The sequence below is a fragment of the Sphingobium cupriresistens LL01 genome, assembly GCF_001046645.1.
GTDB classification, from domain to species: domain Bacteria; phylum Pseudomonadota; class Alphaproteobacteria; order Sphingomonadales; family Sphingomonadaceae; genus Sphingobium; species Sphingobium cupriresistens.
Window position 1 is genome coordinate 346721 of record NZ_KQ130436.1, and the last position, 57671, is coordinate 404391.

Below are 57671 nucleotides of genomic sequence, written 5' to 3' on the forward strand. Positions count from 1 at the left end.
CCGACGCCCCGCGCGCGCAGGACGCCGGCAAGGCGGTTCACCCGCTCGTCAAACTGCGCGTAGGTGAAGCGATGTTCGCCATCGATCGCAGCGATCATATGCGGGCGGCTGCGCGCCTGTTCATGCAGCAGGTCGCCAAGGCCATAATGGTGGACGGCGATATAGGGGTCGAGATCAGCGTGGTTCGTCATCGGCTCCGGTCCAGAAAATCGAGCAGCGGCGCGTTGAAGGCGTCATTCGCATCCCCCGCGACCATATGGTCCGCCTGCTCGATGTTGATGAATTCGCTATGGGGCATGGCGCGGCGGAAGGCGGCGACCCCGTCCATGCTGACGATGCGGCTCATGCCGCCGCGGATCAGCAGGGTGGGCACGCGCACCTGCATCGCGGCGCGGGTGAAACGGGCTTCGCGCGCGGTCGGGTCCAGCCCCTTGAGATCGCCCAGCATCGCGGGATCCCAATGCCAATGCAGGCGGCCATCGTCGCGCCGCCGCAGATTTTTCATCAGGCCCGCGCTGCTGGATGGCCGGGTGCGATGGGGCAGATAGGCGGCGACGGCATCGGCGGCGGCCTCCACGGTGGCAAAGCCGTTCGCATTTCCGGTCATGAAGGCGCGGATCTCCTGCGCGCCCTCCATTTCGATCTGGGGCACGACATCGACCAGCACCAGGCCGCGCGCGATCGGCGCCGCGCTTTCGCCGGTGGCCAGCAGGGAAGCGAGGCCGCCCAGCGACGCGCCGACCAGAACCGGCGAGTCGGGCAGCGTCGCGACGACGGCGCGAATGTCGCCGACATGAGCGTCGATGCGATAATCGCCGTCGGGCGCCCAGTCGCTATCGCCATGGCCGCGCAGGTCGAGCGTGATCGCGCGAAAGCCGCGTGCCGCCGCCTCAGCGAGCGCGCTCCCCCAGCTATGCCGTGTCTGGCCACCGCCGTGGAGGAAGAGGACGCTGGCGCCGTTGGCCGGTCCTGCCACATCCGCCGCCAGGGCAACGCCGCCAAAGCCGTCGAAGCGGATCAAAGGACGAGGCGCGGTCCCAGCGCGCCGCCGGGACAGGGATCCGTATTGATCCGCGCCGCAAGCGCGACCGGCAGCCGGTCGAAGGGCATGGCGCGATCGAGCCGGCTGGAGACATAGAGCGTGTCGCCCACCGGCTCGATCAGCCATTCGCGCCCGTCATAATGCGCGCCGCCCCGGTGCCGCCCCTCGATCGCGAAAGCGGGGCCAAGCGGTATCCAGCGGCGCAGATCAATACCCTCGGCGCCGTCCAGCACATCATAGGCAGCGCCCGACGCCCAGACGATCTTGCCTTGGAACAACGTCTTGGCATCATGGCCCGCATTGCGGATGGCGTCGAGCACGGTAGGCGTCACCACCGCGACGATCGCCACGTCGAACCGGCGGATCGTCGCTTCAGACCGCGCGCCGTCCCAACTGTTCGCTTCCGAATTGCACACGGTCACACCGCGTTCCTGCAAGGCGCGTTCGAATGCGGAGAGGAAATAGGCGTCGGCCTGCGTCCCCAGGATCAGCGCGAAGCGACCGCGCAAATCCCAGTCGCTCGCCAATACGCGGCGAAAGAAGGACGCGGTCCGACTGACTTCCCGTTCGCTGATCGGCAGCAGGCGGGTGGTGCCATTGTCGTCAAATTGCGCAATCGCGCTGGGGCGGATCATCGACATGGTGGCGCTCATGACTTCGTTACCCTCGGAATTTTCTGGGGTGGGCCAAGTTTCAGCAGGTCTTCCGCCGGGACCAGTTCGATGGCGGACGGCACGCCCAGCATGTCGGTCACCTTGCTGGCGATCCGCGCGGCGAGTGCGTCGGGGCTGTCGGTCAGTCCGTCATAGCCCACCCGAAGGCGCAGCACGTCCATCTGCGCCTGGGGCCGGATGATCTGGAACAGGGCAGACTTGGTTTCGGGGAACAGTTCGACGATCGCCTGGATGTCGCGCGGCAGGACGGGCGTGCCCTGAATAAAGGTCTGGTCGCCTGCACGGCCCAGCGTCCAGAAACGCAGATGGGTGCGGCCGCAACTGCATGGCGTGCGGTCGAACTTGACCAGATCGGCCGTGCGGAAGCGGACCAGCGGCGCCCAGGGATCCGTGAGCGCGGTCACGACCAGTTCGCCCATTTCGCCATCGGGCACGGGATTGCCGTCGGGGTCGAGATTTTCGACCAGCGCCAAATCTTCCCACGCATGGAAGCCGTTGTGCGCGCGACATTCCATCGCCCCGGTCACATCGCCCAGCGAGGTGTAATCGAAAATCTCGATCCCCCAATCCTTGGCGAGTTTCTGGAAACGCGGACTCATGGGTTCGCCGCCGAACACCCCGCCCTTGACGGAACGGAAAACGTCGCGCGGATCCTTGCCGCTCGTCTCGAAATATTTTTCCAGCCCGATCATCATCGGGGTGGAGAGCATGTAGAGGATGGTCGGGCGATAGGTTTCGATCGCGTCGATCATCTGTGGCAGCATGGCAGGGTCATGCGGCGACAATATAGGGGTAAAACCCGCCTCGTTCAGGAAGGAGGCACGGCTGATGCCGCTGCGGAAGGTGAACATCATATAGGTGACATAGTCGCCGCCGCGCGCGCCGATCTGCCAAAATTCGCGGAGGATTTCCGCTTCGGTCGGACTGCCCTTGCCATTGGGCACCGGCGTCGGATCACCCGTGGTGCCCGACGTGAAGCCGACATGGGGAATGTCGCGATAATCGGCGATGCGCAGCCCGCCGCACGGATCATCGTTGCGGTCGCGATAGTCGCGGATCATATCCTTGTCGATGAAGGGTGCCCTGGCCCGAAAATCGGCGAGCGACGTGATGTCCGAAGGCTTGACCCCGGCAGCGTCCCAGACTTCGCGGATGAGCCCGTTGCCGTCATAGATATATTGCAGCATCGAGAGCAGACGCAATTCCTGGAGCCGGTCCAGTTCGGCGCGCGGGAGCGTTTCGATCTGCGGATCGAAATAGCGCAAATCGTCGGGCAAGGGGCCATGCGCGGTTGCGGGGCGGATCATTTCTTCGGTCTCGCTCATAGGGCCTCCACCGGCTTGAATATGGGCAGCATCCAGCCATCGTCGATCGGGTTCCAGTCGACCTGGACCTTTTGCCCGATGCGGACATCGTCAGCGTCTATCCCGCCCAGATTGGATACGAGCCGCGCATCGTCGGTGCCATCCAGGCTGACGACCACAGGGACGTAGACATAATCCTCCCCCGTCGCGGGATTTTTCGAGCAGATGGCGTAGCTGAAGATCGTGCCGGTGCCCGGCAGGTCGGGCCAGGCCTTCTGCGTCGACTGGCATTTGGGGCAATAGGGCGAAGGCGGCATACGGAAATGCCCGCAATCGCCGCACTGGCAGGCGGTCAGGCGCTTTTCCTTCGCCGCTTCCCAAAAAGCTTCGGTATCGGGATTGGTCGTGATCTTGATGCCTTCGCCCGGAAGGACGCGCGCGGGTCCGTAGCTCATCAGGCTCTCCTCAGTACGAGACCGGAAACAGGGAGCGACGCAGGGCCGCCGGTCACAAGGGCAAATTCGCAATCCGCGACCTGATTGACGGTCGTCCCGCGCACCTGCTCCACCCCCTCGACGATGTGGGTCATGCCGATAATATAGGCTTCGTTGAGATTGCCGCCGTGGGTGTTGACCGGCACGCCGCCATTCAGGCCCTTGCCGGTCGCCTTGTCATAGCGGATTTTGCCGGACAGGACATAATCGCTGCCCTCCCCCTTTTCGCAAAAGCCATAATCTTCCAGCTGCATCAGCACCATGGACGAAAAATGGTCGTAGATCAGCGCAACGTCCATGTCCCTGGCGGTCAGGCCGGTCTGGTCCCAGATGCGGTCGGCGACGAATTTATGGCCCGACGATGCGAAATCGGGATCAGGCATCCCCATCCAGGCGAAGGCCCGGCCCCATTCGCGCGTGCCGCCATGGGCGACGCCATGGACTACGGCAGGCTTGTGACGGCAATCCTTCGCCCGGTCCATCGTCGTGGTGATGACCGCGACCGCGCCGTCGGTTTCCAGACAGAAATCCAGCCGTCGCAGCGGGTCCGCCAGCATGGGCGAGTTCCAATATTCCTCGTCCGAGAGCGGCTTGCGCCGGATCGCCTTGGGCCGGTCCACCGCATTGTCACGGGTCCCCTGGACGATTTCCTTGAAGGCTTCGGGATCGGTGCCGTAGAGGTGCATGTGGCGGCGCGCCAGCACGCTCATCAGATGGCCGGGACCGACAAGGCCGGAGGGTTGCAGGAAACTGTTTTCCGGGTTGGGCGCGGACGCGCCGAACACGACGCCCAGCCGGTGCTGGGGCAATTGCTGCAACGCCATCAGCGTGACCGTATAGGTGCAATCCTGATTCATCAGGCCCGCGGTCGCAAGGCCGATCGCGCCGGGGCAACCGCCGCCGCCGCTGGTCAGCGTGGCGGAAAAGCCGACATAGGGGATGCCCAGCGTTTCCATCAGGGTGGCAGTATCGAACTTGTCGAGATAGCCCGCCCCGGCGCCGGAATAATAAGCGATGCCGTCGATCTGGTTAACCGATATGCCTGCATCCTCGCACGCTTTCAAAATGGCTTCGCCAGCCATGTCGTTGATGGTGCGGGGCCAGCTTTTGCCACGGACATAATAGTCCGTCGCGCCAATCCCGACGATCGCGCATTTATCCTGATTTACCCAGGTCATCCCGTTCCTGCTCTTTCGATGCCGGTTCCCGATCCGGGCAGGCGCCCGTCCGGGTTCCGTCCTGCCCGATGAATCACGGGCAACGATTATTGTCCTGACCTTGTGCCTAAATGGGTACCTCTTGTCACCCCAAAAATGACCTACCCATAAAACCTAGTGATATATGTTTGAGGACGCGCCGCTTAGCTGAAATGCAGGCGGCGATATTTACCGCGGAAGTAGAGTAACGGGTCGCGATGCGGTTCGAACTGCACCCGCTGGACCCGACCGACCAGAATCTTGTGGTCGCCGGCATCATGCACCGTGTCGCGGGCACATTCGAAACTGGCGAGCGAATGGCGGATCACCGGAACGCCGCTGTCCCAGATTTCGCAATCGGTCTGGCCGAAGCGATCCTCCGTCCGGCTGGCAAAGCGCCCCGACACCGGTTGCTGCCCGATATGGAGGACGTTGACGACGAAATGCGACGCGGCAAGAAAGGCGGGCAGGCTGCCCGCGCCGTTGGCGAGGCAAACCAGCAGCAGCGGCGGATCGAGCGACACCGACGTGAAAGAATTGGCGGTCAAACCGACGGGATTGCCATCGCGGTCGAGCGTGGTGACAACGGTCACGCCAGTCGCAAAGCAGCCCAGCGCATCGCGCAACGTGCGGGAATCGAACCCGGCGACATATTGTGGCGGCGACAGGGGAATCCGGCGTTCCAGAAAATCGAGCAACAGGGCGTTGAAGGCGTCGGCCTGATCCACCGCGACAAGATGCCCCGCATCGCCGACCTCAACCGCTTCCACATCAGCAATGCAGGCCGCCAGTTCCGCGATCGATTCCTGAGTACTGAGCGGGCTGCGTTCGCCCCGGACGACGAGCGTCGGCATCTTGAGCTGGCGTGCCGCATCGATCAGCCGATCCTCGACCGCAGACAGGTCGAAACCGTCCAACATGCGCGGATCCCACTGGCCGCCATTAGCCGTCGCTGCGCGGCGCAATGAATCGCCCATCCGGCCCGATCCGGCCGGGTCCATCCGGGGCGGAGAATCCACCAAAACGAGGCCAGTCGCCAGCGGCGTTTCGCTTTCGCCCAGCACCGCCGTGGCGATCCAGCCGCCAAGGGACACCGCAACGATCACGGGCCTGGCGGGCAAGGTCGCCAGCACAGCGCGGATGTCGCCGATATAGGCGTCGAGATCGTACCGGCCATCGCCCGGCCACTCGCTTGCGCCATGGCCGCGCAGGTCCAGGCTGATGACATAGCGTCCCGCCTGCGCCAGGGCCAGGGCAGCTGCGTCCCATGCGGTGTGCGTCTGGCCGCCGCCATGCAGCAACAGGATGCCAAAATCATCGTCCCGACCATAGCTCTGCGCGGCAAGACGCACGCCGCCAAAACCGATATAGTCAAGTTGCGCCATCATGCCTGTCCTCTGTTTTCGCGGCGGCGGCCCTGCCTTCCTGCTGCGCTGCCGCCTTGTCCTCCGCAATCCAGCTTTCGACCTGATGCCCCCGCCGTTTGCCGATCAACATGGCGATGTCACTGTCGCCCGACAAAATGGCGTCGCAATAGCTGCGTTGCAACGACAGCCAGCGCTGGCGCCGCTGCGGCGACCGGCGATAGAAACGATACTCCCTCTCCAGCAGGCCGAAGGTGTAGCTGATGCCGATGAACAGCGTGAGCACGGGATCGCCGCTCATATTCGCGATCAGTTGGGAAAAGGCGATTTCGGCGTCCAGCGTTTCACGCTGACTTTCGCCCCGCGCTTCCCGTTCGTCGATCGCGGCGCGGAACGCGGTCAACTCGGCGATCAATCTGGGATCGGTGCATTTGGCCGCTTCCGCCCCTGCGGTAGGGTAGATGAGCATACTCGCGCGGTTCATTTGGTCGAGCGTTGCGGACTGGAGACGCAGCCACAAGGCCGGAGACTGGACCACATGGCGCGCGCTGGGCCGGGTGGCGTAGAAGCCGCCATTCACGCCGCGCCGAACCGACAGAAGGCAATCGCTTTCCACGACCTTCGCCGCCTGACGCAGCGTCGGGCGGCTGATGCTCATGCGTTCGAGCAGTTCGGCTTCGGAGCCGAGATAATCGCCGTCCTGCGCCTGGAGGCTGAACTGGGTCAATTGCCGCACAGTTCGCGAGACGACGGAGCCGCCCAGTTCCACCGCTTCATTCAGGTCAAGATCATTGGTCATCGCGAGCATCCCGTCTTTGCCGGTCCCGTTGCGCATATCGCAATCGGGCAGGGCCGGACGCTCATTACAAAAGCGAGGCGTTTCGACAAGAAGAAGGGTCGGCGGGACGCACCCGCCGACCCTGCCCGCGCATCAATTGCCGAAGCGATAGGTGATCGTGCCGCCATAGGTCACAGGTTCACGATGCACGCCAGACACATAGCCGATGCCGCCGACATAGAGCGCCTGAACCACCTTGCGGTTGTTCGTCAGATTGCGGCCGAACACCGCCAGTTCCAGCTTGTCGTCCATCAGCGTGAGCGATGCCCGCGCGCTCAGCACACCCTGCTTGGGCGAGGTTGTAGCGTCGATGATGTTCTGCGCGATGGTCTTGCCAGTGTTGGGATCGATCGTAACGCCCTGCGGATCGCCCAGGAAGGGCGTGTAAGGTTGCAGATTGATCGCAGAGTTCCAGCTGTAGTCGGTACGCAGGTTTAACCGGCCGAAGTTGAATGCATGTTCGTAGCTGCCGGTCAGCGACCAGGTCCATTCCGGCACGCCTTCCACACGCTCCGTCAGGCGGCTGCCGGTCAGATTGGTGCGACTGGGCAGTTCCTGATAGTCCTTATATTTGGCGTTGGTGTAAGCGCCAGTGCCGCCGATCTGGAACCCGGCGGGCAATTGCATCAGGAATTCGCCCTCCAGCCCCCAGATGCGGATCTTGCCAGCATTGGTCAGAACCGTCTGGGTCGTGCCGTTGGGCAGGCCGATCAGCGTTGTGCGCTGAATATCCTCCACATTGGAATAATAGCCCGCCAGATTGACGCGCAGGCGACGGTCGAACAATTCGCTCTTGATACCCGCCTCATGGGCATAGGCGACTTCGGGTCGGAACGAGATAGCCGTCGCGACCGAATTGGCGCGCAGATTCTGCCCGCCCGACCGGAAGCCCTTGCTGGTCTTGAGATAAACCAGAACATCGTCGCTCAACTTGTAGTCCAGGCTGGCGAGATAGGAAACGCCGTCAAATTCGTCGCGGACCCGCAGGGCGCAGTCATTGCCTATGCTGGCGGTCGGTATCTGGCAAACGGCAATGCCGGTGATGCGCGATCGGTTCTGATTGCGGGTCGTCAAGCCCTTGTCATCGACCGAATAGCGCAAGCCGCCAGTGAAGGACAAGCGATCGTCGAAATGATAGGTCGCCTGCGCATAAGTGCCGATGCTGTCATTGTCCAACTGGCCGCTGAACAACAGGGTGTTGGGATTGAATGAAGGCAGAGTGACCGACGAAGACGTGTCGAAGCCCGATTCATGGAAATAGAAAGCGCCGCCAGCGAAGTCGATCGCGTCGTCGAACGCCTGGCCCGTAATCTGCAATTCGCCCGAATATTGGGTCAGGGTCTGGTCGCCGGTGGTGGTGTGGATCGGCGCGGCCGAACCATCGAGATCCAGACGCGACGTCGTGCTGACCCTGCGCCAGCCGCCAACGAACTTGATCGCGCCGAAGAAGGTGTCGAGGTTGATCGTGCCGTTATAGGTCTGCGTCTTTACGTAGGTTCGCGGCGACGCGCTTGGGAAATTCGGGTTCCCCGCTATACCCTGCGACAATTCGGTCTGACTGGCACCCAGACTGGTGTAGTAGCTGCGCAGATTTCCTCCAGCCTGAAGCGCCCCCGATGAACCGATCGCGCCATAGCTAAACGGGTTGATCCCGGCAGGAACCGGCAGGCCGGCGGCCGTCAAGGTCGCAGCGGCGGCGGCCCCGGCGGACTGGAGCGCTGCATTGTCCGCGGCGGACGGCGCCGTCAACCCCGACGGGACGAGATACAGCATCTGACGACCGGCAGCGCTCACATCCTGCTTGAAATATTCACCGGAGAACAGGAAGCTCAGATTGTCCGTCGCCTGATAGAGTATCTTGCCGCGCGCAGCCCAATTGTCCCGGTCGTTATATTTGTCGCCGGTCACGCGATCCTTCATCCAACCATCGCGCAGGTTCCGCTGAACCGCCCCACGGATCGCCAGCTTGTCATCGATCAGCGGAATGTTGACGATCACCGTGCCGACGCGCTCGTTGAAGCGGCCATAGGTCGCAGCGACGCTGCCCGAAATGCCGTCGAAATTGGGATTGTTGGTCTCGAACAGCATAGCGCCGCCGGTGGTGTTGCGACCAAACAGCGTGCCTTGGGGGCCTTTGAGAACCTGAACGCTGCTGAGATCGAGCAGATCCTGGTTGAGACCATAGGCGCGCGACCAGTAGACATCGTCAACATAGGTGCCCACCGAAGGATCGAGCGTGGCCAGAATGTCGGTCTGAACCTGCCCACGCAGCGTTATCGAAATGGCTGTGGGGTTAGAGGGCGATTCACGAACGGTCAGGCTCGGCGTGGTGCGGGCAACGTCAGACACCTTGGTCGCACCCTGTTCAAGCAGCGATTCTGCCGTGAACGCCGTGATCGCGACGGGCACGTCCTGGAGATTTTCCGCGACTTTCCGCGCGGTGACGACGATGTCTTCCAGACCGACCTGAGCGCCTGATTGCGGCGCCTGCGCAAAAGCGGGCGTTGCGGCCAGCGCACTGAATGCAGTGCCGAGCAAAAGGCCGATCACAGCCCCCCGTACCGAGTTACGACGTGCGTGCATATCCGACAACCTCCCTGCTGAAAAAGAACCTCTATAGGGTTCGTACAAGGCCCAATTACACAGCGGTCACCGGGAAGGCAACTATATAGGCATCTCTTTTATCCAAAAAGGCTCCATATGGTATTTTTCCCACATAAAATGGTCATCTTAGTTTACCTACTTGCCGTGCGAGACCGCTCATCCCTGCCCTGTGCTCATATCTGGTGCATCGGGGCGCATTGCGACGTGACCGCAAAGCGCGCGGAGGAGACCAACATCGCATCGGCTGCGGAGTCGGACGATGTACGCTTTTCAGCCCTTTTTACGACAATATCGCGCCAGCAAAGCTGGCTTGAACATTGAGTTGAAAGAATATTCCTACGCCTGGCGAAAGGTCGCCCCTGCCTTTGAGGCGCGCGCGTCACTTCGCCCATCCGAGACATCCCCACAAAGCGAATCACATGTCGTCATATATTGCGGTGCACAAGTTCGCGTCAGCCAGACAGGCCCCAGTTGAAAAATGCGGACAGGGGAGATGATAAAAGAGGTATCTTTTTTGGGAGACAGTTGTTCCGGCACCGCGTATAAGGGTGCGTGGCAGATGCAGGGACATTCCAGGCGTATGCGCCCGTCCAACAGAAAGCCGCTGCGGCCGGACCATGGCGCAGCGTTGACGGGGACGCCGACCGTTTTTGCCGATGCTGGATACGAAGTACGATAATGTCAGGAACCAGGGCCTTTGGCGATGGCCCACGGGAAAGGAAAAATGCCCATGAAGCCGTTTATTTTCAGCGCCGACAGCCATGTGCGCGAACCCAACAGCCTGTTTCTCGATAAGCTGCCCGCATCGCTCAAACAGCACGCGGTGCACACCATCAAGGATGGCGACGCATTGGTCACGAAAACCGAGCACAAGACGATCTTCAAGCTGCGTCTGGCCAAAAACCCCGATTTCGGCGGTGCGACTCGATTGGGCATCCATGATCTTGGCGGACGCCTGATCGACATGGAAAAAGACGGGATCGATGCGGAAATCGCATTCCCCAGCCTTGGCCTTTGGCTCTATGCGATCGACGACGAAGACGCGGAACTGGCCCAGTGCGAAATCTATAACGACTGGAACAACGAATATTTTTCCGGCCATCTCAATCGTTTTGTCCGGTGCGGCGTATTGCCCGTGCGGAACCTGAAATATGCCGAACAGGAATTGCGCCGGATCGCGACGCTGGGCTTTACGGCCGTGATGCTGCCATCCATTCCGATGACCGGCATCCCCAAATATAATGATGAAGCATGGGATCCGCTGTTCAAGTTGGCGGGCGATTTGGGCATCGTCTTCGTGCTGCATACCGGGACAGGCGCCGAAACCGTGGTCAACGAACGCGGTCCAGGCGCAGCCGTCATCAATTATAGTATGCAGATGAACGACGGCATCAACGCAATCATGTATATGGTGTCGGGCGGCCTGCTCGACCGCAATCCCAAGGCGCAGGTCGCGGTCATCGAATGTGGCGCAAGCTGGCTCGCCGCGATCGCCGAGCGCATGGACGAGGTCTATGTCGCGCACGACATCTTCGTCCGCCCCAAACTGTCGATGATGCCGTCGGAGATCATCAAACGGCAGGTGACATGCTCGTTCCAGCATGACCGCGCCTGCATCATGTCGCGTTCCGTGACAGGGACGCGCGCGCTGATGTGGGCATCCGATTATCCGCACGCGGAAGGCACCTTCCCCCATTCGCAAAGCGTGATCGAGGGATTGTTCGCCGGTATCGACATCAGCGAGCAGGACAAGATCGACATATTGGGCGGCAATGCGGCGCGCCTGTTCCGATTCAAGCATGAAACGCTGAACCCCAATCCAGAACTGATCGCCGCCTGACAGGATGATCGGCTCGAAAAGGGGCCGTCATGCCATGACGGTCCCTTTTTCTATTGTTTTGGCCCGCCAAACATGGTTGCCTAGGTTATATATCTAACAATCAGGAGAGTGGTGTGGAACCAGCAGGCAGCAGTGCGTCCGCACCGACGACCGCGGACCAATCGGATTCCTACACGTGGTGGACATTGCCCCGCCGCCATTATGTGCTGTTCATCCTGTGCCTGGTGGGGATCGTCAATTTCGTGGATCGTCAGATCCTGGCCATCCTGCTGGAACCGATCAAGACCGACCTGGGTGTCAGCGACACCGCCATGGGATTGCTTTCGGGAATCGCCTTTTCCACCTTTTACGTGATTGCTGGCATCCCGATCGCCCGGATGGTCGACAAAGGGTCGCGACGCAATGTGCTGGTGGGATGCCTCACGATTTGGAGCCTAGCCACGGTATTGTGCGGCTTCGTGCAGAATTTCGTCCAGCTCGCCCTGGCCCGGATCGGTGTGGCTTCGGGCGAGGCAGGCGGTGGCCCGGCGACCCAGTCGCTGCTGGCCGATCTCTATCCGGTATCGCAGCGTGCGACGGTGATCGGCATATGGCTGGCGGCCCAGGCGATCGGGATCGCGTTCGGGCTGTTCTTCGGTGGCTGGCTCAACACCGCATTTGACTGGCGCATAGCGTTCATCGTCGTCGGACTGCCTGGGCTGTTGCTGGCGGTGGGCATCCACCTGACCGTCAAGGATCCGCCACGCGGCATGGCCGATGCGGGTACCGGTATCGCGCCGCCGGTGGAAACGCCGCCGTTCAGGGAAGCCTTCGCCTTCGCCTTTCGTTCGCCGCCGCTGCGCCTGTTGCTGGTGGTCGCAATGTGCTGTTCCTTTGCGGGATATTCGATCCTGGGATGGGGTCCGACCTTTTATATTCGCGTTCATGACATGACGACGATGCAGGTCGGCGGCATGATGGGGCTGGCGGTTGCGGGCGGCCTGTTCCTGGGCAATGTCGGCGCCGGCCGGATCGCCGACCGGGTCGCAAAGGGGGATTTTGCGGTTTACATGCGTGTCGCGGGATGGGGAACGATATTGGCCGCGCCCTTTGGCCTGCTGTTCCTTCTGGCACGTGATCCGATGATGTCGCTGTTCGGGCTGTTCATGTCCAAGCTGTTCATGACCTTCTGGATGCCGCCCACCTATGCGGTGGCGGTTGGCATGTCGCCAGTGCGCAACCGGGGGATGATTACGGCGCTGCTGACGCTGAGCACGACGGTCGTGGGCATCGGCCTTGGCCCGGTCTTCGTCGGGGTGATGAACGACCTGCTGGAGCCGACCTTCGGCAAGGAAGCCATCCGCTATTCGCTGGTGTTCGTGCTGGGCGGGCTGGTGGCGTGCGGGCTGCTCTGCTTCGTTGCCGCGCGGCTGGTGCGGCAGGAACTGGCCGGGCGTGCGGGCAGCGCCGGGTAGGACAGAGATGGCGGGCGCGGTCAGTGCGACCGCGCCCGCCAATATTCAGCGGGTGAAGCTCTCACCCTTTGCGGCCTTTTCAACCAACAGTCGGGATGGTTCGATCCCCATGGCGGTCAGGCCATCGACGATCTTCTGCAAGCCGACCGTATCGCCCCAGAACATCGGGCCGCCGGTATAGACCGGCCAGTTATAGCCCAGAATCGCGGCAACATCGACGTCCGACGCGCGGATGGCGACGCCTTCCTCCAGCACCCTGGCCCCTTCGTTGACGACGGGGTAGAGCAGGCGGGCGACGATGTCATCGGGCGACAGCGCGCCCTTGTTCTTCACGCCCTTGAAGGCGGCGAAGTCGGCGATGGCGGCGGCGGCGACCGGCGATGGCGTCGCCTTGCGATTTTCATCATAGTCGTAATAGCCGCCATTCTTCTTCTGACCGAGCCGATCCGCCTTGACCAGGTCGCCGCGCACGCTGCGTTCCGTCTCGTCGCGCCCGATCACGTCGAGGCCGACCAGATCGATCATCTGGAACGGTCCCATCGCAAAGCCATAGTCATAGATGGCCTGATCTATGTCCTGTGGGGTCGGGCCTTCCAGAACCAGGGCGTCGGCCTGGCTGCCGCGCTTGGCCATGATGCGGTTGGCGATGAAGCCAAAGCATACGCCCGACAGCACAGGCACCTTGCCGATTTTCTTGGCCAGCGCCATCGCGGTGGCAATCACTTCTTTCGACGTTTTCGCCCCGCGCACCACTTCGAGCAGGCGCATGACGTTGGCGGGCGAGAAGAAGTGCAGGCCGACAACCCAGTCGGGCCGGCTGGTCGCCGCTGCAATTTCGTCCAGGTCGAGGAACGAGGTATTGGACGCCAGAATCGCACCCTGCTTGGCGATCTTGTCGAGCTTGCCAAAAACGTCCTTCTTGACACCCATCTCCTCATAAACCGCCTCTATGATGAGGTCGACATCGCCCAGCGCTTCCAGGCCGATGGCCGGGGTGATGAGCGCCATCCGCTGTTCCACCTGATCGGCAGTCATGCGGCCCTTTTTGGCGGTATTCTCATAATTTTTGCGGATGACGCCGACACCGCGATCCAGCGCTTCGCGCGTCATTTCCACCAGCGTCACCGGGATGCCGACGTTGAGAAAATTCATGGTGATGCCGCCGCCCATGGTGCCTGCACCGATGACGCCCACGGACTTGACCGGGATGGTGGCGGTGTCCCTGGGCACGTCGGGCACCTTGGCGGTTTCGCGTTCGGCAAAGAAATAATAGCGTTGCGCGGCGGATTCGGTGCTGGTCACCAGTTCGTCGAACAGTTCCTTTTCCCGCTCGATCCCCTTGTCGAAATCCTCGATCTCGGCCGACGCCTCGATAGCGCGGACGATATTATAGGGCGCCTTGAAACCCCGGAAGGCGCGCGCGTTCTTCTTGAGATAGGCTTCATAGATTTCCGGCATGCCGCGTGCGGGGGCAACCTTGTCCTGACGGTCGCGCACGCGCTGGAGCGGTTTGTCGACGATGGTGCGGGCAAAGGCGATGGCGTCTTCGCGCAGATTGCCTTCCTGCGCGACCGCATCAATCATGCCAAGGTCGAGCGCCTTTTTCGCGGGCACGGGCGCGCCGCCGGTGATGATGTCGAGCGCTGTTTCCACGCCCACGATGCGCGGCAGACGCTGCGTCCCGCCAGCACCGGGCAGCAGGCCCAGATTGACTTCGGGCAGGCCGACCTTCGCCGACGGCACGGCGATGCGATAATGGCAGATGAGCGCGAGTTCATAGCCACCGCCCAGCGCCGTGCCATGGATCGCAGCGACGACGGGCTTGCTGCCATTTTCGATGATGTCGAACACTTCATGCAGGCCCGGTTCCTGCTGGGGCTGGCCAAATTCGGAAATATCCGCGCCGGCGAAGAAGGTGCGGCCACCACAGATCAGGACGATCGCCTTCACGCGGTCGTCGGCGGCGAAAGTGCGGAAGCCTTCATCGAGTGCCAGGCGCGTCTTGATGCCCAGCGCATTGACCGGCGGGTTGTCGATTTCAATGACGCCGATACCGCCATCCTCAATGCTGTATGTTCCGACTTCGCTCATGCAAGGCTCCTCGATTTGCAAATGCTGTTTGCATCGGTCTTTGCCCTGATACGCAGCGCCGCGCAACCGGAGAACGACAACATAGTAAGCGATGTTTACTTTGCGGCGAACGAACCAGACTCCGATCGTGGCGCAAGCCCGCTAAAGCGACAAAGGCGCCGCAAGCGCCGCGCAAAAATGTCACCTTATGTCGCCTTTGCCCTTATGGGCGTCAGCACGACAGACGGTCCAGCCCGACGGCGGGGTCTTCCATCCCCTTTGAAGCAGATAAAATCCTACATTTGAAGGTTTTTTTCAAATGCTTGGATGGGTGGCGCACGAACGGCGGCAGGCGAAACGAGGCCGCCAGCAGTCAATGAGATAGTTGAATAGGTTATATATCTTGGACTAAGGTCGGGCAAAGGCGTCTGGGGCGAGGATGATGATGAACGATTCGACGCGGCTGGACGGCAAGGTGGTGGCGGTGACAGGTGCGGGGCGCGGCATCGGGCGCGCAGTCGCGTTGCTGTGCGCGCGGCAGGGCGCAAGCATCGTCGTGAACGATCTGGGGACGTCCGCACAGGGCGAAGGCGCCGATACAGGCCCGGCGGCGGCGGTGGCGGCGATGATCCGCGACCAGGGCGGTAAGGCCGTGGCCAATGGCGCAAGCGTTGCGGAACCGGCGGGTGCGGCGTCCATCATAACCGACGCGATCGCGCATTTCGGACGCATAGACGGCGTGGTCAACAATGCCGGCATCCTGCGCGACCGCATCTTTCACAAGATGAGCATCGTCGATTGGCAGCAGGTGATGGACGTGCATCTCAATGGCGCCTTTTATGTGGCGAAGGCGGCGGCCCCGCATTTCAAGGACCAGGGTTCAGGCAGCTATGTCCATTTCACATCGACATCCGGGCTGGTCGGCAATGTCGGCCAGGCCAATTATGCGGCGGCCAAGATGGGCATATTCGCGCTGTCCAATGCGATCGCGCTGGACATGCGGCGTTTTGGCATAAGGTCCAACTGCATCGCGCCATTCGCCTGGAGCCGCCTGGTCGCGACGATCCCGGCCATTGAGGGGGAGGATGAACAGGCGGCGGCGCGGATGCAGGCGATGACCACCGACAAGATCGCGCCGATGGTCGCCGCCTTGCTGTCCGACGGAGCGCGGGACGTCAACGGCCAGACGTTCGGCGTGCGGCGGAACGAAATTTTCCTGTTCAACAAGCCGCGGCCGGTCAGGACGATGCAGCGGTCGGAAGGCTGGACACCCGGCAGCATCGTGCGCGACCTGCTGCCCGCGATGGCCGGCGACATGGCGCCGCTGGCGCAGGTTGGCGACATCTGGCCCTATGACCCGGTATGACGATCATGGCCTTTGACCCGCAAAGGCTGATCGACCTGCCGCCCATCGAAACGCGGCAGACGATCAATCCGTTCAAGGTGATGCTCTATGCGCTGGGGGTGGGTGCCGACGAATTGCCGTTCGTCTATGAAGACGGGCTGGAAGCATTGCCGACCATGGTCGCCACCATGGCCTATGCCGGATCGGTGTGGCGCGACCCGGCCTATGGCGTGACCTGGCAAAAGATGCTGCACGCCGAAACCCATATGACGTTGCACGCGCCCCTGCCCGTGAAGGGGGAATTGACCAGCCATACGGCGTTTGGCCCGGTCGTGGACAAGGGCGCCGACAAGGGTGCGATCCTGTACCAGACGCGCCAGATCCATGCCGATGATGGTCGCCATATCGCCACCGTGCGCAACACCAATTTCCTGCGCGGCGACGGCGGTTTCGGCGGATCGTCCGAGGGGCAGATTACACCCCATCCGATTCCCCGCCGCGCGCCCGACCTGCGGATCGCGCTGCCCACGGCGGATAATCAGGCGTTATTGTACCGATTGTCGGGCGACATGAATCCGCTGCATATCGACCCCAGGGCAGCGCGATCGGCCGGGTTTGCGCGGCCGATCCTGCATGGCATGGCGACTTATGGGGTGGTTGGCCGGGCGTTGCTGCGCGTGCTGGCGGACAATCGGCCCGACCGTATCAGGCGGATGGATGCGCGTTTTTCAGCGCCGGTCTTTCCGGGCGAAACGATCGAGACAGCGATCTGGCGCGAAGGTCCGGGCGCTGCCGCCTTTACCGCGCGCGTGGTCGAGCGCGACTGCATCGTCCTGAACCATGGCTATGTGACGTTCCTTGAGGCGCACGAAACAGCGGTCATCAACGATCAGACGACTCGCCGCTCCAGCGCCTGACCGGCGAAGTGGCGGCGGATATTGTCGAGCGCGCCCTGCATGACCGCAGCCAGCGATTCGACCGTCGCGCCTGCGACATGGGGGGCCATCAGCACGTTGGGAACGTCGACCCAGCCGCTGCCGTCGATCGGCTCCCCATCGAAGACGTCGAGCGCCGCGCCGCCCAGCGTGCCCCCGCGCAACGCCGCGATCATCGCAGGTTCGTCGATCACGAAGCCACGCGAGACATTGACGATCAGCCCGTCGGGGCCGAGGCGGCGCAGTATGTCGGCGCTGACAAGGCCGCGCGTGTCGTCATTGCCCGCCACCGCAACCATCAGCGTCGTCGCCCAATCGGCCAGATCCGCCAGCGATTCCATCCGTCGCCACGATAGCGGCTTGGGATTTGGTCCCCACCAGCATATCGTGCAGCCAAAGGGGGCAAGGCGCTGCGCGATATTATGACCGATATGGCCAAGCCCGACGACGCCCACACGCTGCGCCGACACGGCATGGCCGGGCGGCAGGCGCGCCTCCACCCAGCGACCCGACCGGACATAGGCGTCGTTGGCGGCCAAGGCGCGGCGGTGCGCCAGCATCATCGCGACGGCATATTCGGCGACGTCGCCCGCATTGATGTCGCCCGCGTTGCAGACTGCTATCCCGCGCGCCCGCGCCGCGTCGAGATCTATCCCCGCCATGCCCGCCGCGACGACCGCGATCAGCCTGAGATCGGGCAGCAGGGCAAGGCGGGCGGCGTCGAGCCGTTCCATGCCCGAACACAATATGACTGCTATTCCCGCGCCGTCGCGCGCCAGAAAAGCGTCGCGATCGGCATGATCGTCCAGGCAGATATAATCAAATTCACCCGGCGGGGCGCGCAGTATCCTGAGGATAGCACGGCTCATGACCAGCACGCGCGGGCGGTTCATCGGGGGGATCGCCGCATGGTCATCTCCATATCCTGCGCCTTTGCCTTGACGATAGAGCGTCGGTGGCGGATAGCAACTTATATAACCTGGAATCCTATCAAAAAGGAATGAGCGAATGGAGAGGCGATTTCTGGGCCGTAGCGGGCTGTCGGTTTCGGTGCTGGGTTTTGGCGCGATGACCTTTTCCGATGGCGACGGACGTTATGGCGGCGTCGGCGCGACACGCGGGGCCGACGCGGTGCGCCAGGTCGATATGTGTCTGGACGCGGGCGTCACGCTGTTCGACACGGCGGACGTCTATGCCGCCGGGCGATCCGAGGAGATATTGGGCGAGGCGCTGGGCGCACGGCGTCAGCATGTCGTCGTGGCGACCAAGGCGTTCGGCCGGATGGGTAGCAATGACCATGACACCGGCCTGTCGCGCCGCCACCTGATCGCGGCGTGCGAGGCGAGCCTGAAGCGGCTGGGCACCGACTGGATCGACCTGTATCAGGTCCATAGTTTCGACGCGCTGGTGCCGCTGGAAGAAACGCTGCGCGCGCTGGACGATCTGGTGACGGCGGGCAAGGTCCGTTATGCGGGCTGTTCCAACTATGCCGGATGGCAGTTGATGAAGGCGCAAGCGGTGGCGCGCGAACAGGGCTATGAACGCTATGTCGGCCAGCAGATCCAATATTCGCTGATGGTGCGCGACGCCGAACAGGAATTGCTGCCCTGCGGCGTGGATCAGGGCGTGGGCGCGCTGATCTGGAGCCCGCTGGCGCAGGGCTATCTGTCGGGCAAGTTCCGCGCCGATACCGGGGGCGCCACCCGGTTGCAGCAGAGCGGACGGCTCAAGGCCTATGATACGGCGACGGGCACGGCGGTGCTGGACACGATCGACGCCATCGTCGCGGCGCGGGGCGGCGTCAGCCACAGCCAGGTCGCGCTGAACTGGCTGCTGCGCCGTCCGGGCGTGTCCAGCATATTGGTGGGCGCGCGCACCGACGTGCAACTGGCGGACAATCTGGCGGCGGCGCAATGGTCGCTGACCGAAGCGGAGATGGAGGCGCTCGACCGGGCGAGCCAGGCGCCGATGCACTATCCCAATTCGCATCACCGCATCTTCACCCACGAACGCAACCCGCAGCTGTTCGCACATTACAAGACAGGCGAATGACGGAGGGCGGGGGCGGTCGATGCGCCGCCCCCGCCGCCGAGCCTTTAGCGGGGCGCCATGCGGATCGCGCCGTCAAGGCGGATGTCTTCGCCATTGAAATAGGGGTTTTCGATGAGGTGGAGCGCCAGCATCGCATATTCGGGCGGCTTGCCCAGACGCTTTGGGAAGGGCACCGACGCGCCCAGGCTGTCGATGACATTTTGCGGCATACCCAGCATCAGCGGCGTTTCGAAGATGCCCGGCAGGATGGTGTTGACCCGGATCGCCTCCCCCATCAGGTCGCGCGCGATCGGCAGGGTCATGCCGACGATGCCGCCCTTCGACGCGGAATAGGCGGCCTGGCCGACCTGGCCGTCCTCCGCCGCGACCGACGCTGTGTTGACGATCGCGCCGCGTTCACCCGATTCCAGCGGATCGAGCGTGACCATGCCCGCCGCCGACTTGGCTATGCAACGGAAAGTGCCGACCAGATTGACCTGAATGATCGTGTTGAATTGGGCCATGGGATAATGTTTGATCGACCCATCCTCCCGCGAACGGCTGACCGTTTTGGCCGCAGGACCGATGCCCGCGCAGTTGATGAGGATGCGTTCCTGCCCTATCGCGGCGCGCGCGCTGGCGAAGGCGGCGTCGGTGGAATCGTCGGAGGTTACGTTCGCTTCGCAATAGACGCCGCCGATTTCGCGCGCGATCGCCTCGCCCGCTTCGACATTGAGGTCGAAGATCGCGACTTTTGCACCCTTTGCCGCCAGCGCGCGCGCCGTGGCGGCGCCCAAGCCCGAAGCGCCGCCGGTAACGACGGCCGAAAGTCCGTTCACGTCCATAGGATAGTCTCCCTTATGATAATGCCGGTCAGCCCAGCATGTCCTTTGCAATGACGATTTTCATGACTTCCGACGTGCCCGCGAAGATGCGGCAGGTCGGACATTTGCGCATGAATCCGCCCTCCCCCGCCCGGCGATAGACGGCCGGTCGATATTCGCTGTTCGTGGAAGCATGGGGCATGGGGGATTAGTGCGTGCGCCGGAAAGCGGCGGAACATGTCGCGGAACTGTTCCTGATTGTCAGTATAATGGTGGCGTTTCATAGGCATGGCGGTCAGCCTTCCCGTTCGCTGAGCAGGCCGTGCGGATCGCCGAGCGATGCGCCGCCATCCATCGTCAATGTCTGTCCGGTCGTATAGGCGGCCTCGTCCGACGCCAGGAACAGGAAGCCCGCCGCGATTTCCTGCGGCTTGCCGGGGCGTCCGACCGGCACCTGCGCGCCCATGGCGGCGATCTGTTCTTCGGTCGCGTTGGATTCGAGTGCGTGAGTGCGGGTCAACCCCGGTTCGATCGCGTTGACGGTGATGCCCTTTCGCGCCAGTTCCAGCGCCGCGCCGCGCACGAAGCCGGTCACCGCCATCTTGGCCGCGCCATAATGGACGCGGGCCGGCAGCGATTTGCGGTTCCCCGCAACCGACGATGTGACGAGGATGCGCCCGCACGGGCTTTTTTCCAGCCAGGGCAGCGCGTCCCTGGTCAGCCAGAAGGCGGCCTTGACCCCGACGTCGAACATCGCGTCCAGCACATCGTCTGGCATGTCGGCCAGGCTGGCCGGGGTCAGATAGGCGGCGTTATGCAGGATGATGTCGATCCGTCCGAACCGATCGCCCGTGCGCATCACCATCGCCCTGACAGCCTGCCGATCGCCCATGTCCAGCGTTTCCAGAAGGGCGGCGCCGCTCGCCGCGGTGATAGTGTCGACCACATCCTGTCCCGGCGCGGCGGAGCGCGTGGCGACGACGACCGTTGCGCCTTCGCGTGCAAAGCGTTCCGCCGTGGCGCGCCCGATGCCGCGTCCGCCGCCCGTGACGATAGCAACCCGTCCATCCAGTTTGCCCAACCCGCTTCTCCTCGCCTGTCTTCATGATCGGGGTGCCGCGATCCGAACCGCATTGTCAACTAGGTTATATAACTGCAATGGACAAGCGCGTCCGAAGGCGGGATAGTCCGCCGATGACCGATAGCCAGACCCTGATCCTGCGAAGCGATGCCGATGGCGTCGCCACGCTGACGCTCAACCGCCCCGACAAGCGCAATGCGCTCAATGTCGATATGTTCGTCGTGCTGGACGCGCATCTGGCCGATCTGGAACATGAAACCGACCGGATCGGCGCAGTCGTGCTGCGCGCGACGGGGCCGGTTTTCAGCGCAGGCGCAGACCTTGGCAAGCAGCAAAAGCCGCCGCGCCGATTTTTTCAGGCCGCCACGATCACCCGGCTGGCGAACCTGCCCCAGCCGGTCGTCGCGGCGGTGCAGGGACCATGCTATACCGGGGGGCTGGAACTGGCGCTGGCCGCCGACATTCTATTGGCGGCGGAATCGGCGCGCTTTGCCGACACCCATGGCAAATGGGCGCTGGTGCCCGGATGGGGGATGACGCAGCGGCTGCCCCGAAGGGTGGGGCAGCACAAGGCGCGCGAAATGATGTTCACCGGCCGCACCTATGACGGACGGCAGGCGCAGGCGATGGGGCTGGTCAATCTGTGCGTGGCGGACGCGGCGTTCGAAGAGGAGTTGGCGCGCCTGACGAGCGACATCATGGGGCTGTCCTGGCATAGCCATCGCGGCAACAAGGCGCTGCTCAATGCGTCCGACGGCATGACGCTGGAGGCGGGGCTGGCCCATGAGATCGTCGCCAGCCCCGGCGTCGGGCCGGACTTCGCCAGCCGGGTCGGCGGCACGTTCGGGAAGCGGTAAGCTGTAAGCGGTAGTTGCAAGCGCTCCTAACGCTTGTCGAGTTTGCGCACCGTCCCGCTATAGGCAGTGATGGCGACGTCCCCCTGCCACAAAGTACCGCGCACGAACGCCATGCGCCCGGTTTCGCGCAGCAGTTCAAGCCGGGCGACGATAGGCGTGGCAATGTCCCCGCTGGCCAGGAAACTGAGCGAAAAGTCGATCACGACGATCCCGCCGCGGCTGCACCGGCCATGCAGATAGAGCGGCAGGAACAGCGACTGTTCGGCGAGCGCGGACAGGAAACCGCCGTGCAGCGACCCCATGACATTGGCGCAGCCGGCATGGGGTCGGGTCCGCATTTCCGCGCCACCGGGGACCGGGCGAACGTCGAGCGGCGGCAGGGCGTTTTCAAAACCCGTCTGCCTGACGCTGTCGAGCGGTCGCCAGCCACCGTCCATGCCATTTGGTCCGTCATCGGCCAACCGGCCGCCTGCATCATCCAGCATCATCATTCCCGCCTGTTCATGCTGCGTTGCGGCATAAGATAGTTAGACAGGTGGCGCAACAGCAATCCCAAGATCATGGGCTTTCGCCGTATCGCCAATGGCCGTTCGACGGCAGAATTGCGGTGGATGGGAATATATCAAGGGGCGATGGCGGCGCGGCGGGCCGCGACCTCTGCCGGACTGTCATAATGCCGCAGGATCAGCGACTGGCTGGCGGTGGCCATCAGCAGGCCGCCTTCGTCGAACAGGTGCATCGCGCCATGGACCACGCCATGATGGACCGATTCGATCCGAATGTCGCACAAGACCCATTCGGACGGTTCGACCCGCGCATAGCGGATGGTGTTGTCGAGACTGTTGCCCCCGGCAAAGGCGCCGATCGCATTGCCGATCGCCAGTGAAATATAGTCGGCCACCACCGCCAGCAACAGCGGATCGGCCAGCAACCCTTCGGTCGAGCGAATCCAGAAGGCGACGCGACCGTCCTGGCTGCGCCCTTCATTTACCGTGCCGTCGGGGTAGCGGCCATGGGCCAGCCGCACTTCGAACCGGCTTTGCAGGCCATCGTCGCCCGCCCGCCAGTTGCGCGCCACGGGACAATCGCCGGGCGGCGCGACCTGCGGCATCGGCACCCACTGGTCGGTAATGGCGCTGTCGCGCGCGCCCAGTGCGGCGACCACGCTGATGATCTTGCTGTCTTCTATATGTTCCAGCACCTGCGCCTGGCTGGTCTGGTTGCCTGCGACCGGAATCCAGACGTCGAGATCGACCGTGGAACCGGGTAGGGCGAAGGAGAGATAATGGGCGGTGGCCCAGATGACCGGGCGACCGCTGGTCCGCTGCATCGCGTCGATCGCCGCCGCCAGCCCCACTCCGCCAAACAGGAAGCGGCGGTCGGGCATCCCCACGCACAGGTCCATCGTCACCGGCAGGTGGAATCGATGCGAATTATGGGTGGCGCGCAGGTCGAACAGGGCGTTGGGCACGGGCTTCCTCATGGTGGCTAAAAGCGAGGGTCGGTCGGCGATCATCAATTTTCGCCGACCGGCGGCATGACATATCGTCGCCTTCAAAATCTTTGCTTTGCTTCACATCATCAACTAGGTAGTCGATGTATCCAAATGCTGCCTTGGCAGGCAGCGAGCCATTGCGCAACCCAGGAGAAGAATGTGTCCGAAGCCTATATCATCGACGCCGTCCGCACCCCGCGTGGCATCGGCAAGGTAGGGAAGGGCGCGCTCGCCCATATGCACCCGCAGCATCTGGCCGCCACCGTGCTCAAGGCGATCGCAGACCGCAACGACCTGAACACCGCCGATGTGGACGATGTGATCTGGTCCACTTCCACCCAGAAGGGCAAGCAGGGCGGCGACTTGGGCCGGATGGCGGCGCTGGACGCGGGCTATGATCCCAAGGCGAGCGGCATGACGCTGGACCGTTTTTGCGGCGGCGGCATCACCACCGTCAGCCTGGCCGCCGCGCAGATCATGTCGGGGATGGAGGACCTGATCGTGGCGGGCGGCACCGAGATGATGTCGCTGACCGCCACCATGGCGCAGGAAGAAATGGCTGCGGGCATCATGCCGCTGGGCATGGGATCGGGCAATGCGCGTCTTCAGTCGGTGCATCCCCAGTCGCATCAGGGCGTATGCGGCGACGCGATCGCCAGCATGGAGGGCATCAGCCGCGAAGCGCTCGACGCGCTGGGTCTGGAAAGCCAGAGGCGCGCAGAACGCGCCATGGCCGAGGGGCGTTTCGACAAGTCGGTGGTGCCGGTGATCGACGATGAGGGCAATGTCGTGCTGGCGAAGGACGAATTTCCCCGTCCGCAGACGACCGCCGAAGGTCTGGCTGCGCTCAAGCCTTCCTTCACAGGCATCGCCGACATGGTGATCGACGAGGACGGCAACACGCCGCGCGGCCTGATTAACCAGAAATTCCCCGACCTGGCGATCGAGCATTTCCATCATGCCGGCAATTCGTCGGGCGTGGTCGATGGCGCCGCCGCGGTGCTGCTGGCGTCCGCATCCTATGCGCAGGCGCATGGCCTGAAACCCCGCGCCCGCATCGTGGCGACCGCCAATGTCGGCGACGATGCGACGCTGATGCTGAACGCGCCAGTCCCCGCGGCCAGGAAGGTGCTGGCCAAGGCGGGCCTGACCAAGGACGATATTGACCTTTGGGAGATTAACGAGGCCTTTGCCGTGGTGGCGGAAAAGTTCATCCGCGACCTGGACCTGGATCGCGCCAAAGTGAACGTCAATGGCGGGTCGATCGCGCTGGGCCATCCGATCGGCGCGACCGGCGCGATCCTGATCGGCACGGTGCTGGACGAACTGGAGCGGACGAGCGGCCGCTATGGCCTGGTGACGATGTGCGCGGCGGGCGGCATGGCGCCTGCGATCATCATCGAACGGATCTGACCCGACCGGGCGCGACGCAGTATCGGCTGGATTGCCTGTCGCGCCGACAGGCAGGATCGCGAACAGGAATACCCGCAACGCCCGACCGCGTTGCGGGTATTCCTGTTTTGGGATGCCGCTGCGCCCATGCTGCAAAATATTATATTGACACTCATGTTCCATAATGGAATTGATGTTCCATGATGACTGCCGCCGCAATCTTTATCGAACTGGTCGACGAAATCGCCCGATCCCGCGGGCGCACCGACCTTGCCTTTCGTTCAATCCGCACGGCCCATGGGCTGACCGAGGTGGAGAGCATCGTGCTGACCGCGGTAACCCATGCGCAGCGCCCGTCGACCGTGCCGCAGATTGGCCGGGCGCTGGGCCATCCGCGCCAGGTTATCCAGCGCGCCGCCGACGCGCTGGCTGCGCGCGGATTGATGGAATGGCGCGACAATCCCGATCATAAGCGCGCGCGCCTGCTGGTCCCCACGGCGCAGGGTGTCGCGATGCGCGAAGGCGACGATGCCGAAGGGCTGCGCCTGGCCGCGCAATTGACGCAGGGCATAGCCCCGGAACTGATCGCGCGCGCGGTCGCAGACCTGCGCGCCATTCGCATGGCCCTCACCGAAAATCTGCGCGCCATCGCTGAGCGCGACGACATGGAGACGATAGATGCGTGACGATCTGAGCGACCTGGTCGACATTCCCAGGCTGACAGAATGGCTGGACGCGCATATTCCGCAACTGGGCAATGGGCCGTTGACGGTGCGGAAAATCCACGGCGGCACCAGTAACGTCATCCTGTCGCTGGAGCGCGGCGGCGAGATGATGGTGCTGCGCCGCCCACCCGTGGTCGCGCCGCCGGGCAGCGAAAAAAGCGTTATGCGCGAGGCGCGGGTGCTGACCGCGCTCAATGGGACGCCGGTGCCGCACCCGATCTGCCGGGGCAGTTGCGCCGATACGGGCGTGATCGGCGCGCCCTTCTATGTGATGGACAAGGTCGACGGATGGGCCGCGACGATCATTGACGAGCATATCTATCACAAGGCGCCGTTCGACCAGCCGCCTTATGAATATGGCGTCGCCTATGCGATGGTCGATGGCCTGGTGGCTTTGGCCAATGTCGATTACAAGGGGGTCGGGCTGGAAGGCTTTGGCAAGCCGGACAATTATCTGGAACGGCAGGTCGACCGCTGGGAAGGACAATTGCTCAGCTACAAGGCGCTTTACAATTATCCCGGCCGCGACCTGCCCGGCTATACACTGACGCGCGACTGGTTGCGCGCGAATATCCCTTCCACCTTTCAGGCCGGGATCATCCATGGCGATGTCGGCACGCCCAACGCGCTGTTCGCAGACGGGCCGCCGTGTCGCCTCAACGCGCTGATCGACTGGGAATTGTCGACTATCGGCGATCCGCTGCTCGACCTGGCCAGCTTCACCAATGCGATGCGCGACGAAAGCGCGCCAGACCTGCTGCCGACGAAGCGGCTGTACAATAGCGAGAACTGGCCGACGCGACAGGAAATGGCGCGCTATTATGCCGCGGGCACGGGCCGCGACATGGCCGATTTCGACTATTATGCGATCCTGGCCATGTTCAAGGGCGGATGCATCCTGGAATATAAGGTCGCCCAGTCGCAGGCCGGCATTCTGTCCAAGGAAACCGGCACCTTCTTCTCCCGTCTGGTGCTCGAAAGCTTTGCCAACGCGGCCGACCTCATTCGCCGGATCGGCTGACACATCGCCATAAGAATCGAGAGGAAACCTTCATGGATTTTACCATAGACCCCGCATTTCAGGCCAAGCTCGACTGGATGCTCGATTTCGTGAAGGCCGAGTGCGAGCCGATCGACCTGCTGTTCCCCCATCATGGCGACCCTTATGACACCGGCAATGCGCAGGCGCGCGCGATCATCGCGCCGTTGCAGGAACAGGTGAAGGCGCAGGGGCTGTGGGCGTGCCATCTGGACCCGCATCTGGGTGGCGCGGGCTATGGCCAGATGAAGCTGGCCTATATGAACGAGATTATCGGCCGATCCTATTGGGCGCCGACCATATTCGGCACCGCCGCGCCCGATACCGGCAATGCCGAGATATTGGCGATGTTCGGCACAGCGGAACAGAAGGCGCGCTATCTCCAGCCGCTGCTGGACGGCGACATCGTATCGACCTTTTCCATGACAGAGCCGCAGGCGGGGGCCGACCCCAAGGAATTTGCGTGTCGCGCCACCCGCGATGGCGACGAATGGGTGATCGAGGGCTATAAATGGTTTTCGTCCAACGCCCGCTATGCATCCTTCCTGATCGTCATGGCCGTCACCGATCCCGATGCGCCCGCGCACAGCCGCATGTCGATGCTGGTGGTGCCCGCCGAAACGCCGGGGATAGAGATCATCCGCAATGTCGGCACGATCGGCGACGATCCGCTGGACGACAGCCACGGCATCCATGGCTACATCCATTACAATCAGGTGCGCGTGCCGATCGACGCAATGCTGGGCGCGCCGGGCGAAGGTTTCAAGGTCGCGCAGGCGCGGTTGGGCGGCGGGCGGGTGCATCATGCGATGCGCACGGTGGGGCGGTGCCAGCGCGCGTTCGAGATGATGCAGGAGCGCGTCGTGTCGCGCCGCACGCAGGGCAAGCTGCTGGCCGACCATCAGTTCGTGCAGGGCATGATCGCCGACAGCGCGATCGAGATAGAGCAGTTTCGGATGCTGGTGCTCAAAACCGCCTGGGTGATCGACAACCAGCCGCATGGCGCGGCCCGCACGCTGATCGCCATGTGCAAGGTGCAGATGGCCAAAATCTATCATGACGTGGTCCAGCGCGCGATCCAGATTCACGGCAGCTATGGCGTCACCAACGAAACCGTGCTGTCGGCGATGTGGATGAGCCTGCCCAGCCTGGCGCTGGCCGACGGCCCGACCGAAGTGCACAAGGTACAGGTGGCCAAGGCCTATACCCGCAATGCGTCGCCGTCCGACGGGCTGTTTCCCAGCGAGCATATTCCCGATCGACTGGCTGCGGTGCGGGCGAAATATGCCGCCATCCTGGCTGATCCCGCGATGGAGCCGGCGCTATGAGCGATCCGTTGTTCGACCTGGGCGGCAAGGTGGCGCTGGTCACGGGCGGCAGTCGAGGGCTGGGGCGGGAAATGGTGCTGGCCTTTGCCGATCATGGGGCGGACGTCATCATTGCCAGTCGCAAGCTGGAAGCGTGCGAGGACGTCGCCGCGCTGGTGCGGGCCAAGGGGCGCAGGGCGATGGCCCATGCCGCGCATTGCGGGCGATGGGACGACATCGACGCCCTGATCGCGGCGGCCTATGCGCAGTTCGGCAAGATCGACATATTGGTCAACAATGCGGGCATGAGCCCTGCCGCCCCCAGCCATGAAGTAACGGAAAAGCTGTTCGACAGCGTGCTCAATCTGAATTTCAAGGGGCCGTTCCGACTGGCGAGCCAGATCGCCAAGCGCATGTTTGACGGGGATGGCGGGACCATCATCAACGTGTCGTCGACCGGCGGGATCATGCCCCTGCCCGCGATCATTCCCTATGGATCGTCCAAGGCCGCGCTCAACGCGATGACGCTGTCGATGGCGCATGAATATGCGCCCAAGGTGCGGGTCAATACATTATCGGCCGGGCCATTCCTGACCGATATCGCCAATGCCTGGACACCGGAAGCGCGCGAGACGGCGCCCAATGCGCTGGGGCGGCCGGGGCGGCCGGAAGAAGTGGTGACGTCGGCGCTGTATCTTGCCAGTCCGGCGTCCAGCTATACCACAGGCACGCTGTTGCGGGTGGACGGCGGAACCTGGTAGAATGGACGCCCACTGGTGATGATCGGTGGCGCGGCGCATGGCCAAGCCGCCGATCCTGATTCGTTTTCTCCCCGTTTTGTCAGATAGTTGGCCCAATGGTATGGCGAACCATGCGTCCTTTCGTCGCAAAATTGCGCGACCCATCGCAAATTTCTGCAAAAACCCGGTGAAAAGGCGATCGACAGCCTATCGACGGACTAGCGCCCCGCCTGCGCCTCCATTACGCGCGAACTTATATAAATAGGTTCCTGTTTTTGGGTCGGAGAGTGCGCATTGCCCTTGTCTAAGATGAAGCGAATAGTCTTTTCCAATGTGTCGCTTGGCGCGCTCGCGCTGATATGCGGCCTGTCATGGTCTGGGACCGCTGCCGCGCAGGTGGAGCGGCAAGGCCCGAACGTCCCCGACAATGCGGCGCAGGCGGGCGCGGAGGAAATGCCAGCGTCCCCCACCCTGCCCGGCGCATCCTCGCTCGCCCCGCCCGGCAAGCCGATGAAGCGCAACCCCAAGGATTATGCGCGCTTCGACGCGCTGCGCGAACCGATGCTGACGACGCAGTTTCCAGGCATCATCGATACGATCGTGGGAGACGGCGGCGGAATTCGCGATGCGCTGGCCGACCGGGGTATCGGCATCGAAGTGCAATCGGCCACGGGTGTTCAGACGCACCTGACAGCCACCGGGATGCCCAGCGATCCGCAGGTCTATAATGGGCAGACATTCACGCTGCGCAACAATGCGCTCAATATCTACGTCACCAAGAAGCTGGACGATATAGGTCTGGGCGACACAATGCTGACGGTCGGCGGCGGCTATTCGGTGACCAGTTTCGACCCGAACGGTCGCAATTCGATCACGTTCAAGACCCTCTCGCTCTATCATGGATTTGCCAACCGCACGGTGGAGGTGAAAGCCGGCTTCCTGCAGAATTACCTGCATTTCGCGGGCCTCATCACCGGAGGCAACCCGACATTGACGACGGGACTGGTATCGTTGCTGCCGGTACAGGCGGGCCTGAGCGCAGAACCGGCGACCACGCCGGGCATCAACGTCCAGATCAACGGCAAGAAGGGCTTTTACGTGCTGGGCGGGGTGCAGCGATCGCTCAACCCGCTTGGCATTGCAGAGGAGATACGCACCAACGGCATCGGCCTGGATTGGGACCAGGATAATGCCAAAGCCCTGTATATCGGCGAAGTGGGCATCCGGCGTCCGGCATCGCCGACACAGCGCAGTTTCTGGGCGCGGGCCGGCTATCTTTATAACACATCGGATTATGACCGTTTCCTGGGGGGCCGCGATCATAATTATTCCTATTATGCGCTGATCGATTTTCAGGCGACCCGCCCGGACGACCAATTATTCTTTCGGGGGCTTTATCTGGGCGCCAGTTACAGCGCGGCGCGCAAGTCGGTCAGTTCGTTCAGCGAAGCGGCTGAAATACGCGCTTATTATGTTGGACCATTCGATGCGAGGCCAACGGATTCGTTCAACCTGACGGTCAGTTACAACAGGTTCAGCGAAGACCTGCACCAGTCCTATGCCCTGCGCGGGATCGACACCGCACGGCATCAGGTGGGCATATCGGGCGCATATGCGGTGCATCTTGGTCCGGGTATTCGGATCGCCCCAGCGCTGCAATATGTGGTCAATCCGACATTCCTGCCGGGTTACAAGGATGTGCTGTTGGGGTCGGCTTCGCTCTATCTGGCCTTTTAGAAACGGATCGGCTTGCGCGCTCCGCCTTTGCCAGCCGGTGACGCCACCGGCCGGTGAAGGCGCGGGCGACGCGGATCATTTGCCCGTGAACAAAGGCGCGCGTCTGGTCTTTACTGCGTCCAGCCCTTCCTTGAAATCATCGGTGCCCAGCAGGATCGCCTGATTGAGGACGTTGGTGGACCATTCGGCCTCCATCGAAGTTTCCAGCCCGCGATGCAGCGCTTCCTTCACCTGCGCATAGGCGAGCGGGGCGATAGCCGCGAGTTCCAGCGCCAGTTCGCGCCCGCGATCGGCCAGCGCATCGACCGGCGCGAGTTCGGACGCCAGGCCGATCCGTTCGGCCTCCTGCGCCTTGACCGGCAGGCCGCGCAGCACGATCTGCGCCGCGCGGCCAAGGCCGACGATGCGCGGCAGCAGGAAAACGCCGCCCAGCGGCGGCATGATGCCCAGCTTGATCCAGCTTTCCTGAAAGAAGCCATTGTCGGCCACCACGCGGAAATCGCAGGCGAGCGAGAGTTCGCATCCGACCGTAACGGCAGCCCCTTGCACCAGCGCGACGGTGGGTTTGGGGCAGTGATAGAGCCGTTTGGCCGCACCCTGAAAATGGGCGTAGATCTGCGCCTTGATCTGCGGCGCGGGGGTGCGGGTCAATTCGTCGAGGAAGGAGAAATCCGCCCCGGCGCAGAAATGCTTGCCCGCCGCCGCCAGAACGATGACCGACACCGCCGGATCGGCGACAAGGGCGTCCATGCCGATGCAGATTTCCTCCATCGTCCGCGCCCGCAGCGTATTGCCCTTTTCCGGGCGATTGAGCGTCAGCGTGCCGATGCGGTCGGCGACGGTCAGGCTGATGTCCTCATATACGCTCATGCAGGCTCCTCTCATCACTGTCTTTTGTCACGCTGTAATGGTCCGGTTTCACGCGATGCGCGCTAAACCTGTTTGCTGGGATCGATCATGGCGATGAACCGGGCGATCTGTTCCTCGCCGCCGTCAGGCCGCCAGCCGGACATGGCCATGGCGTCGCTTTGCGGATCGCTGCCGTGGCGCATCCGGCCCTTATTATCCTCCATCGCATCGACGATGAAGCGGGCGGCGTCCTCGATCGACCAGATGGTGAAATCCCCTGAAAACAGCTCACGCTGACGCTGCGCCATCGCGGCATATTCGGGATATTCGACCGCATGGGCGATGCGGACCGTCACCGATTCCTTGTTGATCCCGGTCTTGACCGCGCCGGGCAGGATTTCCAGGACGCCGATGCCGAACTGCTCCACCTCCGCACGCAAGGTTTCGGTGAACGCCATCATCGCCCCCTTGGTCGCGCGATAGGGCGCCAGGAAGGGCATGGGGCTATAGAGCGAACCGGAATTGATGTTGCAGATCAGCCCTTTGTGACGCGCGCGCATGATCGGGATCGCGCGCTGGGTCATGGTGACATGGCCCAGGAAATTGACGTCGAAATAGAGACGCCATTCGTCGAGCGGGATATGTTCGATCGGCAGATTCTTGAGGCGGATGCCGGCGTTGTTGACCAGCACGTCAAGATCGTCGGGGAAGGCGAAATCGCCGGGTCGGGTGATGTCGAGGCATTGGATCGCCACATTGCCGGGGAAGCCGTCGACCGCGCGTTCCACGTCGGCGTGCTGGGCTTCATCATAGATGAGCGCCAAGGTCGCATAGCCGCGCCGGGCGGCCTCGGCTGCAATGCCAAGGCCGATGCCGCCGCCCGCGCCCGTCACCGCCACCGTACCGTCGATCTTCATCCTCGCCTCCATTTTATAAACAGGTTCCTGTTTTGACCATGGGCGCATGAAGGTCAAGTCGGGGGAAAGGTGCTGCGCACGCGCTTACCAGTCGCTCTCCCGCGCCACCGCATCGCGCATCGGGCCAAGACCCGCGAAAAAGAGCAGCGCGGTGATCGGGCCAAGGATGCCGTAGGTCCAGGCGAGCGCCGTGCCGATGCTGGCGTCGTTGACGAACACATGCTGGGTCAGGAAGCCCACCACCGCCGGTCCCAATGTCATGCCCAGCAGGGCGACGCTCATCAGATAGAGCGCCGATATGCGTCCGCGCAGATGTGGCGGCGTCGCCACCTGCACCGCGGACGCGCCGATCGCGCCCATATTGAGCGGGACGATGATGAACAGCGATCCGACGAAGAAAAGGAGCGGGCTGGGCGCCAGATAGGTGGCTATGCCGAACAGGCCCAATATCGTTCCGCCCACGACATAATAGCGAAAATGCGCGTCCAGACGGCCCCGCGCAAACATGCCATCGACGATCCGCCCGCCCAAAAGCAATGCGGCGATGCCGGCGACGAAGCCAAAAGCGCCCAACGCATAGCCAGCCTGCTGCACACTCCAGCCATAGGTGCGAATCAGGAAGGTCGGGTTCCAGGCAAGCCGGGCATAGACAAGGGCCATGACCAGCGAAAAGCCGACTATCTGGCAGAAATAAAAGGTTTTGCGGCTGGCCATGAAGCGCAAGACCGCACCCCATCCCGCCCCGCTGCCCGCCGGTCGTTCGCGCGCCGGTTCATGAATGAAGATGGCCAGCGCGGCGAGGACGAAGCCGGGCAGCGCGGTGACGACGAAAGCGAAGCGCCACGCCTCCAGGCGGCCGAGCAGCGGCACGGTGATGCCGTCGGCGGCGACATGCAGGATATAGCCGCCGATCGCCAGTGATCCTTCCGCCCCCAACAGCGCGCCGATCATGAAGACGCCCAGCGCAAAGGTCAGCCGCCTTTTGGGGAACAGATCCGACAGGATGGAATAGGCAGCCGGGGCCAGCGCCGCCTCCCCCGCCCCCACGAATATGCGGGCGACCAATATCTGATTATAGCTTTCGGCCAGACCCGACATCATCGCCGCGCAGGACCAGATGAGCACCCCGCCCATGACGATCCAGCGGCGTGGGTAACGGTCCACCGCCATGCCGAGCGGCAGGCCGCACAGGGCATAGAGGACGGCGAAGGCGAAACCCTGGAGCAGGCTGATTTCGAAATCGCCAACGCCAAATTCCGTACGGATCGGATTGACCATCAGCGAAATGATCTGGCGATCGAGATAGGCGGTCGCAAAGAGCAGCATCAGGATGATGGTGCTGGTCCAGGCGACAAGGCGGGGCGGAAAGGCCCGGTCGTCCGCCAGATCCCGTTCAGGCGCATCGCGCCGCACATTCCCCGCATAGCTCATGGACATGCCTCTCCGTATCGACCTTTGCGGCCGTTCCTCTATACGGTAGCGATTTAGACGTAATCCGAAAGCGATTTATTCAAAGCGGGCCTGATTGGGCATTTTCGCCCAGTGGAAAAGGCTTCATCGTGCGGGTTTCGGGAGGGGTGATCTCATGCAGGCGGTCGAGATAATAGCGCAGATAGCCGTGCCAGCTCTGCGCGGCGGCATCGCCATCGCCCGCCTCTACATGGGCGATCATCTCCTCCTTCATGCGGATCGCGGTCAGGAAACGGCTTTCCTGGTCAGGATCATGCGGCAAGGCATGCGACAGGACGGACAATTGCATGTCGGCGATCTCGCCGATGACCAGACATAGCAGCCGCAGCGACTCGCTGCCGCAATTGCGCACGAGCAATTCGCGAAAATCACGGCCTCGCCGGTAGAAGGTAGGGCGGTCGTGGATGATGAAACGCTGCGAAGCGGCGTTTTGCGCAAGCTGCGAGAGTATTTCGCGGCTGCCATGGCGCGCGAAGGAGCGCACCGCTGCGGGTTCGATCGTCATGCGCGTTTCGAACACTTCGGTGATGGTCGCATTGCGCATTTGCAGGAATACGCCCGCGAACAGGGCTATGCGGCTGGGGTCGGGCGGAACGACCCGCGCCCCGCCCCGGTTGCCGCGCTGGATTTCCAGCAATCCTTCCGATTGCAAGATGCGCAAGGCTTCGCGGCAGGAAGGACGCGATACGCCAAACCGTTCCATCAACTGATGTTCGGCCGGCAACATCTGCCCGATCGCCCAGACGCCGGCGGCAATTTCCGCCCGGAGAGTGGAGGCGATCTGGTCCGCGACGTTGCGTGTGGGAAGGAGGACGGTTTCTGCGGTCATGACCGATCTTCTAGAAAAGGGCGCTGGGCAATGCCAGTCCGTAGATCAATATCGCTAACGCTTTGAACCTATCCGCTTGACAATGGCGCAGCGCTATTGTCTGTCTGGGGCATAAAAAGACGATGACATAATGGGAGAGAGATGATGAAGTGCGTGTATCGCGCTGCGCTTGGCGCGGCCTCAATGTTCGCCATCACGGCCGCCATGTCCGCGCAGGCGCAACAGACCCCGGCCCAGCAGGCAAGGGTTGAGCAGGGTGACATCTATACCGACATCGTCGTCACCGCACAGCGACGCGAGGAACGGTTGGTGGACGTCCCCGCATCGATCGTGGCGATCAGCGGCGAGCAACTGGCCCGCGCGGGCGTCAACGGCATGGAAGACCTGACGCGCCAGGCGCCTGGCGTCATCATCAACAAGACCGGCGCCTATCTGCAACCCACGGTGCGCGGCATAGGCGCCAGCGTGCAGGGCGGCGGCGCAGAATCCAACGTCGCCATCTATGTCGACGGCGTCTATGTCGCCAGCCAGACTGGCGCGATGTTCGACCTGGCCAATCTGGAATCGGTACAGATACTGAAAGGCCCGCAGGGCACGTTGTTCGGGCGCAATGCGACCGGCGGCGCGATCCTGATCACCACGCGCGATCCGGGTTATGACCTGTCAGGGCAGATCAACGCCAGCTATGGCCGGTTCAACGAATATAAGCTGAGCGCCTATCTCACCACCGGCCTGACCGACACATTGGCAATAGATATGTCGGCCTATTACCGCGCGTCGGACGGCTTCGTGCGCGACCTGCGCACCGATGCGCTGCGCGGCGAGCAATCGAGCCTGGACCTGCGATCCAAATTATTGTTCGAACCGACCGAGGACGTGAAATTCGTCCTGTCGGGATCGCATAACGAAACCAACGATCCTTCCGGCCTCAACTATACCTCGCTCAATGGCAATACGGTCGGCCGCAATTTCCCCAATGCCCTGCCTGTCGCGACCGATCGGCGGCATGTCAGCCAGGAATTGCCGACACGGATCGACACCAATACCGACGCCGTGTCGCTTAACGGATCAGTCAAGTTCGACTTTGCGACGCTGAACCTGATTTCGGGCTATCGCACCGAGGTGGACTATATCGAAACCGACCTGGATTCGAGCTACGCGCCTGCATCCTTTGCGACCTATGACCAGTTCAACGACAGTTTCAGCCAGGAAATCAATTTCACGTCCCCGGCAGGCAAGGATTTTTCGTGGGTCGTAGGCGTGTTCTACTATTGGAACGCGGCGGGATCGAAAAGCTGGAATCTCAATGGCCGCCCCTTCTACAAGGCGCGCATCACCAGCGATTCTATTTCCGGCTTTGCCGATGGCACCTATGATCTGGGCAGGATTTCCGTGATCGCGGGCCTGCGCTACAGCAGCGAAAAGCGCCATTTCAAACGCGGCGTGCCCGGCGCGGCCTTTACCGTCGATACGTCCGCCACCTTCAACAGCTGGACCCCCCGCTTCGGCTTGCGCTACGATGTCGGCGACAGGTCGAACATCTATGCGACCTTCTCCAAAGGCTTCAAGAGCGGCCTCTACAACATCTCCTCGCCATCAATCATTCCGGTCCGCCCGGAGAAGATCGACGCCTATGAAATCGGGTTCAAAAGCGCCAGTCGCACACTGGATTTCAACGCGGCGGCCTATTTCTACAATTACAAGGACATTCAGGTCACAGCCTATGATTATACGTCGGGCGTTTCCCGCCTGTTCAACGCGGCGCAGGCGGAAGTCTATGGCCTAGAGATGGACGCCGCCTGGCGTCCTGCGGCAAATTTCGACGCTCGGGCGGCGATTTCCTACACCCATGCCGCATTCACCAACTTTCCTGGCGCACCGGCCTTCACACCGTCGCCCACATTTTCGAACGGAACACCCTGCCCGGATCGCAACTGCGGCAATGTGCAGAGCCTGGTCGATGCCAGCGGCAACCAGATGCTGCGCGCGCCCGAACTGACGTTGAGCGCGGCGGCCAATTATCGCATTCCGCTCGACAATGGCGGGGAGGTGGCGTTTGGCGTGCGCCCCTATTGGTCGAGCAAGATCAACTACAGCTTTCAGGAGCGGATCCAGCAGCCATCCTATTTCACGCTGGACGCGGACATCAGCTGGTCCCTGAACGATCAGGTCCGGCTGACGCTGTGGGGGCGTAATCTGACCAATGCGAAATTCGCTCTGTCCCGCTCGGAAAGCTCCGCCCGCGACGCGATCGCATGGGCGCAGCCTGCCTCCTACGGGATCGCAGGCAGCTATAAATTCTGACCAACCCGCGCGCGCGCCGACCGGGCGCGCGCGCGTTTTCCAAGGAGCCACGATGCACCCGCGCCTTCACGCCGCCGCAGACCCTGCCAAAGCCGCCGCCATATTGGCCGAAACCGGCGAGACGCTGACCTATGGCGCGCTGGAGGCGATCGGCAACCGGGGCGCCCATTATTTCCGGTCGCTGGGCATCGGCGCGGGCGACACGATCGCCATCTGGCTGCCCAACACGCTGCGCTATTTCGAGATATATTGGGCTGCGCAGCGCGCTGGCCTCTATATCACGCCGATTTCGACCAAGCTGACGGCGGAGGAAACAGCCTATATCCTCAACGACTGCGAGGCCCGGCTGTTGGTGGCGGACGCGGGCATTGGGGCGCTGGACGCGCTGTTGGCGTCGCAACCGGCCTTATGCCCAAAACTGGCGACCATCCTGACCGCCGACCGCGACGCGGCGGGACTGGTACAGTGGCACGACGCCATCGCGCCCTTCCCCGACAAACCTATCGTCGACGAAAGCGCGGGTTTCCACATGGTCTATTCGTCCGGCACCACCGGGCGGCCCAAGGGCATCCGCCTGCCGCTGACCGGCGGCCCGGCGACCGAGCCGCATATGCTCGCCGACCGGCAGAAGGGTCGCTATGGTACGGGCACCCATAGCGTGTTTCTCAGCCCCGCGCCGATCTATCACACGGCCCCCCTCGCCTTTTCGACCGCGGTCCAGCGGCTGGGCGGCACGGTGGTGATGCTGGGCAAATTCACGCCGGAAGCTGCACTGGACGCGATCCAGACCTATCGCGTGACCGCCACCCAGATGGTGCCGACCATGTTCCTGCGCCTGCTGCGCGTGCCCGATGCGCAGCGGCTGACCTATGACCTGTCGTCGCTGACCCATGTGGTCCATGCCGCCGCGCCCTGCCCGGTCGATGTCAAGCAGGCGATGATCGACTGGCTGGGGCCGATCATTTATGAATATTATGGCGGGTCGGAAGGCAATGGATCGACCTTCATCACGTCGGAAGAATGGCTGCGCAAGAAAGGGTCGGTCGGACAGGCGGACTGGGGCACCATCCATATTTGCGACGAAGACGGCAAAGAGGTGCCCGCAGGGCAACAGGGCACGGTATATTTCGAAGGCGGTTGGGACTTCCACTATCTCAACGATGCCCAAAAAACGGCGGACGCGCGCAATCCGCTGCACCCCACATGGTCGACACTGGGCGATGTGGGCTATCTCGACAGCGACGGTTATCTGTTCCTGACCGACCGCAAAAGCTTCATGATTATATCCGGCGGGGTGAATATCTACCCGCAGGAGGCGGAGAATATCCTGAGCTTTCACCCCAAGGTCGCCGATGTCGCGGTGATCGGCGTGCCGGACGCGGAGATGGGCGAGGCAGTCAAGGCGGTCGTTCAACCGCGCGACTGGGACGAGGCGGGCGACGCGCTGGCGCAGGAGCTGATCGCCTATTGCCGCAGCCAGTTGAGCGCGATCAAATGCCCGCGATCGGTGGATTTCGCGCGCGAACTGCCCCGGCACGAAACCGGCAAGCTGTACAAGCGCGAAATCCGCGACCGATATTGGCAGGCGAGCGACAAGCGCATCGCCTGATCCGGCATCAGGCGCCCGCGCGCACCGCCTGCTGCCAGGCCAGTTCAGCCAGCGCCGGGAAAGCGTCGGCGCGGGTCTTTGCCTCCGCATTGGCGGCGGTCCCGCGCAGGTAGCGTCCCTTGATGCCATGGATGATCGCGGCGAAGCGGAAGAAGTTGAACGCCATCGCAAAATCATAGCCGGGCAGGGAATCGCGGCCGCTGTTGCGGCAATAGGCCGCGACATAATCCTCTTCGCTGGGGATGTTGAGCGCGGCAAGATCGGCCCCGGCAAGGCCCGGAACGATCAGCGGCGGCATCCGGTACATCATCGCATGATAGGCGAAATCGGCGAGCGGATGGCCCAGCGTCGAGAGTTCCCAGTCGAGCACGGCGACGATGCGCGGTTCGCTGGCGTGAAAGATCATATTGTCCGAACGGAAATCGCCATGGACGACCGACACCTCCTCCCCATCGGGGATGGCGGTGGGCAGCCAGGCGATCAGCCGGTCCATATGCGGATCGCGACCCGCTTCCTCATCGGCCAGATATTGTTTGGTCCAGCGCGCGATCTGGCGCTCGAAATAGCTGCCTGGGCGGCCATAGTCCTCCAGCCCCACGGCCTTGTAATCGACCCTGTGCAGAGCGGCGATGGTGGCGTTCATCGCGGCGAAATAGGCGGGACGGTCTTCGCGGTCGACATCGGGGAAGGTTGCGTCCCACATGATGCGGCCTTCAACCATATCCATGATGAAGAACCAGGTGCCGATGACGCTGTCGTCGGTGCACAGACCATGGACATGGGCGACTGGGAAATCCGCCTTTTCCATCGCAGTCAGAACCCGCGCCTCGCGATCGACGGCATGGGCGCCCTTGACCAGTTGGCCGGGCGGTTTGCGGCGCATCACATAGGCGCGGCCGGGTGTCACCAGCTTGTAGGTCGGGTTGGATTGCCCGCCCTTGAACTGTTCGACAGTCAGCGGTCCTTCATAGCCCGCAACATTGGCAGTCATCCACGCCGCCAACGCCGCTTCATCGAAACGATGCTGGTCGCGCACGGCGCTGGTGCCCTTTTGATCCTCGAAGCTCATCGAACCTCCATCGCCGGGGTAGCTTCCAAGGCTGCGCCCTGGGCGTGTTTCCAATCGCGCTTGATCTTCTTGGCCAGGCTCCATTTATGCACTTCGGTCGGGCCGTCATAGATGCGGAAGGCGCGGATTTCGCGGTAGAAAGCCTCCACCATCGTGTCGCGGGTCACGCCTGTGCCGCCCAGCACCTGAACGCAGCGATCGGCGATCCGGCTGAGCGCTTCGGACACCGCGACCTTGGCCATCGAGCTTTCTACGGTGCCAAGGCTGCCGCTGTCCAGCACATCGGCGCACCAGTCGATCATCAGTTCCGATTGTTTGAGGTCGATCATATTTTCCGCCAGCATGAAGCCGACCCCTTCATGATCGATCAACTGTTTGGAAAAAGCCTTGCGACGGTTGGCGTAGTCGACCGCGATTTCATGGGCGCGGGTGGCCACGCCATGCCAGCGCATACAGTGGGACAGGCGCGCAGGGCTGAGGCGGACCTGCGCATATTTGAACCCCTCGCCCGGCTCGCCGAGCATCTGGTCGGCCGGAATGCGCAGATTGTCGATCGCTATTTCCGCATGGCCGCCGGGCATCGCATCGTCGATCGTGTCGAGCACGCGGGTCGTCCTGATCGCCGGATCGGGCAGGTCGACCATGAACATGCACGCGCCGCCATCGGCCGATCCGCCCTCCGCCTTGGCCATGATGATGCCAACCCCTGCGCCATCCGCGCCGGTGATGAATTTCTTGCGACCGTTGACGACCCAGTGATTGCCGTCGAGGCGGCAGATCGTCTTCATCATCGATGGGTCCGACCCCGCGCCGTCCTCGTCGGCCGGTTCGGTCATGAAGAAGGCCGAGCGCATCCGCCCTTCGACCAGAGGCTTGAGAAAGCGTTCCTTCAGGTCGGCGCTGCCGACCTTGCCGAGCAGATACATATTGCCTTCGTCGGGCGCCGTGGTGTTGCAGGCGACCGGACCAAGGATCGAAAGGCCGGACTTGCGCAGCACCAGCGCGGTGTCACGCTGGTTCAGGTGGCTGCCGTCGGGCAGGATATGCGGTGTCAGGACGCCCGCGTCGCGGGCCAGCGCCTTGAGTTCATCGACCAGTTCGTCCGACGGTCCATGACTGTTGCGGCGCATGTCCTTTTCATAGGGAATGACGACATCGCGCACGAATGTTTCCACCCGCGCGGCAATGTCCATCGCGCGCTGCGAATATTGTTGCTTGGCTTCGACTGCCGCCATGGCCGTTCTCCGTTAAAATGATGTTTCGGGCCTCAACCCGCAATGCGTGCCTTGGCTGCGGAATATTGGCCGGCGAATTTTTCGACCAGCGCGGCGACCGGCAAAACCGCGTCGAGCGCGCCGATGCCCTGGCCGCAACCCCAAATGTCGCGCCACGCCTTCTTGCCGTCCGACAATTCGGCGAAGTCCATTTTCGACGGATCGGATTGCGGCAGATTGTCGGGGTCCAGCCCGGCGCGCACGATGGACGGCTTGAGATAATTGCCATGGATGCCGGTGAAGAGGTTGGAATAGACTATGTCTTCCCCCGAACCGTCCACGATCATCTGCTTGTAGGCCGGTTCCGCATTGGCTTCCTGCGTCGCGATGAAGGCCGAGCCTATATAGGCAAGGTCGGCCCCCATCGCCTGTGCGGCCAGGATGGCGTCGCCCGTCGCGATCGCCCCCGACAAGGCGAGCGGGCCGTCCCACCAGCTACGGATTTCCTGGATCAGGGCGAAGGGCGAGAGCGTACCGGCATGGCCGCCCGCGCCCGAAGCGACGGCGACCAGCGCATCGGCCCCCTTGGCCACCGCTTTTTTCGCGAAGGCATTGTCGATGACATCATGGAAGACGATGCCGCCATAGCTGTGGATCGCGTCGAACACATCGGTGCGCGCGCCCAGCGACGTGATGACCATCGGCACCTTATATTTGACGCAAAGCGCCAGATCTTCCTCCAGCCTGGCATTGGTGGCGTGGACGATCAGATTGACGGCATAGGGCGCGTCCTTGTCTGTCAACGCGCTGCTGAGTTTTTGCAGCCATTGTTCGAATGTGCCCGATGGCCGCGCGTTGAGCGAGGGGAAAGACCCGACCACGCCCGCCCGGCATTGCGCGATCACCAGTTCAGGCTGCGAAATGATGAACAGCGGCGAGGCGATCGCGGGGATGGTCAGGCGGTCCTTGAGCAGGGCGGGCATCGACATGGCTGACAGTCTTTCAGTGTATGAGTGAATGATGGCGCATTGTCAGACGCGGCCAGTGACGGGCAGGCTGGCCCCGGTGATGGCGGTGGCGGCGTCGGACAAAAGGAAGGCGACGACCTGCGCCAATTCCAGCGGCGTCACCCATTTCGCCGCATCGGCTGCGCCCATCTCGGCGCGGTTGGCGGGCGTATCCACAATAGAAGGTAGGACGGCATTCACACGGATACCCTGCCCCTTATGCTCTTCGGCGAGCGCTTCGGTCAGGCGCGCGACGCCCGATTTACTGGCGGTATAGGCGCCCATGCCCATCGCCGCCTTGGCCGTGGCGGCAGCGCCGACATGGACGATCGCGCCACCCGTGGGCATCAGCGGCACGGCGGCGCGCGCGGCATTGAGCGCGGTGCGGACATTGATGCGGTAAAGGAAATCCCAACTGTCCGGGCTGCCGTCCATCACCGTTTCCCAGCGGAAGCCGCCAGCAATGCTGGCAAGGCCCGCTATGCCCGATGCGAGGGCCGGATGGGCGAAGGCGGCAAGTGTAGCCTGGGTATCGGTCAGGTCGACGCCGCCGACGAAGGTGCCGGGAAAATCTGGCGCGCTGTCCGCCAGATCGATACCCACCACGTCCAGACCCTGCGTGGCCAGATGCGCCGCGACGGCCGCTCCCAAAATGCCTGCTGCGCCCGTGACGATGATCGGCTTGCCCATATCTCTTGTCCTTTAATTGTCGATGGTGCCACGGCCGCCGCCCACCGGAATGGTGACGCCCGACAGCCACGCGCCCGCCCGCGAGGAAAGGTAGATCACCGCGCCGCCAATATCTTCCGCCATGCCGATCCGCCCGCCGAGCGGCGAGGCGGCGGCGGCCATGTCCGCTTCATTGTCCAGATCGACGACCGACGCCGTCATCTTCGAGGGGAAGAAGCCCGGTGCGATCGTGTTCACGCTGATATGGTCGTCGGCCAGGAACTTGCCCATGTGACGGCCCATATGGATGATGCCGGCCTTGGTCGCGGAATAGGGATAGCTTTCCCATTGCGGCACTTGCATCCCGTCGATCGAGGCGATGTTGATGATCCGGGCGGGATCTTCTGCCGTGCCAGCGGCGCGCAGGGCGGGCAGCATCGCCTTCGTCATCTCGAACGGGGCGAGCAGATTGAGCTGGAGCACTTTTTCAAAGCCCGCACGGGGAAACCGGTCGATGGGCGCACCCCAACTGGTCCCCGCATTGTTGACCAGGATATGCAGCGGGCCCGCGCCGTTGACGGCAGCGGCCACTTTGGCCACGCCCGCTTCGGTGGCGATGTCGGCGGCGATGGCGGTGACGGCGCCAAATGCGCGCAGGCGGTCGGCGGCGGCCTCAATATCCGTCTGCTTGCGCGAGCAGATGACGACCCGGCACCCCGCCTGCACCAGCGCGGTCGCGATCATATAGCCGATGCCGCCCGACCCGCCGGTGACAAGGGCGGTCTTGCCTTTCACATCAAAGAGCCTTGCAATATCCATGTTCCAGCGCTTCGCCCCGCTTATGATTCCGCCATGCCTTGGACCAACATAGATATATAGGTCAACTATGTTTGCATCAGGGCGTGACGATCGCCTGCAATTGCGCCTCCAGCCAGGCGCGCATACCGGGGCTGAGCGTGCCGGTCAGCGGGTCGAGCGGAAAGACCGAGCGGTAGAGAAATAGTCCTGCGGTTACGAGCAGCAGTCGCGCCGCCCGGTCCTGCGCGTCATCCGTGCCGAACCATTGGGCGAGCGGCGCAGCCAGGCGGGTGCGTACCAGCCGTTCGGTAATCGCCCGCGCGCCCGGATCGGAGGTGGAGAGCATCATCATGTTGAGCGGATGGCCGCCCGCGCCATCCTGTTCGATCAGCCGTTCCAGCAGGGCGTGACCGAAATCGTCGCGCGGCACGCTGGTGAGCGCCCGATGGTCGAACACCGATTCCAGCGCCGCTTCGAACAGCCCCTCCTTCGACCCGAAATAGCGGCTGACCAGGCCAGGGCTGACTTCAGCAGCTTTGGCGATGTCGCGCACGCCGGTTTCGCCAAAGCCGTGGCGGGAAAAAACGTCCCGCGCGGCGACCAGGATACGGTCGCGGGTCGCGTCCGCATCTCTTTTTCTGTCTGACATGGTCGCCATCATGTCAGCCCATGTCGCGATTGACAACCCATGTATACCGCTGTTTACTTACAGGAGGGTCCCGACTCGAACGAGGACTAATGCCCTGTCTCAGGAGAGAAATGCGATGAACCTGGAAGCTCCCACCGTCAGCCTGCATATCGGTCATGAGATATTGTCGTCCGGTTCGGGCGGCTGTTACGATCATGTCAGCCCGGTCACGGGGGCGGTGCAGCAGAGCATCCCGCTGGCCGGTCCCGCCGAAATCGAACGCGCAGTCGCCAAGGCGGAGTCGGTGCGCGAACGATGGCGCCGCACGCAGCCCGAAGAACGACGCGCCATTCTGAACCGGCTGGCCGACCTGATCGAAACCCATGCGCAGGATTTCGGCAAGATGGCCGCGCTGGATGGCGGCACGCCGTTGATGATGGGAACGGGCAGCGTCGGCACGGCGGTCGCCTGGACCCGCTATTATGCCGGATGGTGCGACAAGTTGTCGGGGGAAATGCTCTCCACGCTCGATACGCGCGGCGAATTTTCCTATACCATGCCCGAACCGATCGGCATCGTGGGCATCATCATCACCTGGAACGGCCCGCTCATATCGCTGGGCATGAAGGTCGGCCCGGCGCTGGCGGCGGGCAATTGCGTGATCGTCAAGCCCGCCGAACTCACCCCCTTCGCACCCGAACTGTTCGCGCGACTGGCAAGGGAAGCGGGAGTGCCCGACGGCGTGCTGTCGATCCTGCCGGGCACGGCGGAAGCGGGCGAAGCGCTGGTGCGGCATCCCAAAGTGGGCCTTATCACCTTTACCGGCGGGCCCATCACCGCACGCAAGATCATGGCGGCGTGCGCCGACCGGATCAAACCGTCGATCATGGAACTGGGCGGCAAGTCGGCCAGCCTGCTGTTCCCCGACGCGGACATAGACGCAGCGTGCGAGCGGGCGATTTTCTGGACCATCGGCATAATGGCGGGCCAGGGTTGTGCGCTGCCCACCCGGTTGCTGGTCCATGCCGATATTTACGACGCGGTGGTGGAAAAGCTGGCCGCGATCGCCAGCCGGTACAAGGTCGGCAATCCGTTCGAGGAAGGCACGCAGGTCGGGCCGCTCATCAATGCGGCGGCGGTGGACCGGGTATTGGGCATGTTCGACCGGGTGCGATCGGAAGGATCGGGCCGGTTCGTCATGGGCGGAAACCGATGCGGCGGGGCATTGGCAAAGGGCAATTATGTCGAGCCGACGATCATCGCCGATGCTGACCCGGACAGCGAGATCGCGCAGGTCGAGATTTTCGGGCCTGCAATCGTCGTCATGAAATTCCATGACGAGGATGAAGCCGTCGCCATCGCCAACAATAGCGAATATGGGCTGGCCGCCTACATCCAGTCCAATGACCTCAAGCGCGTGCATCGCCTAGCCGAGCGACTCCATGCAGGCGGCGTCTATGTGAACGGCGCCACCCAGATCAATGCACACACACCCTTTGGCGGGATCGGCATTTCCGGCTTCGGCAAGGAAGGCGGCAAGGCGGGGATCGAGGAATTCCTGCATTACAAGACCGTCACCATCGCCTGAACCCGCGGACCAAGCAGAAAGACCCGACATGACATTTTCGATCGATCAATTTCGGCTGGACGGCAAGGTAGCGATCGTCACCGGCGCGGGCGGCCGGGGCAATAATATCGGCCGCGCCTATGCGACGGGACTGGCGGCGGCCGGGGCGGCAGTGGTGGTCGCCGACATCAATGGCGAGGGGGCGACATTGGTGGCCGACGAAATCGTCGCGGCGGGCGGCAAGGCGATAGCCGTGCAGGTGGACATTACCGACATCCCCGCCGTCGACGCCATGGTCGCGGCGGCGCAGGCGGCGTTCGGCGGCGTCGACATATTGGTCAATAATGCGGCGCTGATGGTCGAATCGGTCGGCACGCCCTTGCTGGCCATGCCGGTCGATGCGTGGCGGCGGCTGATCGAGGTCAATGTGCAGGGCGCGGTCAATTGCTGCCGCGCCGCCCTGCCCCTGCTGGAAAGGAGCGGGAACGGGCGCATCGTCAACCAGTTGTCGGCAGGCGCCTTCCCGGCGCAGACGGCCTATGGCGTCAGCAAGGTCGCGATGCTGGGGCTGACGACCACGCTGGCGACCGAACTTGGTCCCAGGGGCATCGCCGTCAACGCCATCGCGCCGGGCATGACGCAGAGCGATGCGGGCAAGATGCTGACCCCCGAAGAAGGGCCGCTGGTCGACATGATGAAGATGCGCATCCCGTTGCGCATGAAGGGCCAGCCCGACGAGCTGGTCGGCGCGCTGCTGCTGCTCTGTTCGTCGGCGGGCGGGTGGATCACCGGCCAGACCATCAATGTCGATGGCGGATGGGTGCTGCGCAACTGAAAGGCGCAAGACGCGGCTTAAAGTGACAAAGGCACCGCAAAAGGCGGGCGCGTCTGTCACCTTATGGCATGTTTGGCGGCGGGGACGGCGCGTCGCGGATGGCGGCGGCGACCAAATGGCGCGCTACGCCCTGATCCAGCGTGAAGGCCCCGCCGCGCGTGATGCGGATGATGGTGTGCCCATCGAGCGCGCGGGTCATCGCGACGTCGAACATCCGCGCCCGCCCGATGTCGATCGCCTGGTCCCAGGCGGCGGCGAAACTGTCCGCGCCCGGCCGCGCGCGCAGCCGATAGGCGCTGGCTCGCGTCATGTCGACGGCGCGCACCGCCTGCCCCACGGAACCCAAAGCGCCCAGCGCATCGATGAAACGCCGCTGCGTCCCCGGCGTCCAGCCATCATGCCGCTGCCGCGTGAGCGGGACCGGGGTGAAGGTGATGGCGATCTGAGACGAGTCGGGCGTTGTCATCCGACAGTGTGAAGCAAATCAAATCCTACATTGGAAGTATTTTCTGGTGGGCGCGCGATGGGAGGGCGAAATCGGTTGGCGGATCGGCTCAGCAAGTAAAGCCAAGCTTTTCCCTTTTTCCGCTTATAATCCGCCCTGCGCGCCCTTTGCGCCTCATTGGGAGCTGGCGCACAAGGCAATCTACGCACGGTCGGCATCCCCAGCATCTTTTCCCAATCCATTTTCAAGCGCGCGGGCCGATAAAGGATGCCATTCTTTTGAGGGACGCGCGCGCTCTACAGGGTATAGCAGGATGCCCCGCTCACCCCCGACAATCTCAGCCTCCACGCATGTCTTCGACTGAGGATGCCGCGCAATCGCAAATCGCCGGACGGCGCTGCGCCAGCCTGGCAAGGCCACATATGAAAGTCTCGATCAGATCATTACCCGCGTCGGTCAACTGCAAATGGATGCGCCTGCCATCCTGGGGATCGTTTCGCCGCGCAATCAAACCCAAGTCTATCATCCGGTCGATATGGCGAAGCGCAGTACTGGTGGGCGCCCTGCTCGCTATGCAGGCGCTCGTGACCGACACTTGATGTCCCGTGCCCGCCGCTGCGTAGAGATCAATTAATATATCCCATGATGGATCAAAAAAAAGGTTGGGAAACGCCAATTCACGTTTCCGCCGGAGTTTGAGATAATGTGTCGCGACATCTGCGAGGTCATCAGCAGAGGACGAACCCGCAGATGGTGAACCTTTTTCCATGATCTTCTCCTGCGTAAAGAGAAGTATCCACAGTCCAATGACATTACAATCGCGAATTACACCGATCAGGACAAGCGCTCGCGCTCTGGCCTTCCAATAAATCCAAACCCATCTGTAGATGGACCGCTGCATCCTGAAGATTTAACAGGTCACAAATGTCGAGAGCTTCCTTGACGCAAAGCACAGCCTGCTCGCGTGACGTGAGAATATGATCCGGATCAGACGCCGCCATATTCGCTGCTTATAGCGCGCGTCTGCATTTGGCGACTCAAATTTTCGGCCAAACAATCGAGCCAATCGTCGCACGCAGGCCTATCCGAAGCAAATAGAATGTCGCATTGGCAAAATATTTACGGTTAATTGAAAGTAAATAACTTACTATTTCGGCGTAAACGCACATCAAGTTGCAATGTTCCAAAACAAATGGCTCTCATTTTGGATTAGACTCACCAAGACAGGGCCGTGCACCTCATGGATAAACTGCCAGAGCTTGGGATGTACTGCACATGCGAGCAGATCCTCTAGCTTCATTGGCAACGGGAGAAAGTCCATGGCTATTTTGAATGTTGATGTAGGCGATAGCGACGTAGTGATCGATGGTACGGATACGTCCGACGCCGACAACACCATCAACATAACTGCCCTCGGATCACATAGTTTGACCGTCGATGGGGTGAGCGCATCCATCGAGACTATCGTGCCCGTAGGCATTGGATCCAGCCCTACGTTCGCGGCCATTAATGGCGGCAACCTTTCGATCGACTATGGCAGCATAGGCGCGTCGGTGCTGTCCGGCGTAACCTATGAAGTGGGCGATACCTCGTCCATTTCGGTCGAAGGACCAGATCTTCTGGGATTGAGCCTGGGCACGCAGACAGTGAATTTTTCGGGCAGCGGCGCTGGGTCCTTTTCCTATCAAAATGGTCTGATTGACACTGTCACATCCATGAACGTCACCGGCTTCAGTTGGGGAGACAGCCTGGCTGTCGACGGCTATAACTTCGGCGATTTCACCTATGACAGCGGCACTGGCAGCGCGACGCTCACCTTCGAAGAAGGCGGCCTGCTGGGCGGCAGTTTCACCTATAATCTGGAGAATATTTCGCCGGAACTGGCGGCCGCGATCGTCGCCGATCCAGAGAGCTTTTTTGTCGACGGTGAATTTGTGGCGCCGGTCTGCTTCTTCAAAGGTTCGTTGATCCAGACCGACCGCGGCCCTGTGGCCGTGGAACACATCCAAGTCGGCGACAAAGTTCAAGGCCTGGGAGGCCTGCGCGAAGTGCGGTGGGTCGGTTATCGGCACGACTGGATTCGCCGCATTCCCGAAGCCAGTCGCATCAAATTCTGGCCGATCGTCATCTCGAAAGACGCCATTGCGCCGGATGTCCCCAACGCAGACCTGCGCGTATCGCCATGGCACCATCTATATGTCGATGGGGTGTTGGTCCGGGCGAACGATCTGGTGAACGACAAGACGATTTTCCGCGACAGGACCGCGCAACATCTGTCCTATTATCATGTCGAACTCGAATCTTTCGATGTGATTGAAGCACAAGGTCTCTATTCGGAAACCTACACCGACGGCGGCAACCGGGAATTCTTCCAGAACACCAATGTGACCCAATTGACGCCCGATGATCGCATCCGGCGCAAGGGCGATCGACCTGGTTTCCACGCGGTGCGCGAAAAGGACCTGCGCGTCGCCCTTCGTAAACGCTATGAGCAGCGCGCCGATATGCTGCTGGCAAAGGACGCCCCCGCGCTGCGCCAAAGCGCATGATGCAAAGCCGGCGGCGCCTTGCCCCCCAAGGCGCCGCCGGCTCATCGCCCAGCATTTCCATTTGATCGATCACCGCCGGGCCTTCGTGGCCGGATCAGTACGCGAAAAGGGGTGAATGTGTTCAACGACAGCAACATCATCGTCGCCAATTGGCCGCGCGACAAGGCCGTGAAAAATAATTGGGGCGACAAGCTCAATCGCGAACTCATCAGCAAACTATCTGGCCTTCCGGTAGCGCATCTTAAGGACGTCATGGGATGGGAAGATAGACCTGTATATCGGGTGATCGGCAGCGGGCTGGCGCGCATGTCGCCCAGTGACATCATTTGGGGCATGGGTTTCATTGACGCGGTCACCACGCCGACCAAGGTAGCAGCGCAGTTTTGCGCGGTGCGTGGTCCTAAAACGCGAAAGCGTCTTATGGATTTGGGCGTTTCATGCCCCGATGTCTATGGCGACCCCGCCCTGCTCTATCCTCTGCTTTATCGGCCGGACATCGAACAGATATATGACTATGGCATCATCCTTCATTGTCGCGAAGCTGGCGTCATTGAGCCGGTATCGATCGCAACGAACAAGAAGGTGCTCCATATAGATATTCAGGCGGGTATAGACGAGGTCGTCCAAAATATCCTGTCATGCAAGTCCATCATATCCAGCTCATTGCACGGGATAATCTGCGCTCATGCTTATGGGGTTCCGGCATATTGGCTTAAAGCCAGTAGCTTGCCGTTAGGCGACGACTTCAAGTTCTTAGATTATTTCGAGTCTGTCGGCTGCCATGACGTTCAACCCACCACGCTGGATATGAGCCGGTTCTTGAAATTGGGCACGCTAATGGAACCCAGTGAACCCCTGGTAAATGGAGCCAGGCTGATTGATGCGTGCCCGTTCATGTCGATTGCCCGGAAGCGGGCTTGGAAACGGGAGATGAATCGAGCCAAGACAGCGGGGCACCGCGGCGTCATCTTCCACTGAGGTGACCGCTCTCAGCCAAAATCCGTCGGAAGCGATGGGACAGGACAATGCGGGTGGGCGGCCGTCCTCCATTCAAGTTTTTGCGTGTCCGGTATCTGCCAAGAGCAAATATTTACGACTACTTTCAGCCGGTAGCCAGGGACGTTATCATTTCGAGGCAGGGCCGGCTGCGCTGCTGGATCGCAGCGCCCGTTGGCCAGATCATAGCCTGCTTCATATTCATTGGGAGGAATTTCTCTTCAAAGGCTGCGCCAATGTGGCGGAAGCCGAAATGGCTGTCGAGCATTTCTCCAGGAAAATCAAAGCCTACCGGGCAACGGGCCGCCGGCTCTTGGTAACGATCCACAACCGCTACCCGCACGTCATTCCATTTCGCGTCTGCTTTCTCAATGCCCGTGCATTCCTATTGCGCGAGGCAGATGCGATAATTGTGCATAATGAAGCGAGCGCAGTTGCGATACGCGAAATGTTCGGGGTTGCAGTGGAAAATATCCACAAAGTACCGCATCCCAGTTCTGTCGGCATTTACGAGCGTGATGCCGACGTCCTGGCGCAACTGGAGCAAGGGCCTGACCCGGAATTGCTCATTTTTGGAAGAATTCGTCGGCAAAAAGGAATTGCCAGAGCGCTGACTGTCTTAACGTCAGGCTTTCTTGCCTCCCAAGGCCTGACCTTGAATATTCTGGGTCAAGGCGAAGATGCCTCTTCCCTTCAAATCGAGTTCGCTGATCGCCGCGACGTACTGTGGAAATTAGGGCATGTTCCCGATCTTGATGCGCTGCAACATATCCGACGGGCGACATGCTGCATTTTGGCGTATGAGCAATTCCTGACGTCCGGCGTCGCTCATCTCATTTTGTCGGCAGGAGGCATCTATGTCGCACCAAGAGAGAGTCAGCATTTGGAGCTGCTGCCAGCCATCAACCATCGATTTCTTTTTCGCCCGGATGATGACAATGATTTCAAACGAGCTGTGAGGGAAGTGCGCGCTCTGTCGCACGACGATCGCAGGGCCTGTTGCATGGCGAATTATCGACGCGCCCAACAACTTGCGCCGTCCAATATTGGCCATCGGCTGGCTAATATATATGAGGCGCTGCTTCAAACCACGCTCAGGACTCACTGATTCCAGAGGGATGATGGCGGCGTCGGTAGCGGGAGGGACTCATGCCGGTCCAGACATGGAAGGCGCGAGTGAAACTGCGCGGTTCGGCATAGCCCAAGGCGGCGGCGATCGCCTCCACGCTGCGGCCGGTGCTGGCGAGGTCGCGGGTGGCGAGGTCGCGGCGGACATTTTCGCGGATGGTGGTCAGGCTGCTCCCTTCCCCGCGCAGGCGGCGGCGCAGCGTGTCGGGGTGAAGGGCGAGCGCGTGCGCCACGCCGTCCGCGCCCATGGCAGGATCGCGGGCCAGCATCAGCCGAACCTTGCGGCCAAGGGTGCGGTCGCTCGCCGGGATCGACATCATCGCCAGCGGCGCGTCGCGCAGCATCTGCGTCAATTCGTCCCGGCTGCGGCGCACCGGGCCGTGCAGGGCCGCTGCGTCCATCGCGATGGCGCGTTCGCCCGCATCGAAGCGCCGCGGACAGGGGAAGAGATATTTAAACTCCTCGAAATAGGCGTCGGGGCGCGGATAGTCGAAATGCGCCTCCAGCATCGGCACAGTTTCCCCGGCCAGCCAGCAGGCGAGGCGGTGCCAGATGATGAGCCAGAATTCGCTGAAATAATGGGTGGGGTCGCGCGCCGGATCGGCGAAACGGACGATGACGCGCAGCCGGTCGCCTTCGTCGTGCAGGCTGGTGTGAATATCCTGGCTGGCGAGATTATAGAAGCGAATGGCGCGGCGCAGCCCGTCGGCCACGCCAGGCCCGGCGAGTGCGGATTCGCAGGCAAAGGCAAAGGCGCCGAGGGGCATGGCATGGGCGGTATAGCCCATATATTCGTCGCCGAGCGCGCTCCAGATGCCGCGCACCAGCCGCGCCATCATGGCGACGTCGCCGCGCCAGGCGGGATCGTGAAGCTGGGCCGGGGCGATTCCGGCCGACGCCAGCAACCGATCGACATCCACGCCGCGGCGACGTGCGCCGTCGGTGCAGACATGGAAATAATAGCGGTCGATCGTGGCCATGCGGTTTTGCCCGATTTGGTGAGTTTAGATCGCCCATACTGACCTGTTGGCCCGTGACTGGGAAGCCTAGATCAGAGTCAATTCGTTCGGGCGCGACAGGGCGCGCGACGATCGGCAAACCCAGGAGATCATCATGGCCACCAGCATGGAGCATATTCCCGACCGTATCGACACCGGCGTGCAGCGCCGCGAGGAGAGCGCCGCCGAGCGCTGGGCGCGCTTCGCGCCGATCACGACGGGCGATGAATATGTCGCATCGCTGCGCAATCGCGGCGTGACCGTATATCTGTTCGGCGAACTGGTTGCCGAGCCTGTCGATCATCCGATCATCCGCCCGTCGATCAATGCGTTGAAGCGCACCTATGACCTGGCAGTGGAGGACCCCGACCTTGCCACCGCCCATTCCCTGCTGATCGACGCGCCGGTCAATCGCTTCCTGCATATCGTTGGCAGTCCGCACGATCTGGTGATGAAAAACCGGATGCAGCGGCGGATGGGCCAGTTGACCGGCACCTGTTTCCAGCGTTGCGCGGGATTGGACACGATCAGCGTGCTCCATTCGATCACCTATGACATCGACCAGGCGCATGGGACTTCCTACCATCAGCGCTATCTGGACTTCATGAAAGAGGCCCAGCGCAACAACATCATTCTGGGCGCGGGGATGACCGATCCCAAAGGCGACCGGTCCAAGCGGCCAAGCGAGCAGGCCGATCCCGACCTGTTCCTGCATGTCAGCCGCCGCACCGAAAAGGGCATTTATGTGCGTGGGGCCAAGGCGCATATGACCGGCGGCCTCAACAGCCACTGGATCGCGGTGATGCCCACGATGAACATGGGCGAGAAGGACAGGGACTATGCCGTCGTCGGGCTGGTGCCGGGGGATGCGGAGGGCATCACCTATATTTATGGTCGCCAGTCCTGCGACACGCGGGCGATGGAAGCGGGCGACATCGACAAGGGCAATGCGCAATATGGCGGGCAGGAGGTGCTGGTCGTGTTCGACGATGTGTTCATCCCGCACGCGCATGTGCTGATGGACGGGGAATATGGCTTCGCGCAGGAAATGGTGGCGCGCTTCACCGCCTATCACCGCGCCTCCTACGTCTGCAAGACGGGGCTGGGCGACGTGATGGTGGGCGCGGCCGCCGCCATCGCCGACTATAATGGCGCCGACGCCGCCAGCCATGTGAAGGACAAGCTGGTCGAGATGACGCATCTCAACGAGACGATCTTTTCGTCCGCGATCGCCTCCAGCCACGAAGCCAGGCAGTTGCCGTCTGGCATTTTCATGAACGACGCGATGCTGGCCAATGTGTGCAAGCATAATGTCACCCGCTTCCCCTATGAGATCAGCCGGCTGGCGCAGGATCTGGCGGGCGGGCTGATGGTGACGCTGCCCAGCGAACAGGATTTCGACCATGACGTCGCGGGGCCGATACTGAAGAAATATTTTCAGGGCCGGGCGAATGTGCCGATCGAGTTTCGCCAGCGCATGTTGCGGCTGGTCGAGAATATGACGCTGGGGCGCAATGCGGTGGGCTATCTGACCGAATCGCTGCATGGCGCGGGCAGCCCGCAGGCGCAGCGCATCCAGATATTGCGCGGCATGGAGGTTGAGCGGAAGAAGGGCTATGCCCGTGATCTGGCCGGTATCCGGCAGCAGGAGCATGGCGCGGCCTGATGCGCGATCCGTCAATGCTGGCAAAAGGGATGGTCCGGTTTCGACCGGACGATCCTATCATAGTCAATTCGGCGCGTCGCGGCCATGATGGGGCGATGCCGGACCAGTCCGAACGCCAATTCAGTGAACGCGACCGGCGGAAGCATTGCTATCCGGGGCACGCATGGCCAATATCCGGTGCCGATCATCGGACCGGGCCGGTTCATCTACATCATTTCGCAGCGCAGCGCCGAACGGCGGGACATCGCGCAGCGCGCATGTGGCGCGGTCACGCGCCACATGCGCGAGCATATGCTGACGTGACGCATGGTCGCCCCTGCCATCAGAAGGAACGCCCCCGTGACGCATAATCGCCGCATGACGCTTGCCGCCCGGCCCGAAGGCGAGCCGGGACCGGAGCATTTCGCGATGGTCGAGGCGCCTTTCGCTCCGCTGCCGCCCGGCAAGGCGCGGATGCAGACCATCTATACATCGGTCGATCCGGCCATGCGCATACGGATGCGCGCGGGCAAATCCTATATCCCGCCCTTCGCAATCGGTGAGACGGTGGGCACCTATTCGGTCGGACAGATTATCGAGAGCGATTGCGACACCCTGCCGGTCGGCAGCTTCGCCTGGTCCTTTTCGGGGTGGGAAACGCATCCGGTGGTCGGGCGCAGATCGGCCTTTCCGATCGTGCCGGTCGGCGTGCCGCTATCCGCCTATCTGGGCGTGCTGGGCTTTACGGGCTTCACAGCCTGGCTGGGGCTTGAGGATATCGGGCGCCCAAAGCCGGGCGAAACGCTGCTGGTGACGGCGGCATCGGGCGCGGTGGGATCGATCGCCGGGCAGATCGGCAAGCTGCGCGGCTTGCGCGTGGTGGGCGTGACCAGCGGCGCGGCGCGATGCGCCATGCTGAAGGAGCGGCTGGGGTTCGATGCGGCCATCGACCGGTCGGCGGGCGACTTTTCCGCGCAAATGGACCGCGCCTGCCCCGACGGCGTCGACATATTCTTCGAAAATGTCGGCGGGCCGATGCAGGCCGCCATCCTGCCCCGAATGCGGATGGGTGGCCGTGTCATCATGTGCGGCATGATCGCGCAATATAATGATGCGGCGCCCGAACCCGGCCCCAATCTGATGGCGGTCGTCACCAACCGATTGCGGCTGGAGGGCTTCATCGCCAGCGATTCGGTCGATCGGCTGCCCGGTTATCAAAGGGAGGCGGGGGCATGGGTCCAGTCCGGGCAATTGCTGTCGGACGAGACGATAGTTGCCGGGTTGCACAATGGCCCGACGGCTTTTCGCCGGTTGCTGGGCGGTGACAAGCTGGGCAAAACCGTGCTTCAGTTGGCGCCCGATCCATTCGCGCCCGCACGCGCCCTATCATCTGCAACGCCGTGACAACGGCCATGGGAGGCCATATGACCGATATTATCGACAGGAGCAGGGCCGATATGCGCGCCGACATATATGACGGGATCGTTGCGGAACGGCGGTCGGTCCGCGCCTTTCTGCCCACCGCCCTGCCCGCCGACCTGATCGCGCGACTGTTCACGGTGGCAGGGCGCGCACCGTCCAACTGCAACGCGCAGCCATGGATCACCCATGTCGTGTCGGGCGAGACGTTGGAACGCATTCGCGCCGTGCTGCTGGAGCAGGCGAAGGCCGGCGCGCTGGACCCCGACGTGCCGCTGACGTCCACCTATGTCGATCAGTACAAGTCCCGGCGGATCGGTTCGGCGGTTGCGTTGTTCGAAGCTACGGGCGTCGGCCGCAACGACCAGCAGGCGCGCGAAATATCCTTCCTGCGCAATTTCGAACTGTTCGACGCGCCGCACGCCGCCTTTTTCTTCATGCCGCGTTATTTCGGGCTGCGCGAGGCGGCGGATGTCGGCATGTATGCGCAGACGTTGATGCTGGCGCTGACCGCACATGGACTGGGATCCTGCGCGCAGGGGGCGATCAGCCATTATGCCAGCGCCATCAAGCGCGAACTGGGCGTGTCGGACGATCTGATCTGCCTGTTCGGCCTGAGCTTTGGCTATCCCGACGCGGATCATCCGTCTACGGCAGCGATTACCGACCGGGCGCCCCTGTCGGAAACCGTCGTCCTGCACGACTGAAGCCTTCAGGGAATATCGCCATGTCCACGCCTGCCCCCCTTGGTCCCACATCGCACAGTTTCGTGTCGCAACGGCTGCGCCTCAACTATCTGGACTGGGGCAATGCGGCGGCGCCCACGCTGATTCTGGTCCATGGCGGGCGCGACCATGCGCGCAGCTGGGATCAGGTGGCGCAGGCGCTGCGTGACGACTGGCACATCATCTGCCCCGACCTGCGCGGCCATGGCGACAGCGCCTGGTCGCCGGACGGCGCCTATACCATGCCCTATTTCATCTGCGATCTGGCGCAGTTGATCCACCAGCAGGGAGATGCGCCGGTCACCATCGTCGCCCATTCGCTCGGCGGCGCGATTTCGCTGCGCTATGCCGGCCTTTATCCAGAGCGCGTGCGCAAACTGGTGGCGATAGAGGGACTGGGCCTGCCATCGGTGGCGACGGGCATGGGCGTCGACAAGTCTTTCAGCGCGCTATGGCGCGACTGGATCGAGGAACGGCGCGGGCTGGCCGCGCGCCAGCCGCGCCGATACGCCTCGATCGAGGAAGCGCTGGCGCGGATGCAGGGCGAGAACAGCCATTTGAGCGAGGCGCAGGCGCGACACCTGACCATTCACGGCGTTGCCCGGAACGAGGATGGCAGTTTCAGCTGGAAATTCGACAATTATGTGCGCAGCGGCCCGCCCGTGGACATCAGCCCCGCCGAACTCCATGCGCTGTGGGGCGCGATCACCTGTCCGACCCTCCTATGCTATGGCAATGACAGTTGGGCCGAAAATCCCTCCGAAGCGGGGCTGGATGTCCATTTTCGCGATGCGTCGGTCCAGACATTCGACCATGCGGGCCATTGGTTGCATCACGACCAGTTCGACCAGTTCATCGCCACGCTGCGCGCCTTTCTTTAACATCGGCGGCGCTATTGGCCGGGGGACGGCGCAGCGTCATACAGACAAATGATCGAGCTTATGCGGCTGGCGATTGTCGGCCATGCTGCCGTGCAACAAAAATTCTTGAAATGATGAGCGAGCTAATGCTATGCTTGCTTATTAAATCGGCAGGATATGGGAATCCTGCCCCAGATATTTGAAAACAGAGGGAAAGTCCGATGCGTATCCTATTTGCTCTTGCCGCTGCGATCGCCATTGCCGCGCCCGCCATGGCGCAGACCGTTGCCGCCGCGCCGAAGGAAGGCACCACGATCCGCGATGCGGCAAATGTGCGCCTGGGCAAGATTGATCGCGTTTATCCCGACGGATCGGTCCAGTTGATCTATCGCTCGAAATTCGTCACCATTCCCGCTGACAAGGTCATGATGGCGCAGGACGGCGTGATGACGTCGCTGACCCGTCAGGAAGTGTCGAAGCTGAACTGATCGCGGATCGACGCAAAAAAGGGGCCAGCCGGTAATGACCGGCTGGCCCCTTTTCGTTGCCTTGGGATGCCGGGCGCGCGGCGTTACAACGCGCGCGCGATCAGCATTTTCATGATCTCGTTCGATCCGCCATAGATGCGGCTGATCCGCGAGTTGCGGAACATGCGGGCAATGGGATATTCGTTGATATAGCCATAGCCGCCATGCAGCTGCAGGCACTGGTCGACGATTTCCCATTCGGTATCGGTCGCCCATAATTTCGCGA

At 62.4% G+C, this 57671-nt stretch carries 55 protein-coding genes (2 of these 55 running past the window's edge); 25 read left to right on the plus strand and 30 right to left on the minus strand.

Annotated elements, in window-relative coordinates; genetic code table 11:
• The 9 genes from V473_RS18145 to V473_RS18185 all read right to left on the minus strand — a co-directional run.
• On the minus strand, positions 1 to 191 hold the 5' end (the start) of the coding sequence (locus V473_RS18145; RefSeq protein WP_066608340.1) for an AMP-binding protein. Its footprint begins 1366 nt before the window's first position; the window shows 191 of its 1557 coding nt (coding positions 1–191); it begins with the start codon at positions 189 to 191; its stop codon lies beyond the left edge, outside the window.
• Positions 188 to 976: an alpha/beta fold hydrolase gene (locus tag V473_RS18150; RefSeq protein WP_408021520.1), complete on the minus strand. Its 789-nt coding sequence runs from the start codon at positions 974 to 976 to the stop codon at positions 188 to 190. The genes V473_RS18145 and V473_RS18150 overlap by 4 nt, the downstream gene beginning before the upstream one ends.
• A 41-nt stretch (positions 977 to 1017) precedes the next feature.
• Positions 1018 to 1695, minus strand: coding sequence for a hypothetical protein (locus V473_RS24450; RefSeq protein WP_066608345.1), 678 nt, complete (start codon positions 1693 to 1695; stop codon positions 1018 to 1020).
• Positions 1692 to 3041, minus strand: coding sequence for a phenylacetate--CoA ligase family protein (locus V473_RS18160; protein WP_066608348.1), 1350 nt, complete (start codon positions 3039 to 3041; stop codon positions 1692 to 1694). Before V473_RS18160 ends, V473_RS24450 begins: the two co-directional genes overlap by 4 nt.
• Positions 3038 to 3475: a Zn-ribbon domain-containing OB-fold protein gene (locus V473_RS18165; RefSeq protein ID WP_066608351.1), complete on the minus strand. Its 438-nt coding sequence runs from the start codon at positions 3473 to 3475 to the stop codon at positions 3038 to 3040. The genes V473_RS18160 and V473_RS18165 overlap by 4 nt, the downstream gene beginning before the upstream one ends.
• Complete coding sequence (locus V473_RS18170; RefSeq protein ID WP_066608354.1) at positions 3475 to 4692, minus strand: thiolase C-terminal domain-containing protein; 1218 nt, start codon at positions 4690 to 4692, stop codon at positions 3475 to 3477. Before V473_RS18170 ends, V473_RS18165 begins: the two co-directional genes overlap by 1 nt.
• A 182-nt stretch (positions 4693 to 4874) precedes the next feature.
• A complete protein-coding gene (locus V473_RS23080) occupies positions 4875 to 6098 on the minus strand; it encodes an alpha/beta fold hydrolase (protein WP_244884478.1) in 1224 nt (407 codons plus the stop codon).
• Positions 6082 to 6873, minus strand: a complete 792-nt coding sequence (locus V473_RS18180; RefSeq protein WP_169793954.1) for a FadR/GntR family transcriptional regulator — start codon at positions 6871 to 6873, stop codon at positions 6082 to 6084. The genes V473_RS23080 and V473_RS18180 overlap by 17 nt, the downstream gene beginning before the upstream one ends.
• A gap of 132 nt (positions 6874 to 7005) precedes the next feature.
• Complete coding sequence (locus V473_RS18185; protein WP_082679203.1) at positions 7006 to 9495, minus strand: TonB-dependent receptor; 2490 nt, start codon at positions 9493 to 9495, stop codon at positions 7006 to 7008.
• A 751-nt stretch (positions 9496 to 10246) separates the two neighbouring features.
• Here V473_RS18185 and V473_RS18190 point away from each other — a divergent pair.
• The gene (locus V473_RS18190) at positions 10247 to 11356 is read left to right on the plus strand and encodes an amidohydrolase family protein (RefSeq protein WP_066608362.1); all 1110 of its coding nucleotides are present in this window, start codon (positions 10247 to 10249) and stop codon (positions 11354 to 11356) included.
• A 185-nt stretch (positions 11357 to 11541) separates the two neighbouring features.
• Entirely contained in the window at positions 11542 to 12810 is a 1269-nt protein-coding gene (locus V473_RS18195; protein ID WP_066608364.1) for a spinster family MFS transporter, read from the plus strand.
• Between the two features lie 45 nt (positions 12811 to 12855).
• Here V473_RS18195 and V473_RS18200 read toward each other — a convergent pair whose 3' ends face one another.
• Positions 12856 to 14901: a 3-hydroxyacyl-CoA dehydrogenase NAD-binding domain-containing protein gene (locus tag V473_RS18200; RefSeq protein WP_066608366.1), complete on the minus strand. Its 2046-nt coding sequence runs from the start codon at positions 14899 to 14901 to the stop codon at positions 12856 to 12858.
• Positions 14902 to 15319: 418 nt separating this feature from the next.
• Between V473_RS18200 and V473_RS18205 the strand changes: the two genes are divergently transcribed.
• Together V473_RS18205 and V473_RS18210 are read left to right on the plus strand one after the other, a co-directional pair.
• Positions 15320 to 16246 carry an SDR family oxidoreductase gene (locus V473_RS18205; protein ID WP_244884480.1) on the plus strand — a complete coding sequence of 309 codons (927 nt, stop codon included), beginning with the start codon at positions 15320 to 15322 and terminating at the stop codon, positions 16244 to 16246.
• Positions 16243 to 17142 carry a MaoC family dehydratase gene (locus V473_RS18210; RefSeq protein ID WP_201785550.1) on the plus strand — a complete coding sequence of 300 codons (900 nt, stop codon included), beginning with the start codon at positions 16243 to 16245 and terminating at the stop codon, positions 17140 to 17142. Before V473_RS18205 ends, V473_RS18210 begins: the two co-directional genes overlap by 4 nt.
• Here the strand turns inward: V473_RS18210 and V473_RS18215 are convergent.
• On the minus strand, positions 17115 to 18053 hold the full coding sequence (locus V473_RS18215; protein WP_066608368.1) for an NAD(P)-dependent oxidoreductase: 939 nt from the start codon (positions 18051 to 18053) through the stop codon (positions 17115 to 17117). The genes V473_RS18210 and V473_RS18215 overlap by 28 nt on opposite strands.
• 115 nt (positions 18054 to 18168) lie before the next feature.
• On the opposite strand from V473_RS18215, the gene V473_RS18220 reads away from it, so the two are divergent.
• Positions 18169 to 19212 (plus strand): aldo/keto reductase, encoded by a 1044-nt coding sequence (locus tag V473_RS18220; RefSeq protein ID WP_066608371.1) that lies wholly within the window; start codon positions 18169 to 18171, stop codon positions 19210 to 19212.
• A 44-nt stretch (positions 19213 to 19256) separates the two neighbouring features.
• Here the strand turns inward: V473_RS18220 and V473_RS18225 are convergent, their stop codons facing one another.
• The 3 genes from V473_RS18225 to V473_RS18230 all read right to left on the minus strand — a co-directional run bounded on the left by V473_RS18225 (position 19257) and on the right by V473_RS18230 (position 21096).
• On the minus strand, positions 19257 to 20036 hold the full coding sequence (locus V473_RS18225) for an SDR family NAD(P)-dependent oxidoreductase (protein ID WP_066608374.1): 780 nt from the start codon (positions 20034 to 20036) through the stop codon (positions 19257 to 19259).
• 28 nt (positions 20037 to 20064) lie between these two features.
• On the minus strand, positions 20065 to 20217 hold the full coding sequence (locus V473_RS23675; RefSeq protein ID WP_148648443.1) for an acyl-CoA dehydrogenase family protein: 153 nt from the start codon (positions 20215 to 20217) through the stop codon (positions 20065 to 20067).
• Between the two features lie 93 nt (positions 20218 to 20310).
• Positions 20311 to 21096, minus strand: a complete 786-nt coding sequence (locus V473_RS18230; protein WP_066608377.1) for an SDR family NAD(P)-dependent oxidoreductase — start codon at positions 21094 to 21096, stop codon at positions 20311 to 20313.
• 113 nt (positions 21097 to 21209) lie between these two features.
• Here V473_RS18230 and V473_RS18235 point away from each other — a divergent pair, with 113 nt between their 5' ends.
• The gene (locus tag V473_RS18235; protein WP_066608379.1) at positions 21210 to 21953 is read left to right on the plus strand and encodes an enoyl-CoA hydratase/isomerase family protein; all 744 of its coding nucleotides are present in this window, start codon (positions 21210 to 21212) and stop codon (positions 21951 to 21953) included.
• 26 nt (positions 21954 to 21979) lie between these two features.
• On the opposite strand, the gene V473_RS18240 is transcribed toward V473_RS18235, so the two are convergent.
• Both V473_RS18240 and V473_RS18245 read right to left on the minus strand, forming a co-directional pair.
• The gene (locus tag V473_RS18240; RefSeq protein WP_066608382.1) at positions 21980 to 22444 is read right to left on the minus strand and encodes a PaaI family thioesterase; all 465 of its coding nucleotides are present in this window, start codon (positions 22442 to 22444) and stop codon (positions 21980 to 21982) included.
• 131 nt (positions 22445 to 22575) lie between these two features.
• Positions 22576 to 23424 (minus strand): acyl-CoA thioesterase, encoded by an 849-nt coding sequence (locus tag V473_RS18245; protein WP_244884481.1) that lies wholly within the window; start codon positions 23422 to 23424, stop codon positions 22576 to 22578.
• A gap of 183 nt (positions 23425 to 23607) precedes the next feature.
• On the opposite strand from V473_RS18245, the gene V473_RS18250 reads away from it, so the two are divergent.
• The 6 genes from V473_RS18250 (at position 23608) to V473_RS18275 (ending at position 30388) form a co-directional block, all read left to right on the plus strand.
• A complete protein-coding gene (locus tag V473_RS18250; protein ID WP_066608784.1) occupies positions 23608 to 24861 on the plus strand; it encodes an acetyl-CoA C-acetyltransferase in 1254 nt (417 codons plus the stop codon).
• A gap of 179 nt (positions 24862 to 25040) precedes the next feature.
• Complete coding sequence (locus tag V473_RS18255) at positions 25041 to 25526, plus strand: MarR family winged helix-turn-helix transcriptional regulator (RefSeq protein ID WP_066608388.1); 486 nt, start codon at positions 25041 to 25043, stop codon at positions 25524 to 25526.
• Positions 25519 to 26586, plus strand: coding sequence for a phosphotransferase family protein (locus tag V473_RS18260; RefSeq protein ID WP_066608390.1), 1068 nt, complete (start codon positions 25519 to 25521; stop codon positions 26584 to 26586). The genes V473_RS18255 and V473_RS18260 overlap by 8 nt, the downstream gene beginning before the upstream one ends.
• A 32-nt stretch (positions 26587 to 26618) precedes the next feature.
• Positions 26619 to 27932 carry an acyl-CoA dehydrogenase family protein gene (locus tag V473_RS18265; protein ID WP_066608392.1) on the plus strand — a complete coding sequence of 438 codons (1314 nt, stop codon included), beginning with the start codon at positions 26619 to 26621 and terminating at the stop codon, positions 27930 to 27932.
• Positions 27929 to 28672, plus strand: coding sequence for an SDR family NAD(P)-dependent oxidoreductase (locus V473_RS18270; protein ID WP_066608395.1), 744 nt, complete (start codon positions 27929 to 27931; stop codon positions 28670 to 28672). The genes V473_RS18265 and V473_RS18270 overlap by 4 nt, the downstream gene beginning before the upstream one ends.
• 288 nt (positions 28673 to 28960) lie before the next feature.
• Entirely contained in the window at positions 28961 to 30388 is a 1428-nt protein-coding gene (locus V473_RS18275) for a carbohydrate porin (RefSeq protein WP_066608397.1), read from the plus strand.
• A 75-nt stretch (positions 30389 to 30463) separates the two neighbouring features.
• Here the strand turns inward: V473_RS18275 and V473_RS18280 are convergent, their stop codons facing one another.
• From V473_RS18280 to V473_RS18295, 4 genes are all read right to left on the minus strand, one after another.
• Positions 30464 to 31258 carry an enoyl-CoA hydratase/isomerase family protein gene (locus V473_RS18280; protein WP_066608401.1) on the minus strand — a complete coding sequence of 265 codons (795 nt, stop codon included), beginning with the start codon at positions 31256 to 31258 and terminating at the stop codon, positions 30464 to 30466.
• A 62-nt stretch (positions 31259 to 31320) separates the two neighbouring features.
• Entirely contained in the window at positions 31321 to 32154 is an 834-nt protein-coding gene (locus V473_RS18285; protein ID WP_066608403.1) for an SDR family NAD(P)-dependent oxidoreductase, read from the minus strand.
• Between the two features lie 84 nt (positions 32155 to 32238).
• Complete coding sequence (locus V473_RS18290; protein ID WP_082679207.1) at positions 32239 to 33591, minus strand: MFS transporter; 1353 nt, start codon at positions 33589 to 33591, stop codon at positions 32239 to 32241.
• Between the two features lie 73 nt (positions 33592 to 33664).
• Positions 33665 to 34453, minus strand: a complete 789-nt coding sequence (locus V473_RS18295; RefSeq protein WP_066608409.1) for a FadR/GntR family transcriptional regulator — start codon at positions 34451 to 34453, stop codon at positions 33665 to 33667.
• 141 nt (positions 34454 to 34594) lie between these two features.
• On the opposite strand from V473_RS18295, the gene V473_RS18300 reads away from it, so the two are divergent.
• Positions 34595 to 36757: a TonB-dependent receptor gene (locus tag V473_RS18300; protein ID WP_082679208.1), complete on the plus strand. Its 2163-nt coding sequence runs from the start codon at positions 34595 to 34597 to the stop codon at positions 36755 to 36757.
• Positions 36758 to 36809: 52 nt separating this feature from the next.
• Positions 36810 to 38366, plus strand: a complete 1557-nt coding sequence (locus V473_RS18305) for an acyl-CoA synthetase (protein ID WP_066608416.1) — start codon at positions 36810 to 36812, stop codon at positions 38364 to 38366.
• A gap of 7 nt (positions 38367 to 38373) precedes the next feature.
• Here V473_RS18305 and V473_RS18310 read toward each other — a convergent pair whose 3' ends face one another.
• The 6 genes from V473_RS18310 to V473_RS18335 all read right to left on the minus strand — a co-directional run bounded on the left by V473_RS18310 (position 38374) and on the right by V473_RS18335 (position 43772).
• A complete protein-coding gene (locus V473_RS18310) occupies positions 38374 to 39435 on the minus strand; it encodes a phosphotransferase (RefSeq protein ID WP_066608419.1) in 1062 nt (353 codons plus the stop codon).
• Positions 39432 to 40670: an acyl-CoA dehydrogenase family protein gene (locus V473_RS18315; RefSeq protein WP_066608421.1), complete on the minus strand. Its 1239-nt coding sequence runs from the start codon at positions 40668 to 40670 to the stop codon at positions 39432 to 39434. The genes V473_RS18310 and V473_RS18315 overlap by 4 nt, the downstream gene beginning before the upstream one ends.
• Positions 40671 to 40702: 32 nt before the next feature.
• Entirely contained in the window at positions 40703 to 41638 is a 936-nt protein-coding gene (locus V473_RS18320) for an NAD(P)H-dependent flavin oxidoreductase (protein ID WP_066608423.1), read from the minus strand.
• Between the two features lie 42 nt (positions 41639 to 41680).
• A complete protein-coding gene (locus tag V473_RS18325; RefSeq protein ID WP_066608426.1) occupies positions 41681 to 42346 on the minus strand; it encodes an SDR family oxidoreductase in 666 nt (221 codons plus the stop codon).
• Between the two features lie 12 nt (positions 42347 to 42358).
• A complete protein-coding gene (locus V473_RS18330; protein WP_244884487.1) occupies positions 42359 to 43120 on the minus strand; it encodes an SDR family NAD(P)-dependent oxidoreductase in 762 nt (253 codons plus the stop codon).
• 100 nt (positions 43121 to 43220) lie between these two features.
• Positions 43221 to 43772: a TetR/AcrR family transcriptional regulator gene (locus tag V473_RS18335; protein WP_169793955.1), complete on the minus strand. Its 552-nt coding sequence runs from the start codon at positions 43770 to 43772 to the stop codon at positions 43221 to 43223.
• A gap of 115 nt (positions 43773 to 43887) precedes the next feature.
• Between V473_RS18335 and V473_RS18340 the strand changes: the two genes are divergently transcribed.
• Positions 43888 to 45339 carry an aldehyde dehydrogenase family protein gene (locus V473_RS18340; RefSeq protein WP_066608435.1) on the plus strand — a complete coding sequence of 484 codons (1452 nt, stop codon included), beginning with the start codon at positions 43888 to 43890 and terminating at the stop codon, positions 45337 to 45339.
• Positions 45340 to 45367: 28 nt separating this feature from the next.
• Positions 45368 to 46153, plus strand: a complete 786-nt coding sequence (locus tag V473_RS18345; RefSeq protein ID WP_066608446.1) for an SDR family oxidoreductase — start codon at positions 45368 to 45370, stop codon at positions 46151 to 46153.
• A 61-nt stretch (positions 46154 to 46214) separates the two neighbouring features.
• On the opposite strand, the gene V473_RS18350 is transcribed toward V473_RS18345, so the two are convergent.
• On the minus strand, positions 46215 to 46619 hold the full coding sequence (locus V473_RS18350) for a hypothetical protein (RefSeq protein WP_066608448.1): 405 nt from the start codon (positions 46617 to 46619) through the stop codon (positions 46215 to 46217).
• 316 nt (positions 46620 to 46935) lie between these two features.
• The gene (locus V473_RS18355; RefSeq protein WP_148648446.1) at positions 46936 to 47367 is read right to left on the minus strand and encodes a helix-turn-helix domain-containing protein; all 432 of its coding nucleotides are present in this window, start codon (positions 47365 to 47367) and stop codon (positions 46936 to 46938) included.
• A 490-nt stretch (positions 47368 to 47857) separates the two neighbouring features.
• Between V473_RS18355 and V473_RS18360 the strand changes: the two genes are divergently transcribed.
• The 3 genes from V473_RS18360 to V473_RS23680 all read left to right on the plus strand — a co-directional run bounded on the left by V473_RS18360 (position 47858) and on the right by V473_RS23680 (position 51251).
• Complete coding sequence (locus tag V473_RS18360; RefSeq protein WP_216628557.1) at positions 47858 to 49147, plus strand: Hint domain-containing protein; 1290 nt, start codon at positions 47858 to 47860, stop codon at positions 49145 to 49147.
• A gap of 117 nt (positions 49148 to 49264) precedes the next feature.
• Positions 49265 to 50125 carry a polysaccharide pyruvyl transferase family protein gene (locus tag V473_RS18365; protein WP_148648447.1) on the plus strand — a complete coding sequence of 287 codons (861 nt, stop codon included), beginning with the start codon at positions 49265 to 49267 and terminating at the stop codon, positions 50123 to 50125.
• 1 nt (position 50126) lies between these two features.
• Positions 50127 to 51251 (plus strand): glycosyltransferase family protein, encoded by a 1125-nt coding sequence (locus V473_RS23680; RefSeq protein WP_148648448.1) that lies wholly within the window; start codon positions 50127 to 50129, stop codon positions 51249 to 51251.
• Here V473_RS23680 and V473_RS18375 read toward each other — a convergent pair.
• Positions 51238 to 52251, minus strand: a complete 1014-nt coding sequence (locus V473_RS18375) for an AraC family transcriptional regulator (RefSeq protein ID WP_066608459.1) — start codon at positions 52249 to 52251, stop codon at positions 51238 to 51240. The two genes, V473_RS23680 and V473_RS18375, sit on opposite strands and share 14 nt — an antisense overlap.
• A gap of 133 nt (positions 52252 to 52384) precedes the next feature.
• On the opposite strand from V473_RS18375, the gene V473_RS18380 reads away from it, so the two are divergent.
• The 6 genes from V473_RS18380 to V473_RS18405 all read left to right on the plus strand — a co-directional run bounded on the left by V473_RS18380 (position 52385) and on the right by V473_RS18405 (position 57406).
• Entirely contained in the window at positions 52385 to 53935 is a 1551-nt protein-coding gene (locus V473_RS18380) for a 4-hydroxyphenylacetate 3-hydroxylase family protein (protein ID WP_244884491.1), read from the plus strand.
• An 84-nt stretch (positions 53936 to 54019) separates the two neighbouring features.
• Positions 54020 to 54238, plus strand: coding sequence for a hypothetical protein (locus V473_RS18385; RefSeq protein WP_148648449.1), 219 nt, complete (start codon positions 54020 to 54022; stop codon positions 54236 to 54238).
• A gap of 36 nt (positions 54239 to 54274) precedes the next feature.
• Positions 54275 to 55318, plus strand: a complete 1044-nt coding sequence (locus V473_RS18390) for an NADP-dependent oxidoreductase (RefSeq protein WP_169793957.1) — start codon at positions 54275 to 54277, stop codon at positions 55316 to 55318.
• Positions 55319 to 55338: 20 nt separating this feature from the next.
• Complete coding sequence (locus V473_RS18395; RefSeq protein WP_201785551.1) at positions 55339 to 56040, plus strand: nitroreductase; 702 nt, start codon at positions 55339 to 55341, stop codon at positions 56038 to 56040.
• Between the two features lie 20 nt (positions 56041 to 56060).
• The gene (locus V473_RS18400) at positions 56061 to 56939 is read left to right on the plus strand and encodes an alpha/beta fold hydrolase (RefSeq protein ID WP_066608468.1); all 879 of its coding nucleotides are present in this window, start codon (positions 56061 to 56063) and stop codon (positions 56937 to 56939) included.
• 200 nt (positions 56940 to 57139) lie between these two features.
• Positions 57140 to 57406 carry a hypothetical protein gene (locus V473_RS18405; protein ID WP_066608470.1) on the plus strand — a complete coding sequence of 89 codons (267 nt, stop codon included), beginning with the start codon at positions 57140 to 57142 and terminating at the stop codon, positions 57404 to 57406.
• 83 nt (positions 57407 to 57489) lie between these two features.
• Here the strand turns inward: V473_RS18405 and V473_RS18410 are convergent, their stop codons facing one another.
• Positions 57490 to 57671, minus strand: partial view of an acyl-CoA dehydrogenase family protein gene (locus V473_RS18410; RefSeq protein WP_066608472.1) — the 3' end only. It continues 979 nt past the right edge of the window; the window shows 182 of its 1161 coding nt (coding positions 980–1161); its start codon lies off the right edge, out of view; its stop codon occupies positions 57490 to 57492.

Bases quoted from the DNA above. Each gene is read 5' to 3' on its own strand.
- V473_RS24450 (WP_066608345.1), bottom strand. From the start codon at position 1,695: ATGAGCGCCACCATGTCGATGATCCGCCCCAGCGCGATTGCGCAATTT.
- V473_RS18160 (WP_066608348.1), bottom strand. From the start codon at position 3,041: ATGAGCGAGACCGAAGAAATGATCCGCCCCGCAACCGCGCATGGCCCC.
- V473_RS18165 (WP_066608351.1), bottom strand. From the start codon at position 3,475: ATGAGCTACGGACCCGCGCGCGTCCTTCCGGGCGAAGGCATCAAGATC.
- V473_RS18170 (WP_066608354.1), bottom strand. From the start codon at position 4,692: ATGACCTGGGTAAATCAGGATAAATGCGCGATCGTCGGGATTGGCGCG.
- V473_RS23080 (WP_244884478.1), bottom strand. From the start codon at position 6,098: ATGATGGCGCAACTTGACTATATCGGTTTTGGCGGCGTGCGTCTTGCC.
- V473_RS18180 (WP_169793954.1), bottom strand. From the start codon at position 6,873: ATGACCAATGATCTTGACCTGAATGAAGCGGTGGAACTGGGCGGCTCC.
- V473_RS18185 (WP_082679203.1), bottom strand. From the start codon at position 9,495: ATGCACGCACGTCGTAACTCGGTACGGGGGGCTGTGATCGGCCTTTTG.
- V473_RS18190 (WP_066608362.1), top strand. From the start codon at position 10,247: ATGAAGCCGTTTATTTTCAGCGCCGACAGCCATGTGCGCGAACCCAAC.
- V473_RS18200 (WP_066608366.1), bottom strand. From the start codon at position 14,901: ATGAGCGAAGTCGGAACATACAGCATTGAGGATGGCGGTATCGGCGTC.
- V473_RS18205 (WP_244884480.1), top strand. From the start codon at position 15,320: ATGATGATGAACGATTCGACGCGGCTGGACGGCAAGGTGGTGGCGGTG.
- V473_RS18210 (WP_201785550.1), top strand. From the start codon at position 16,243: ATGACGATCATGGCCTTTGACCCGCAAAGGCTGATCGACCTGCCGCCC.
- V473_RS18215 (WP_066608368.1), bottom strand. From the start codon at position 18,053: ATGAACCGCCCGCGCGTGCTGGTCATGAGCCGTGCTATCCTCAGGATA.
- V473_RS18220 (WP_066608371.1), top strand. From the start codon at position 18,169: ATGGAGAGGCGATTTCTGGGCCGTAGCGGGCTGTCGGTTTCGGTGCTG.
- V473_RS18225 (WP_066608374.1), bottom strand. From the start codon at position 20,036: ATGGACGTGAACGGACTTTCGGCCGTCGTTACCGGCGGCGCTTCGGGC.
- V473_RS23675 (WP_148648443.1), bottom strand. From the start codon at position 20,217: ATGCCCCATGCTTCCACGAACAGCGAATATCGACCGGCCGTCTATCGC.
- V473_RS18235 (WP_066608379.1), top strand. From the start codon at position 21,210: ATGACCGATAGCCAGACCCTGATCCTGCGAAGCGATGCCGATGGCGTC.
- V473_RS18240 (WP_066608382.1), bottom strand. From the start codon at position 22,444: ATGATGATGCTGGATGATGCAGGCGGCCGGTTGGCCGATGACGGACCA.
- V473_RS18255 (WP_066608388.1), top strand. From the start codon at position 25,041: ATGATGACTGCCGCCGCAATCTTTATCGAACTGGTCGACGAAATCGCC.
- V473_RS18260 (WP_066608390.1), top strand. From the start codon at position 25,519: ATGCGTGACGATCTGAGCGACCTGGTCGACATTCCCAGGCTGACAGAA.
- V473_RS18265 (WP_066608392.1), top strand. From the start codon at position 26,619: ATGGATTTTACCATAGACCCCGCATTTCAGGCCAAGCTCGACTGGATG.
- V473_RS18270 (WP_066608395.1), top strand. From the start codon at position 27,929: ATGAGCGATCCGTTGTTCGACCTGGGCGGCAAGGTGGCGCTGGTCACG.
- V473_RS18275 (WP_066608397.1), top strand. From the start codon at position 28,961: ATGAAGCGAATAGTCTTTTCCAATGTGTCGCTTGGCGCGCTCGCGCTG.
- V473_RS18280 (WP_066608401.1), bottom strand. From the start codon at position 31,258: ATGAGCGTATATGAGGACATCAGCCTGACCGTCGCCGACCGCATCGGC.
- V473_RS18285 (WP_066608403.1), bottom strand. From the start codon at position 32,154: ATGAAGATCGACGGTACGGTGGCGGTGACGGGCGCGGGCGGCGGCATC.
- V473_RS18290 (WP_082679207.1), bottom strand. From the start codon at position 33,591: ATGTCCATGAGCTATGCGGGGAATGTGCGGCGCGATGCGCCTGAACGG.
- V473_RS18295 (WP_066608409.1), bottom strand. From the start codon at position 34,453: ATGACCGCAGAAACCGTCCTCCTTCCCACACGCAACGTCGCGGACCAG.
- V473_RS18300 (WP_082679208.1), top strand. From the start codon at position 34,595: ATGATGAAGTGCGTGTATCGCGCTGCGCTTGGCGCGGCCTCAATGTTC.
- V473_RS18305 (WP_066608416.1), top strand. From the start codon at position 36,810: ATGCACCCGCGCCTTCACGCCGCCGCAGACCCTGCCAAAGCCGCCGCC.
- V473_RS18310 (WP_066608419.1), bottom strand. From the start codon at position 39,435: ATGAGCTTCGAGGATCAAAAGGGCACCAGCGCCGTGCGCGACCAGCAT.
- V473_RS18315 (WP_066608421.1), bottom strand. From the start codon at position 40,670: ATGGCGGCAGTCGAAGCCAAGCAACAATATTCGCAGCGCGCGATGGAC.
- V473_RS18320 (WP_066608423.1), bottom strand. From the start codon at position 41,638: ATGTCGATGCCCGCCCTGCTCAAGGACCGCCTGACCATCCCCGCGATC.
- V473_RS18325 (WP_066608426.1), bottom strand. From the start codon at position 42,346: ATGGGCAAGCCGATCATCGTCACGGGCGCAGCAGGCATTTTGGGAGCG.
- V473_RS18335 (WP_169793955.1), bottom strand. From the start codon at position 43,772: ATGTCAGACAGAAAAAGAGATGCGGACGCGACCCGCGACCGTATCCTG.
- V473_RS18340 (WP_066608435.1), top strand. From the start codon at position 43,888: ATGAACCTGGAAGCTCCCACCGTCAGCCTGCATATCGGTCATGAGATA.
- V473_RS18345 (WP_066608446.1), top strand. From the start codon at position 45,368: ATGACATTTTCGATCGATCAATTTCGGCTGGACGGCAAGGTAGCGATC.
- V473_RS18350 (WP_066608448.1), bottom strand. From the start codon at position 46,619: ATGACAACGCCCGACTCGTCTCAGATCGCCATCACCTTCACCCCGGTC.
- V473_RS18355 (WP_148648446.1), bottom strand. From the start codon at position 47,367: ATGGAAAAAGGTTCACCATCTGCGGGTTCGTCCTCTGCTGATGACCTC.
- V473_RS18375 (WP_066608459.1), bottom strand. From the start codon at position 52,251: ATGGCCACGATCGACCGCTATTATTTCCATGTCTGCACCGACGGCGCA.
- V473_RS18380 (WP_244884491.1), top strand. From the start codon at position 52,385: ATGGCCACCAGCATGGAGCATATTCCCGACCGTATCGACACCGGCGTG.
- V473_RS18385 (WP_148648449.1), top strand. From the start codon at position 54,020: ATGATGGGGCGATGCCGGACCAGTCCGAACGCCAATTCAGTGAACGCG.
- V473_RS18395 (WP_201785551.1), top strand. From the start codon at position 55,339: ATGACCGATATTATCGACAGGAGCAGGGCCGATATGCGCGCCGACATA.
- V473_RS18400 (WP_066608468.1), top strand. From the start codon at position 56,061: ATGTCCACGCCTGCCCCCCTTGGTCCCACATCGCACAGTTTCGTGTCG.
- V473_RS18405 (WP_066608470.1), top strand. From the start codon at position 57,140: ATGCGTATCCTATTTGCTCTTGCCGCTGCGATCGCCATTGCCGCGCCC.